Raw genomic sequence first — 56,921 nt, forward strand, 5'->3', positions numbered from 1 at the left:
TGCCGCCAGTAGTGGTTAATTGTTAGCAAAAAAAAGACGCGCTGTCAGGATGACAACAGCGCGCCAAAGTGGAGCCGGGGAGGCAATACAAACAACTACACACTGCGACTTAGCTAACACGACGCTACTGGCTGAGCTGTTAGTTGAACGCCGTAGTGTTGTAACTTACGTCAAATAAATCATAGGCTTGCATTTGTGGCAGCGCCTGTTGGATCTGGTTTTCCAGCAGGTCCAGTTGCTGCAGGTTGGCGCACATGCTGTCACCACGTTGTTCCAGTGCCTGCGCCTGTATGTCCATACGGGCTTCTAAATCTTCACCAAAGCGCTCCATACGCTGGCCAAAGGCCTCCATCCGCTGCTCAAAGGTGCCCTCGCCGCTGGCCATCGCCTTGCCGATGATCGTAAAAATACTGCCCATCGAACTGGTCACCGCCTGTTCAATCGCTTGTTCAAACTCCGGGCCAAACGCCTGATCGATAGTGTCAAAGCGGCTGCCATAGACATTAATGGTATCGCCACTGCGCTCCACCACGCCGGCGCTGGTGCTGCGGATCTTATCCAGCGCCTGCTGCAGGGCCGGGTGATTATCCAGCGTTTCACCGGTTAATTCGCTCAGCACAGCGTTCACTGCATCGGCCGCCAGCACCAGTGCATCTTCTACCAGCGCAACCGTTTCCAGAGTTTGCGTGCGGATACCGGCCTGATAATCACGCAGTAAAGCTTGGGTGTCGGCATCAGTGTCTACCGCCTTGCCCTGCAGCCACAGCTGGCCGTTATCGTTAATGCGCCACAATTCCGTACCTTGGTGCTGCAGCGCCACCTGCTGGCTGCTGATGGTTAAATCTTTATCAAAATTAATGTTGCAGCTTTGGCTGTCATGCGCCATCACCGCAGTGCTCAGGCTGGTTAACACAAAACCGCTGGCGATCATTAAGCTTTTCATCGTGGTTGTCCTTTTGGCATGAGTCTGTTGATTACCGCATTAGCATTACAAGCTTAATGCCAAAATTTAAGTCGATGTTATTTATGGAAAAGTTTACACAGGCATAAAAAATAAATTTTTCAGGTTAGTCAATTTAACTACTTTTTAGCCATTTTAGTGCTAGAGGCTAACGACAGCGGTAGCGGTTAACCGGGCTTTTTAATTACTTATTGGAATAAAGAAGAGATTTCCATTCTTTTACCGGCATACATATAGATGGCTAAAATGCCCACAATTATAGTGTGGCAGGATCTATTATGCTTTTATCTTCGTTGGTGGCGCAGGCCAGTCCGTTATCCGAGCAGCAGGTGCAACAGCTGCAGGGCTTAGTTAGCCAGTTAAACCCTATTCAGCAAGCCTGGGTCAGTGGTTATCTGGCCGCCAGTGCCCAGCTTGCAGGCCAGGTCGCCGGCCAGGTGGCCCCCGCTGCGGCGCAGGCTAATGCCGGCCTGACCATTTTATTTGGCTCGCAAACCGGTAATGCCCGTCATGTTGCCGAGGTGCTGGCCAAGCAGGCGCAAGGTAAAGGCATCGTCGCCAAAGTAGTGGATATGGCCGAGTACAAAACCAGCCAGCTGAAAAACGAGCAATATCTGGTTATTGTTACCTCAACCTACGGCGAAGGTGAACCGCCGGAAAATGCTATAGGCCTATATAACTTTTTATTCAGTAAAAAAGCGCCCAAGCTTAACGGCTTAAAATATGCGGTGCTGGGGCTGGGTGATACCAGCTATGAGTTTTTCTGTAAAACCGCACAAGACTTTGATCAGCGTTTAGCCGAACTGGGCGCCACCCCGGTACAAGCCCGGGCCGATTTAGATGTTGATTATCAGGCGCAGGCCGATAGCTGGAGCGGCGAAGTTATTGCCAAGCTAGAACCTGAGCTAAAAGCTGCTACGGCGCCGTCAGCCCAGGTCATAGCCTGGCCAGGTAGTGACGCCACAGCAGGTGCAGCCAGCCAGTACACTAAGCAAAACCCCTTTGCCGCAGAGCTGTACACTAACCAGAAAATCACCGGCCGCGATTCAACCAAAGATGTGCGCCATATCGAAATTTCACTGGCCGGCTCTGGCTTAAGCTATCAGCCGGGCGATGCGCTGGGCGTATATTTCTCTAATGATGTAGCTTTGGTACGTGAACTGTTGTTGCTTACGGCGATTGCCCGCGATACGCCGGTACAACTGGCAGGTGAAACCCTGACCATTGAACAGGCACTCACTGATACGTTGGAACTGACGCAGTCGTACCCCGCCTTTGTCGAAAAATACGCCGCCGCTACCGGCAATACTGCTTTGGCTGAATTGGCGGCAGACAAAGCGGCACTACGGGCCTATCTAAGCGAACGGCAAATTATTGATATCGTGCGGGAGCACCCGGGCCTGTTAAGCGCCCAGCAACTGGCTGACGCGCTGCGTAAACAGCAGCCACGGCTGTATTCTATCGCCTCATCACAAGCCGAAGTGGAAGACGAAGTACATTTAACTGTCGGCGTGGTGCGTTACGACGCTTACGGCCAGCCACATTTGGGCGGCGCGTCGGGCTTTTTGGCCGAGCGGTTAGCCGAAGGCGATAAGGTAAAAGTATTTGTTGAGCAGAATAATAACTTCCGCCTGCCACAGAATGATGACACACCGGTGATTATGATTGGACCCGGTACCGGTATAGCGCCGTTTCGCGCCTTTTTGCAGGAACGAGACGCCCGTGGCGCCAGCGGTAAAAACTGGCTGTTTTTTGGCAACCCGCACTTTACCCAGGATTTCCTCTACCAGCTGGAGCTACAAAATTACTTAAAGCGCGGTGTATTAACTAAGCTTAATGTGGCCTTTAGCCGCGATCAGGCGCAAAAAGTCTATGTGCAGGACAAACTGCGCGCGCACGGTAGCGAGCTATGGCAATGGCTTGAGGACGGTGCCCATCTGTATATTTGTGGTGACGCTAACCGTATGGCCAAAGACGTGCAACAGGCGCTTATCGATATCGTGCAGCAATACGGCGGCAAAACTGCCGAGCAAGCGCAAACCTATTTAGATGAATTACGTGTCGCCAAACGTTATCAGAAGGATGTGTATTAATGAGCCAGTATACAATTAAACCAGAGCTAGTCGCACCGGGCGCACTGTCTGATAACGAGCGCTTAAAAGCAGACGGCGACCATTTACGTGGCACTATCGCTTCTGACCTGAAAGATGACATCACCGGCGGCTTTAACGGTGATAATTTTATGCTGATCCGCTTTCACGGTATGTATCAGCAGGATGACCGCGATATCCGCGCCGAGCGTACCGCGCAAAAGCTGGAGCCGCTGCATAATGTGATGCTGCGCGCCCGCATGCCGGGCGGCATTATTACACCGCAGCAGTGGCTGGCGATTGATAAGTTTGCTGCCGACAGCACACTGTATGGCAGTATCCGCTTAACCACGCGGCAGACGTTTCAGTTTCATGGCGTGCTAAAGCCGAACATTAAACCGATGCACCAGTTTTTACACAGTATCGGTATCGACTCTATCGCCACCGCCGGTGATGTTAACCGCAACGTGCTATGCACCTCAAACCCGGTCGAGTCTGAGCTGCACCAGCAGGCATACCAATGGGCAGCGAAAATCAGTGAGCATTTACTGCCAAAAACCCGCGCCTATGCCGAAATCTGGCTGGATGAAGAAAAAATTGAAACCACGGAAGTGGAGCCCATTTTAGGTGATACCTATCTGCCGCGTAAGTTTAAAACGGCTGTAGTGATCCCACCGCATAACGATATTGATGTGCATGCCAATGATTTAAGCTTTGTCGCAGTTGCCGAAAACGGCCAGCTGGTGGGCTTTAACGTACTAGTGGGTGCTGGCCTGGCCATGACCTGGGGCGATACCGCTACCTACCCGCGGATGGCGGATGACTTAGGCTTTATCCCGCTCGAGCATACATTAACAGTGGCCGAGCACGTGGTAACGGTGCAGCGCGATTACGGCAACCGCTCCAACCGTAAAAATGCCAAAACCAAGTACACCATTGACCGCATTGGCCTGGATGCGTTTCGCGCTGAAGTGGAAGCACGCACCGGCGTGGCGTTTGCACCGGTACGGCCTTACCAGTTTACCAGCCGTGGCGATCGGATTGGCTGGGTCGAAGGTATCGACGGTAAACAGCATTTAACGCTGTTTATTGAAAACGGCCGTATTCTGGATTTCCCCGGCAAGCCGTTAAAAACCGGCCTGGCCAAAATTGCTGCTATTCATCAGGGCGATTTACGCATGACGGCGAACCAGAACCTGATCATTGCCGGTGTGCCCGCCGCGCAAAAAGCCGACATTGAAGCCCTGGCCCGTGCCCATGGTTTAATTGATGACAGCCACAGCGAGCAGCGCAAAAATTCGATGGCCTGCGTGTCTTTCCCGACCTGCCCGCTGGCGATGGCAGAAGCCGAGCGTTATCTGCCGGAACTGGTAACTAAAACTGAAGCCTTGCTAAGCAAGCACGCCATAGCTGACGAACACATAGTACTGCGCGTGACCGGCTGCCCGAATGGCTGTGGCCGCGCCATGTTGGCGGAAGTTGGCCTGGTCGGCCGTGGGCCGGGTAAATATAACCTGTATTTAGGCGGTAACCGTGAGGGTACCCGTATTCCACGCCTGCTGCTGGATAACGTCGGTGAAGCCGACATTTTAGCCACCCTGGATGGCTTAATTGGCCGCTGGGCCACAGAGCGTAATGCCGATGAAGGTTTTGGTGATTTTGTTATAAGGGCCGGTGTGGTTAAACCGGTAGTGGTGCCAAAAGATGACTTCCACAGCTAAAATCGCCCACACCGATTATCGCAACATTCTGCAGCAGGATGCCGCTACCCAGCAGCGCTGGCTGGCGGAGATTAATCACCTGCTGACACCGCTAAGCGCGGCTGAGCGGGTGCGCTGGGCGCTTACCAACCTGCCACAAACCCCGATGCTAAGCTCAAGCTTTGGCATTCAGGCGGCGGTGATGCTGCATCTGGTGACACGCCAGCAGCCGGATATCCCGGTAGTGTTAACCGATACCGGTTATTTGTTCCCGGAAACCTATCAGTTTATTGATCAGTTAACCGGGCAGTTAAAGCTGAACCTGAAGGTGTACCGCGCAGAGTTGAGCCCAGCCTGGCAGGAAGCCCGTTTTGGTAAATTATGGCAAAGCGCCGAGGGCATTAAGCAGTACAACCAGCTAAATAAAGTAGAGCCGATGCAGCGCGCGCTGCAGGAACTTAAGGTTGGCAGCTGGTTTACCGGCTTGCGCCGCAGCCAGAGCAGCACCCGCGCCGATAAAGATATTGTCGAAATTAGCCGTGGCGTGGTGAAAATTCAGCCGATTATCGACTGGAGCAATAAGGCCGTGTTTTATTACTTAAAAGAGCACGGCTTAAGTTACCACCCGCTGTGGGAGCAGGGTTATGTCTCAGTGGGTGACACCCACTCTACCCGCAAATTAGAGTTAGGCATGAGCGAAGAAGACACCCGCTTTAACGGCTTTGGCCGCGAGTGTGGCCTGCATATTGACGGTGATGGCATTTAGCCATCACCAAATCCTTTAAATAAAGCAATTTTTAGAACTCTCTCCGCTCCTATTTAAAATCATGATTACTGGAATGTTTCCAATAATGCGATGGCTTTACTCTGATATTTTATACACTCCTGCAAACTTATAACGTCTGGACGAGTGTTATCAGGAAAAGGTTGGGCATCTTCTACATAGAGATCCTCTAGAAACTGCATCATTCCAGCATTTAATTGTGACTCGGCGTTATTAGATCTCTTGCTCGCAACAAACAATTTTTCCGCAAGAACAATCGATACAGCTTTTTGCTCATCAGTTAATGTTTTTGTCGTTGTTGAGCACATTGTCAAGCCGCCACTTATCAGCCCCGCGTCGAACCACGGATCTGCTTTTGCTCGAGGAATACATAACAATACCAATAGCCACAAACAAGACTTAACGTACACTTCGCCAAACTCCCACAATTAACAGAACAGCGTGAACTAAAAAAAGTAACAACAGTGTAAGATCGACCGGCCATGGCAAATCAATTTGCAAAACATGTAGTAGGGAAACGGTTGCCCACCAAAACAACAGCGCCGCCGATACGGCGTAGGGAGCGAGCGTCAAAGGGTTAAAAACTTTGTCACGGCATAACAGAATTATTGCTGCCGCAAAAAACCAAGATGCGGCAACTAAAGATACCAAACCCCAAATCGCATAACTGAGCATCACATGGCTTCCATGTCCAATAAGCCACGAAGTATAAGCTCTTTCTTCGCATTTTTTGCATTAGTGGTAGTTGTAGCGAGTAATACCGACGCGAACACGGTTACCACAGCCGCAGAAAAAGCAGCATTTTTTATACTTGATTGAGCAGCGTTAGATGTCGAGGCAATTTCTTTTGTAAGCGAATAATTTGTAGCTGACGCAGCTACCGATTTTACGCCATCCAATGCGCCATTTTTATACAAACTAAGTACAAACCCAGCTAAACCTGAAGCGGTAAGTAGCCCTTTCAGGTCATACCCAATGTAACTTAATGCAGAACTCGCTTCGTCATTGAGGCTGAAATGATTCCTTAGCTCTTCGTCGGTCAAGCTCCAGCAAAACCAGTACGGGTTGACTGAAAGAAATCCAATAATGCCGTATAAATGAGAGAAAAGCGGTCCATCGATATCTTTTAACTGCAACACACTAGCATTGATCCTTTGTTTGTCATGATGATGCAGGCAGCGATAAGTAACGATTCCAGTAAGGATATACATTGCATTGTCCAGCTTTTCCAACTGGTTACTGAATTTGTTCAGTTCCATCAGTTTAATCAAAAACTTGAGTGGGTTTTGCTTGTATTGGTGATGTACGTAACTAGATTGCATCTTCAATCTCCCTATGTTTAGTTGCGATAAATCTCTCGTTACTAGTAGGGGAAAATACCATAAAGCAAACAATATTTAAATTATCATTAACAATTTTGCTTAAATGTTAAGTGTAGAACGGCCAAGGGCATCAGAAAGAGAAGTTGATGTATCAGGGCTACATTCACGACCGATTATGTTACAGCGGGAGTCCTCTCCGCTGATGGACAGTGATGGTATTCAGCCCACTTTAATCGGATAAAACCATTGAGCATGCCGTCAATCTTCAGGGGTTGTCGGTCAAAGCCGACGCCGATGACGCCTATCAGCAGCTGGCTGAGCGCTACCTGAGTCGCGCGAAAACCGATTAAGGCTGAGCGACGAAACGGTACTCAGTGTCATCTTTGCGCAATACCAACACCTTATCTTCCACGCTCAGCGCCGGTTTGTTTTGCAAAAACTGCATAAAGGCCTGCTCGCGCGCCATGGCTTGCTCACTGCACGCCATCATGGTGCCGGCCAGTTGAGAAACCACTAACACGCCCTTATCTACACTGAAGCCGCCCATGGCGCGGTTGCAGCCGGTAAAGCCACTTAGCCTGTCCTGCTCAAATTGCAGGCTAAGCGCTTTGTCGCCCTCGGCCGGGTTAAGCTGTAAGTACTGGCCACTGGGCAGTGCTGCCGGCTGACAGGCAACAAGGGTAAGGGCTGCGCCCAACAGCGTCGCACGGCGGATTAAGGTGATCATAGAAACTCCTGCTAGGTAAAAGGACGGATGATGATGCCTGAGTATAGCTAAGTGCCGGCTGAACAACTGTGATAAAGTTTTAATCATAAAAATTGATTAAAGTAATTTGTTTTATTCGTTTTGACAAAGCATGCTGAAGCGTTACACTGCTCAGCGTTGAAACATGAACTGTTAACTCACACAAAGGAGCAAGACTATGTCTTCTATTATCAATACTAAAGTTAAGCCATTTAAAGCGACTGCGTTCCATCAGGGTAAGTTTGTTCCTGTTTCAGATCAGGATTTACTGGGCAAATGGTCTGTTGTGGTGTTTTATCCAGCAGACTTCACGTTCGTATGCCCTACTGAGCTGGGCGACCTGGCTGATTTCTACGCTAAATTCCAGGAAATCGGTGTAGAAGTATACTCAGTGTCAACTGACACCCACTTTACGCACAAAGCCTGGCACGATGCGTCTGACACCATCAAGAAAATCAACTATCCAATGATCGGCGACCCAACTGGCACTATCACCCGTAACTTCGGTGTGATGATTGAAGAAGAAGGTCTGGCCCTGCGTGGTACTTTCGTGATTAACCCAGAGGGTGAAATCAAAGTCGCTGAAATTCATGACCTGGGTATCGGCCGCAGCGCAGCTGAACTGTTCCGTAAAGTACAGGCAGCGCAATATGTAGCTAGCCACGACGGCGAAGTATGCCCAGCCAAGTGGACGCCAGGCGAGAAGACCTTAGCGCCTTCACTGGACCTGGTAGGTAAGATCTAACCTTGCTGCAAACTGCAGGCAACTGCAGTGCCGGAAGCGGCAAACAGCTCCTGTCTTAAGAAGCTGTTTCCAGCTTCCCCACTGCGACTTATTGTGTTTGCACGGGCTGGCGTAACGCCAGCCCGCTCCCCTGCGCCTGATATTTTTGCACTATCTGAAAAACGTATTACGGAGTGATTATGTTAGATACTAACCTGAAGCAACAATTACACACTTATCTGCAGAACCTGAAAACGCAGGTTGAGCTGGTGGTATCTTTAGACGATAGCGCCAAGGCAGCAGAAGTAGACGCACTGGCTAATGATATTGCCAGCCTGTCGGATTTAGTTAGCGTACGCCGTGACGACAGTGCAGCCAAGCGCACCCCTGCGATGCTGGTACGCTCAGTGGCGAAAGACACCAAAATTACCTTTGCCGGTGTGCCGCTGGGGCACGAATTTACCTCGCTGGTACTGGCATTGTTACACTCTGGCGGCCATCCGATAAAAGTGGATGCCGATATTATCGAGCAGATCCGCCAGTTACCCGGCAGCTTCGCCTTTGAGACCTATGTGTCATTAAGCTGCCAAACCTGCCCGGAAGTGGTGCAGGCGCTGAATATTATGTCAGCAATTAACCCGAACATTACTAACGTGATGATTGACGGTGCCATGTTCCAGGATGAAGTGGCGGCGAAAAACATCATGGCAGTACCATCGGTGTACTTAAACGGCGAGTTGTTCTCACAAGGCGCTATTACGCTGGAAAAAATCATCCAGAAAATCGACGTTAACGCGGAAAAACGTCAGGCTGAAGCACTGAAAAACAAAGCCGACTTCGATGTGTTAGTGGTCGGTGGTGGCCCAGCCGGCGCAGCTGCCTCTATTTACGCCGCCCGTAAAGGCTTAAACACCGGCATTGTCGCCGAGCGCTTTGGTGGCCAGGTGGCCGATACCGTAGGTATTGAGAACTTTATTTCAGTGCAGTACACCGAAGGCCCGAAACTGGTCAACAGCTTAGAAGCGCACGTACGTGAATACGGCGTCGACATTATGAACAACCAGCGCGCGGTAGCGCTGCGTAAAGACGGCAAAGTACAGCTGGAGCTGCAAAACGGCGCCGTGCTAAACAGCAAAACCGTCATTTTAACGCCGGGTGCGCGCTGGCGGGAAATGAACGTACCGGGCGAACAGCAATATCGTGGTAAAGGCGTAGCCTACTGCCCGCACTGTGACGGCCCGCTGTTTAAAGGCAAAAAAGTGGCGGTTATTGGTGGCGGTAACTCGGGTATTGAAGCCGCCATTGACTTAGCCGGTATTGTCGAGCATGTCACTGTGCTGGAATTTGCCGCCGAGCTGCGCGCCGATGCGGTGCTGGTGAAAAAAGCCAACTCTATGGGCAATATCACCATCATTACCGAAGCCCAGACCACCGAAGTGATTGGCGATGGCAACAAAGTCACCGGCCTTAACTACACCGAGCGTAAAACCGGTGCAGCCAAACAGGTCGAACTGGCCGGTATCTTTGTGCAGATTGGTTTGGTTCCGAACACCGAGTGGTTGCGCGGTGCGGTAGAGTTGTCACCACGCGGCGAGATCATCGTTGACGAGCGCGGCCAAACCTCAGTACCTGGCGTATTTGCTGCCGGCGATGCCACCACAGCACCGTACAAGCAAATTATTATCGCCATGGGCTCAGGTGCTAACGCCGCCTTAGGTGCCTTTGACTATATGATCCGTAACTAATCCTTTAGTTAAAACAAGCTCGCGCAGTGATCGTTAACAGCGCGAGCTACGTTAACCCTTTTAGCTTCACTCTCTCTGTAGCTTTAACGGCAACTTCGGTTGCCGTTTTTTTATCTCTGATCTGTAGTCTCTTATTCCAAACTCGCCATTAATTCCTTTTAGTTATATCTGAGCGTAATTAACTATTTTATTAAAGCCATGCAGACGGCTATTCTGCCCAACATAAGCTAGAGTTAAGTCCCAGTATCTGTGGTGCCGGAGCCGTTGTGCAGTATTTACCCTTATTTGTAAAGTTAACCGATAAACCGGTGCTGATTGTTGGCGGCGGCTCAGTGGCGCTGCGTAAAGCGGGTACGCTGTTAAGTGCCGGCGCCAGGCTAACCGTGGTAGCACCGGATTTTGCCGAAGAGTTTATTCAATGGCAGCACGAAGGCAAAGCGCAGCTGATTAACGGCTATTTTGCGCCAGAGCTGCTGGATGGCAAATTGTTAGTGATTGCCGCTACCGATAACGATGCAGTTAACGCTGCCGTGTATGACGCCGCCAGCGCGCGTAACATGCTGGTGAACACGGTGGACGACCAACCCAAGTGTGGCTTTATTTTTCCGTCGATCATCGACCGTAGCCCTATTTTAATTGCCATTTCCAGCTTTGGCACTGCACCGGTATTAGCCCGCAGGTTGCGTGAAAAGCTGGAAGCTCTACTGCCACAGCATTTAGGCCCGTTGGCGCAGTTAGTCGGCCGCTTTCGTGACCAGGTTAAAGCCCAAATACACGGCTTTGCCGCCCGGCGGCAATTTTGGGAGCAGGTGTTCGACTCTGACGTAGTGCGTGATGTGCAGGCCAATCAGCTGCAAAGCGCCGAGCAGCGTCTGCACACTATGCTAGAGCAGCCACAAAGCCAGGCCGGAGAAGTGTATGTGGTCGGCGCCGGCCCCGGCGATCCGGAGCTGTTAACGTTAAAAGCGCTGCAACTGATGCAACAGGCCGATGTGGTGGTGTACGACTATTTAGTGTCGCCGCAGATCATGGAATTGGTGCGCCGTGATGCCGAGCGTATTTGTGTCGGTAAAAAAGCCGGTGACCACTCGGTGCCGCAGCAGGATACCAACCAGTTACTGATTGATTTAGCCCTGGCCGGTAAAAAAGTCTGCCGCTTAAAAGGCGGCGACCCCTTTATTTTTGGCCGTGGCGGTGAAGAAATTCAGGCGCTGTTGCCGCATAACATTGCCTTTCAGGTGGTGCCGGGTGTTACCGCAGCGGCCGGCTGTGCCGCCTATGCCGGCATACCGCTGACGCACCGCGACTATGCGCAGAGCGTGCAGTTTGTTACCGGCCATTGCCGGCCGGATGGCAGCGAACCCGATTGGCACAGCATGAGTAAGAGCAACCAAACGCTGGTGATTTATATGGGCCTGATCAAAGCAGCGCATATTCAGCAACAATTGATCAGCGCCGGGCGCAGCGCCAGCACGCCGATAGCCATTATTGAAAACGGCAGCCGGCCCGAGCAGCGCATTGTTACCGGTACCCTGGCACAACTGGCCAGCTTAATAAATCAGCACCAGCTGGGCTCACCCGCTTTGCTCGTTATAGGCGAAGTGGTAAGCTTGCAGCAGGACTTACATTGGTTTGGCCAAAGACCGCAAACAGCGGTATTTAGCCAGTCCATTACTCAGATGGAATGAGGATCACACTATGTCTGCATTAACAGGCACCTTGTCACACCTGCAGCAATTAGAGGCGGAAAGCATCCACATTTTCCGCGAAGTGGCGGCCGAATTTAAAAAGCCGGTGATGCTGTATTCAATCGGTAAAGACTCATCGGTACTGCTGCATTTGGCGCGCAAAGCCTTTGCACCGGGCAAAATTCCGTTCCCGTTGCTGCATGTCGATACCAACTGGAAGTTTCGCGAGATGATTGAATTTCGCGATCGGCTAGCCAAAGAGTACAACTTTGAACTGCTGGTGCATAAAAACCCGGAAGGGTTGGCGATGAACATTAACCCCTTTGTGCATGGCAGCGCCAAACATACCGACATTATGAAAACGCAAAGCTTAAAACAGGCGCTGAACAAGTACGGCTTTGATGCTGCTTTTGGCGGCGCGCGCCGCGACGAAGAAAAGTCGCGCGCGAAAGAGCGGGTGTATTCGTTTCGTGATAAACACCACCGCTGGGACCCGAAAAACCAGCGGCCGGAACTGTGGAATTTATACAACGGAGCCATTAACGAAGGCGAAAGTATCCGCGTGTTTCCGCTGTCGAATTGGACAGAGCTCGACATCTGGCTTTATATCCTGCAGGAAAACATCGACATAGTACCGCTGTATTTAGCCAAGCCACGGCCGGTGGTAGAGCGTAGCGGCACCCTGATCATGGTAGATGACGAGCGCATGCCGTTGGAGCCGGGCGAAGTGCCACAAATGAAGTCGGTACGCTTTAGAACCCTGGGCTGCTACCCCTTAACCGGCGCTATTGAATCTACCGCCGATACGTTGGAAGGCATAGTAGAAGAGATGCTGCGCGCCCGCACATCGGAGCGCCAGGGCCGGGTGATCGATCAGGATCAATCAGGAATGGAACTGAAAAAACGCGAGGGCTATTTCTAATGTCAGCAACTGTTACCTCGTTAAACGAGCAGCTAAACACCTTAGGTATTTGTGGTTATCTGCAACAGCATCAGGATAAAGGCCTGCTGCGGGTGCTGACCTGTGGCAGCGTCGATGACGGCAAAAGTACCTTAATTGGCCGCCTGCTGCACGACAGCCAGCAGTTATATGATGATCAGCTCGATGCGCTTAAGCGCGACCATAAAGGCCGCAACAGCGACGGCGAGCTGGAACTGGCCATGCTGGTAGACGGCCTGCAGGCCGAGCGCGAGCAAGGTATTACCATAGATGTGGCTTACCGGTATTTTTCTACTACCGAGCGTAAATTTATTCTGGCCGACACGCCGGGCCACGAACAGTACACCCGCAATATGGCCACCGGCGCCTCTACTTCAGATGTCGCGATATTGCTGATTGACGCCCGCTACGGCGTACAAACGCAAACCCGCCGCCACAGCTTTATTTGTTCCTTGCTGGGCATTAAGCATTTAATCGTGGCGGTCAATAAAATGGATATCGTTGGCTACAGCGAAGATACCTACAACGCCATTAAGCAGGATGTGCAGGCGTTAATGGCGCAGCTGCAGGTACCTACTGTAGATGTGGTGCCGATCAGCGCCCTCAAAGGCGAGAACATTCTGACCTTATCGGCCAATATGCCCTGGTACAGTGGCACTGCCCTGCTACCGCTGCTGGAAACTTTGCCGATACCACAACGTGGCGGCGCAGCAACACGCTTTCCGGTACAGTATGTTAACCGGCCAGATCTGAACTTCCGTGGTTTTGCCGGTAACTTAGTCAGCGGCCGCTTAGCCGTAGGCCAGACCGTCACTGCTTATCCGTCCGGTAAAAGAAGTACCATTAAGCAGATTGTGACCTTTGAAGGCGAGCAGCCCTCGGCCATTGCCGGCCAGGCCATCACCATTACGCTGAATGATGAAATTGACGTCAGCCGCGGCGACTGGCTGGTGCCATCAGATGAAACGGTTAACCTGACCAACCGCGCACTGGCCTATCTGGTGTGGTTTAACGACCAGCCGCTGCAGACCGGCCGGTTGTACGACTTAAAACTGGCAACGCGCAAAAGCAGTGTCAGCATTAACCGGCTAAACCATAAGGTAAATGTGAATACGCTGGTGCAAGAAGCCGCTGAGCAAGTGGCGATGAATGACATTGCGCTGGTTGAGCTGGAGCTAACTGAAACCCAGCCGCTGGACACCTTTAAAAACCAGCCGGGTACCGGCAATTTTATTCTGATTGACCGCCTGACCAATGCCACAGTAGCGGCGGGGATTATTCAGAACGTGCTGGCAGAAGAAAAACCGGTCGCCGCCGACATCAGCGCCTTTGAGCTGGAGTTAAATGCACTGATCCGCAAACACTTCCCGCATTGGGGAGCGCAGGATGTGCGCGAGCTGTTTAAGGGTAAAGCCTGATGACGTATCAGCAGTATGGTGTGATCCTGCTGCTGCTGGCGCTGGTAGCGGCACTGATCTTCAGTAAACGCTCACCGGCGCTGTGGTTTGGTGGTGCCCTGTTGCTTAGCTATCTGGTCGGCTGGTTACCGCTGGACAAAGCGCTGGAAAATTTCGCCAATCCGTCACTTATTACACTGCTACTGCTGCTATTAGTGTCGATTGGCATTGAAAAATCGCAATTAGTCAGCTGGTTAAGCCGCGGTTTTGCCGGCAAGCGCCTCGGCAGTGTGATTGCCCGGCTTAGCTTATCCAGTGCTTTTATGTCGGCCTTTATTAACAACACGGCGGTGGTGTCTACCTTAATGTCGTCGCTGCGGCATCATAACCATTTTGCGGCGTCTAAATTGCTGCTGCCGTTATCCTACAGCGCCATTTTAGGCGGCATGTTAACGCTGATCGGCACCTCGACTAACTTAATCGTTAACGGCTTTGTCGAACAAAGCGGCCACCCGGGTCTGGGCTTTTTCGACTTTACCCTGCTCGGGGCTCTGGTGCTTACCGCCGGTATTATTGTGCTGGTGATTGGCAGCCGCTGGCTGCCGGACAACAGTAAAAGCATTGAGCAGACCACGCCCTACTATTTAACCGCGCATGTCCGGGCCGACAGCCAGTTAATTGGTAAAACCGTAGAGCAAAACCAGCTGCGTGAGCTGCAGGCACTGTTTTTGGCTGAAATTCAGCGTGGCCCTGAGCGGCTGTGTCCGGTAACACCAGACACCATTATCGCCGCTGGCGATGAGCTGCGCTTTGTCGGCGATTTAGCCGCCGTATCACGCTTACAGCAGTTCCCCGGCCTGGAGTTGCTGCGCCGCGATGAGCATCAGGGCGAACTGCTGGAAGCCGTGCTCAGTTACAGCTCGCGCCTGGTGGGTAAAAGTTTAAAGCAAATCCGTTTTCGTCATGAGTATGATGCGGTGGTAATAGCAGTGCGCCGCGGCCATGAGCGCTTGCAGGGTGGGCTGGGTGACTTGGTGCTGCACGCCGGCGATGTGCTGATTTTATCAGTCGGTAAACATTTTCCCGGCCAGCATCAGCTAAACCAGGAATTTATCTACGTTAATGGCCTGTCTATTGCCACGCCATTGCCGAAACAGCGCAGCCATTGGGTGCTGGCCAGTTTTGCGCTGGCGCTGACGCTGTCTGTCGTTGAGGTTATCCCACTGATTAAGAGCTTGCCGGTGTTGCTGTTGCTGTATGTCGCAGGCGGTGCGGTCAGCGTTAACGAGATTAAAAGCCGCTTTCCGCTGGAGCTATGGGTGATTGTTGGCTCGGCTATAGGCCTGGCCCAGCTGATGATCGCAACCGGTGTGGCGGGCAGTGTTGCCAACGGCTTAATTAGCCTGGTCGAGGGCTATGGCGCCTATGGTGCCCTGGTGGCGGTGTTTGTCGCCACCTGGCTGTTTACCGAGCTGGTGACCAATAACGCCGCGGCGGCACTGACCTTCCCGATTGCTTATGCCATCGCACAGAATTTAGGCGTCGATCCGGTGCCGTTTTTTATGGCGGTGGCCTTTGGCGCCTCAGCCAGCTTTATCTCGCCCTTTGGTTATCAGACTAACCTGATGGTGTACTCGGCCGGTAACTATCAGCTAAAAGACTACATTCGTCTGGGCGTGCCAATGGCTCTGGCGTACTCGTTAGTGGTGCTGATCTTTCTGCCGCTGATTTATCCGTTTTAAGTGAAGTAACTGCATGAACGCAAACAATATTAAATGGCAACAACACGACATTAATTCCCAAAGCCGCGAGGCGTTATTTGGCCATAAAAGCGCGGTGATCTGGTTTACCGGCTTATCCGGCTCGGGCAAATCGACTATCGCTAATGCGCTGGAGCAAGCGTTAGCCGCACAAGGCAAGCACACCTATTTGCTCGATGGCGACAATGTGCGCCACGGCCTGTGTGCCGACCTGGGTTTTAGTGCACAGGACAGAACCGAGAATCTGCGCCGTGTCGGTGCCGTCGCCGGCTTAATGGTCGATGCCGGTTTGCTGGTATTAAGTGCTTTTATCTCGCCCTACCGTAATCAGCGTGAACTGGTAAAAAGCTTTATTCCACAAGGTAAGTTTATTGAAGTGCATATCGCCACGCCGCTGGAAGTCTGTGAGCAGCGCGACGTCAAAGGCCTGTATAAAAAAGCCCGTGCCGGTGAAATCAGCCACTTTACCGGTATTTCCGACCCATACGAAGCGCCCGAAGCAGCCGATTTGGTGCTGGACACGTCAGTGACCTCGCTACAAGATAGCGTGCAGCAATTGCTGGCATTGCTGAAAGAAAAGCAGATTATCAGCTGATGCCAAGGCGCAGCGACAAGGTGTACTTTCGTAGCAGCGGCAGGGATGCCGCGCAGGCTGAGACAGCACAGGGACGTGCTGTTGAAGGCGGCGAAGAAAGTATTTCCTTGTCGCTACGCTTAAAACTGAGCTGAAAGCTCCGACTTTCAGGTGTAATGCCCAAAACAAAAGGTTACTTAGATGAACTATTTACCCGCCATTATCGATATCGCTGAACAAGCCGGTCAGGCGATCCTGGCGGTCTATCAGCAAGATAACGCCGCCTTTAATATCACTGGCAAGGCCGACGACTCACCGCTTACCGCGGCCGATTTAGCCGCACACCAACTGATTGTTAAAGCGTTAACGGCTCTTACACCCGAACTGCCGATATTGTCAGAAGAAGCGGCCGATATCAGCTGGGATATCCGAAAGACCTGGCAGCGCTACTGGTTAGTCGACCCCTTAGATGGCACTAAAGAGTTTATTAAACGCAACGGTGAGTTCACGGTAAATATTGCACTGATTGAACAGGGCGAGCCGGTGCTGGGCGTTATTCATGCGCCGGTATTGAACAAAACCTACTATGCCGCTAAAGGCCAGGGTGCCTTTTTAAAACAAGGCGCCACTAGCAAGGCCATTGCAGTAGCCACGCCGGGTGATGTTGTACGTGTAGTCGGCAGCCGCAGCCACCCCAGCCCCGATCTAGCCGGTTATCTGCAGCAGTTTGCCAGGCATGATATGGTGCCGGTCGGCAGTTCGTTAAAGTTTTGCCTGGTTGCTGAAGGCGCTGCCGATGTGTATCCGCGCTTTGGCCCTACTATGCAATGGGACACCGGTGCCGGCCATATAATTGCACTGGAAGCCGGCGCCAGCGTGCAGTTTGACGGTATTGCCAGCCAGGTGTATCAGCGGGAAAACCTGCGCAACCCCAACTTTATTGTCTCGGCGCTAGCCGACTAAATAGCGACTACTCGCCTTAAAATGGTTACACTAAGCGCAACATAAGTAGGTGATGTATGCGTTTAGATAAATTTATATGTGACTGTACCGGTGTAACCCGCAGCCAGGCCGGTAAATTAATTCGCCAGGGGCTGGTAACGCTAAACGGCGAAACGGTAAAACAGGCTGCCTTGCAGGTAAAAGATACCGATGTGGTCTGTTTGGACGACGAACAACTACAACTGATTGGCCTGCGCTATTTTATTATGCATAAGCCGCAAGGCTATGTCTGCTCGACCGACGACCCCGATCACCTTACCGTATTCACACTGATGGATGAACCTTTGGTTGAGCGTCTGCATACCGTCGGCAGATTAGATTTAGATACCACAGGCCTGGTGCTGCTCACCGATGACGGCCAGTGGTCACATCGTATCAGCAGCCCCAAGCATCATGTGGCGAAAACCTATCGCGTCTGGACGGCAGACCCTATCCCGCCAGAGGCGGTGCAGCAATTTGCTGCAGGCGTGATGCTGCGCAATGAGAAAACCGCCACCCTGCCAGCCGAGCTGGAACTTACCGGCGACAGCGAAGCCCTGCTCACTATCCACGAAGGCCGCTACCATCAGGTAAAGCGCATGTTTGCTGCTATCGGTAATAAAGTGGTGCGGCTACACCGCGAAAAGATAGGTGGCCTGCAACTGCCGGATGATTTGGCAGAGGGTGAGTATCGGCAACTGACAGCGGCTGAATTGACGCTGCTTAAGGTATAGCCAGATGCGGGCAATGTTGTGTGGCTTACTACTGTTTAGTATCGTGACGTCGGCGCAACCGGCGGACTGGCAGTTATATAAAGCTGATGACGTTACCACTGTAGAGTATCGCCGCAGCGATGCTCAGTTGCTGCAAATCCGCGCGGTTACCGAAGCCGATTCTAAGATCAGTGCTTTTTTGCACCTGTTAGAAGACACTGCCAGTATCAGCAACTGGGTCGCCAATAGTGAAAAAGCTGAGTTGCTGGCTAAGCCAGATGGCAACACCCATCTAGTGCATACTTATTTCAGCGCGCCCTGGCCGGTATCAAAGCGCGACATGGTAACGCAATCAGTCTGGCAACAGGACGCCGCTTCTGGCGTATTGACACTATTAATATCCGATATGGGTGAGCATTTTCCGCCAGTTAACGGATATGTGCGGATGCAACAGGTACAGGGGCAATGGACACTAACCCCGCTAGGGAATGGCCGCATTAAAATTGCGTATCAGGGCCAGGCAGACCCTGCCGGAAAATTACCCCGCTTTATCGCCGATAAAGTGGCGTTAAAGGCGACATTGTCTACATTCAAGCAGTTGTCACAGTTACTGGCGCAGTACCAGAAGCCCTATTCAGGGATTTCGGAATAGCCAACTTACCAAGCAAAATTAAACTTTATATTCTTACCACAACTTGAAACTAGTTACTTCTTAAAGTACATTCTTATCGCGTTGATAGCGCCCGGATATTGAGTTGCAAAGCAAGGATTGCTGAAATAGACCTTCTTTTCAATCTTACCTGTGTCAGGTTAAAAATATCCGCCTCAATATAAAAAACAAGGATAATAAAAATTGAAAATGATTCGTCTGATAGTGCTTTTTATTGGTGTGACTCTTATTGCAGGTTGTACTATTAAACATCCTATTGCTAAGGATTATTCCCAATATCTTGCAAATAATAAAGGTGAAGTAACTTTACCAAAATCCACATTAGAAGCTGATTATGAAATTGATTCAGCCACAGAAACGCATCGGTATGAGTTCCGCGCCGCTACTGTCGGCTATGCCCATTTGTGGATCGTGGAATTTGGTCAGATGTTGGAGGCTACGCTGCAATCTGATGATGTACAAGCTTCATTTGGAAAATTGAGTAAAATCAATGGAACACCACAGAATTCAGGACTATTGCGCTTTAATCTTGAAAACTATGAGTTTAAAGATCATATGGCTCATGTAACTTTGAATATCAGCTTGGAGCAGGACGGTAAAACAGTACTGAACAAAACCTATCATGCCAAAGGAAAGTCGCAAGGCGGTAAAATGTTTTTTGGCGGTCCTTTTGCCATGAAAAATGCAACACAGCAGTCTACCAAATTTGCTATTGACGAAATTCTGCGGGATTTTATCAACGATACTAAAGCGGCAACTGTCGCAGCGCGCTAATAGCATATAGCGAAGGCGCCAAAAATCGGCGCCTTATCGTTAGAATTTTACGAGATCACCTTTTAAAGCGACACCGGCCATAATGGCACCGGCACCACACTGAAATTCCGTCGCGCTGCTGAATTCTTTGTTCTGATAATTAGAACGGATATTCACCACAGCATCATACCCGCGTTGCTGCGCGGCTTCCTGCAACACTTTTAATGCTGATAGCAACACCCACTGACAGGCTTCTTCATCTGATTTGCCAAAAGCATTGGTTTTGCGGCTGGTAGACGTTTCGCCCCAATTTTTGCTGATTGCCGGGTGTTCCTGGCCGGCAAAATATACCGGCACATTGTGTAGCGCCTGCTTGGCTTTTTCGGTGCCGATAATGCTGTCCAGCGGTAAAGTCAGCACGTCGTTACGGGCCTGAGCGGCGCCACTGACTACCGCGGCAGATAACGCCAGTAGGGTGATAATTTTATTCATCGAAATATCCTTGTTGGTTAAAAATCCATGCCAGTACCACACCAAAGCTGGCGTTATGCTGGCGTTGAAATAAAGGGCTATCGGCAAAACTGACGCCCTGCAGGTTATCGTAGCGGACAAAAGCCCCCAGCCACCGGCGTTTATGCTGCCAGGGCGTTAGCATAAAACAGAACCGCATAATGCCAAAGCGGCGCATCTAACCGCGCCACCGTTTAAAGATCAGTGACGTATTAATGCCACCAAAGGCAAAGTTATTACTCATCACATAGTCGGTATCGAGCTCACGGCCACTGCCGCGGATATAGTCGAGCTCGGCGCAGGCCGGATCGACTTGCTGCAGATTCAGTGTCGGGGCAAACCAGTTGTCGCGCTGCATCATAATGCTGGCCCAGCTTTCAATGGCGCCACAAGCCCCCAGCGTATGGCCCAGATAACTTTTTAACGAGCTGATCGGCTGTTTGGCACCAAACACTCTGGCGGTAGCCAGGCTTTCGGCGATATCACCGCGGTCGGTCGAGGTACCATGAGCATTGACATAACCAATAGCGGATGCCGGTAAGCCAGCATCCTGCAATGCCAGCCGCATTGCTGTTTCCATGGTGCTGTCGGTCGGCTGGGTGACGTGTACACCGTCAGAGTTGGTGCCATAGCCGACGACTTCAGCGTAAATAGTAGCGCCGCGTGCCAGTGCGTGATCCAGTTGTTCCAGAATCAAGGTGCCGGCACCTTCGCCGATTACCAGACCATCGCGACCGGCATCAAAAGGCCTGGGCGTCAGCTTTGGCGTGCTGTTTTTTGTGCTGGTGGCGTACAGGGTGTCAAACACTGCCGCTTCGGTCGGGCACAGCTCTTCGGCGCCGCCGGCGACCATCAGCAGCTGCTTGCCATACTTTATCGCTTCGTAGGCATAACCAATACCTTGTGAGCCGGAAGTGCAGGCTGAGCTGGTGGTATGTACCCGGCCTTTAATGCCAAAAAATACCCCGACATTTACTGCCGTAGTGTGGCCCATCATCTGGATATAGCTGGTGGCCGTAACGCCGGTCATATCGCCGGTGGCCATCATGCGGCCAAAGGCCAGTACCGGCTCAGTGCTGCCGGTGGACGAGCCATAAGCAATACCACAGCGGCCGTCTGTCAACGCCGGATGGTCTAGCAAGCCGGCATCCTGCAGCGCCAGTTCAGTGGCGCGGGTGGCCATTAAAGACACCCGGCCCATTGAACGGATTAACTTACGCGGATAGTGCGCTGGCTTCACAAAATCGGTAACCGGTGCAGCCAGTCGGGTGCTCATATTGCTGTACAGATCCCACTCTGGCATTACCCTAACAGCGTTCTGGCCCTGTTGCAGCGCCTGTTTAAACTGCGGCCAGTTATCGCCCAGTGCCGTCACAACTGACATGCCGGTTACTACTACCCGCTGCATCAGACTAAGCCGCCATTAACCGAAATAACCTGCCGCGTAATATAAGCAGCCGGTTCAGAGCATAAAAATGCCACGGTAGCGGCGACTTCTGCCGCACTGCCCGCGCGGCGTAGCGGGATCATTTTCATTAGTTCTTCCTGCGCCACGTCTTGCAGCATATCAGTATCTATTAAGCCCGGTGCTACGCAATTTACGGTGATTTTGCGTTTTGCCAGTTCCAGTGCCAGCGCTTTGGTGGCGCCAATTAAGCCGGCTTTTGACGCACTGTAATTGACCTGCCCCCGGTTGCCGGCAATGCCCGACACTGAGGCGATAGTTACGATGCGGCCACCACTGCGCAGTTGTATCATTGGCATGACCAGCGGCTGCAGTACATTGTAAAACCCGTCCAGATTAGTGTGGATCACGCTGTCCCAATCGTCTTCCGTCAGCGCCGGAAAAGCACCGTCGCGGGTGATACCAGCGTTACACACTGCGCCATAATAAGCGCCGTAGCTGGCGATATCCTGCTCCAGAGCTGCCCGGGCCGCCGCGCGGTCAGCCACATCAAACTGTAACAGGCTGGCATGGCGGCCTAAAGCCCGGATCTCGGCCACCACAGCCTCAGCACTGGCGCGATCACTGCGACAATGCACCGCAATGGCAAAACCATCTTTGGCCAGTTGCAGGGCGATAGCTTTACCAATGCCACGGCCAGAGCCGGTGACTAATACTCGTTTCATCGTTACTCCGTTAACCAAACCCGGTAATCTTCCGGTTCAAATACATTAAGTTTGGCGTTTACCAGCACCTCGCCGTGCTGCGAAATCTGGCAGTCAAATACGCTAAGGCCCGACTCGTCCATCACCACTTTAGTGACACTAACATTAAGTTCTGCGCCTTCAGCAAAGGCCGGCACTGCAGGTTGATATTTACGACAGCCGAGCAAAAAACCTAAGCGTACACTGTCACCTGCCGCCAGCTTATGTGCTCCGGCATAGGCGGCAATAGTCTGCGCCATATACTCGATACCGACATAGGCCGGCACTGAGCGGCTGGCAGCGTCAAAAAATGCACTGCCGGCACTGATATTCACTTTACATACCGCATGCTCGGTGCCGGCTTCGATAAAATGGTCCAGCAGGATCATCGGCTGCGCATGGGGCAATATCTGCTCTATCGGATAACCCGTTATCATGCTGTAGTTCCTAAAATTACTGCAACATTATTGCCACCAAAGGCAAAAGAACTGGATAAACAATAACGTAGCTGTTGTTGCTGGCCCTGTTGTACCAGCTTAAGCTGTGGTAACTGCGGGTCAGCTGCGTTATCCCAACAATGCGGGATCAAATAATGCTGTGGATTATAGTCGGACAACATCAGCCAGCAAAGCGCGGCTTCAAGTGCACCGGCGGCGCCCAGTGTGTGGCCGGTCATCCCTTTGCTGGAACTGGCAGCCACCTGCTGCAGGCCCAGTGTTGCCAAAGCGGTACTTTCCATACTGTCGTTAAGCGCTGTCGCCGTGCCGTGCAAGTTAATATAATCCAGTTGCTGCGCGCTAATGCCGGCGCTTTGGCAGGCCTGGTTAATTGCCGCTATTGCGCCCAGCCCGTCTGGCTGCGGAGCCGACATATGGTGAGCATCGCTGCTGGCACCACCGCCGAGCAAGGCAATGCCGCTGTTACCGCGCTGCATAACAAATAACACGGCCGCTTCGCCAATATTGATACCATCGCGATTGGCACTAAAGGGCTGACACAGGCCGGCCGATACGGCTTCCAGCGCGGAAAAACCGCGCAACGTCAGCTGACATAATGAATCGACACCACCTACGATCACCGCATCTGCCAGGCCGGCTTGCAGCAGGCTTTGCGCGCTGAGTAGCGCCCGGGCGCTGGATGAGCAGGCTGTAGATATGGCATAAGCCGGCCCACGGACATCAGCCAGCCAGCTGATAAATTCGGCCGGTGCCGCCATTTCCTGCATCTGATAATCAAAATCCGGCGCAAACTGCTGCTGTTGCATCTGTAGCGCTAAGGCCTGCTCGCCTTCAGCAATACCTGAAGTGCTAGTGCCAATAATAACGCCAATGCGTTCAGCACCAAACTGGCTGCGCAAAGCACTAACCTCGCTGGCAATCTGGCTAAAGGCGAATGCCGCCAGCTGGTTATTGCGGCTACGATAACGCGCTGGCCAGGCGCTGTAGTCAGGCAATGCCGCCCTGACTTCACCAACTATGACACTCTGGCCTGCGGTCAGTAAATCGGTGCGCGCTCGCATACCGGCGCGGCTGGCGGCAACGGTATTGTGCCAGACTTCGCTTTTGCTGTTGCCTAATGCGCAGCACAGGCCAAGTGCGCTTAAGCGGCTAAACGTTGTCATAACAGCTCCTGCAGTAACGTAGTGATCTGCAACTGGTAGCCCGCGCTACTAAGCTCAATCTGGCTGCCGGGCAGCAGTTGTCCGGCCTGTTTGATGCTGAGCAACACTGAGCCATCGCGGCGTACCAGCTGACGCAAACTGTCTTGCTGACGCAAACTAAGCTGTTGCAAGCGGCCGGCTATCAGTGACGGCTCCAACAGCGCCAGCTGCATTTCCGCCAACAGGCGGCGGGCAAATTCTGGCTGATCAAACGGCGGTATCCCCGATACGCGAAGCTGATGGCCATGGCTATATTGCAAACGCCATAATTCATGCCCCAGCGGCGATAAGGCCACCAACAAATAGCCATCGGGCTGTAACAGCGCCGTCAGTAAAAATTGGTGCTGGCGCTGGCCGTCTTGCCAGTGTAGCTGTTGCACCAATTGCTGCGGTGCGCCAGGCCAGTTGTCCAGTAACTGAAAATGGCCGCCATCCAGCGCCACCCAGCCCGCCTCAGGCGGCAGCCGCCATTGCTGGCAAGCGCTTAGTAGCAACAGGCAAATGGCGAGTATTACTCGGCGTCCAGACATAATTCCCTTAACACATTTAACCGCCGCTCCGGCTCTGCCACATAAGGGTTAGCCTGATCCCAGGCATAACCGGCCAGTATTGAGCTGATCATCGCCGTGACTTTTGCCTGGCGCTGACGGCTGAAAATCACATCCTGAAAGCGGCCGTCATACCAGGCCGTAACAAAAGCACGGAAGGTATCGATACCTTTGCGCAGTGGCTTACTGTACTCGGTGTCCCAGTTGGGCTGCTCACCGTTAAGCTGACGCAGCACCAGCGGCACTGCCATCGCCGCTGAGCGCAGTGCTATGGTGACACCAGAAGAAAACACCGGGTCGAGAAACTCGCCGGCATTGCCCAATAACGCAAAGCGGTTACCGTGCAGGCTACGCACATTGGCAGCATAGCCGGTTAAACTTTGCGCTTCATTAACCGGTTCGGCCTGCGCCAGCAACTGTGCCAACTCGGGTGTTTGCTGCACATGCTGCCATAAGTTGTCAGCGGCACTGCGGCTGGCGTCGAAGCGCTGTTGCTTACCCACTACGCCCAGGCTGGCGCTGCCATCGCTAAACGGGATCAACCAGAACCAGACATCCGGCAAACTGGAGTGCACGGTGATCAGAATTTTATTGCGGTCAAAGCGCGGATCACTGATGTTATCGCGGATATGACAAAAGCTGGCCTGACGCACCGGAAAATCGGATGGCTGCTCCAGATCCAACAATTTTGGCAACACGCGACCAAAGCCGCTGCCATCCAGCACAAAACCGGCACTAAGCTGATACTGCCGGCCATTATCATCGCTGACTTGCAGTAATGCCTGCGCCGCGCCGGTTATATCCACCTGCTCTACTGTGACACCGTAACGAATTTGCAAGCCCTGCTCTGCAGCGGCGTCGGCCAGTATTTTATCAAAGGCGGCCCGCTTTACCTGAAAGGTAGTACCGGGGCCAGGGCTGAATTTGTCCGTAAAATCAAAAGCCGTACGAAAATCATTTTTTAAAAATGCCGCGCCGTTTTTAAACTGAAAGCCATGCGCGGCAGCCTGTTGTTGCAGTGCTGGTTCCAGCCCGGCTTCGGCCAGAAATTGCATACAGTGTGGCAGCAGGCTTTCGCCAATACTAAAACGCGGAAAATGCTGTTTTTCGACACACAACACCTTTTTACCGGCCTTACGCAGCAAGGCACCGGCACAGGCACCGGACGGGCCGGCACCAATTATCACGACATCAAAGTGTTCCACCAGAGACAGGCTCCTTCTGACTTAACAGGGTTAATAGTGGCGCCAGCAGGGCAGACAACGCAACGCCGGAAAAGACCGTAAAACCAAAGCTGGCAACGGCCGGTGTCTGGCTGAAACTTAACATACCGAACGCCAGGCAACTGGTGGCAGCCGATAACAGCACCGCTTGCATTACTTCCGTCTTACGCAGGCTGGAAGTGAAAAACACCGCATAATCCAGTGCCAGCGCCAGCACCAACAACGCTGCCACCAGATTAAATACATTAAGTTGCTGTTGCCGCCACAAACTAAAATACAGCGCCGCCCCTATCGCCAGCGTCAGCAGCAGGGCACTGGCCAGTGCAGCCTTAATACCGCGACGCCAGCTTAGCACCGCAATACTTAGCAGCAGCGCCAAAGCCAGCCAGATTAACAGCTGAACACGCAAATGCTGCAGGCTGCTATTGGCGTCGGCAATCGGATCCAACAGGTAGACCGCCGGCAGCTGCGCCAGCGCCTGCTTTAACCGCGCTGTATCGCTGACACCACGCAATAGCACTACTGCGGCGGTTTGGCCTTCAACACTAAAATGCTGCTGTAGCAGCGGTGAAGTAAAGTTGTCTGGTGTTAAATAGTCGCTGCGCGCTGCCGGCGCAGCTAACTGTAACTGTGTCAGGTAAGCCTGCACCGGTGCGCTTTGATAAGCCCGTTGCAATAATTGCTGGTGCAGTGCTTGTTGTTGTTGCGATGCCAGTTGCTGGCTTAGCCCTTGCCACTGCGTAAACCAACCCTGCTGTTGCCACTGCGCCAACTGTGCCTGCAGTGCCTGCTCTTGTTGCAGCGCCTGCTGCGGCGTGTCGGCCAGCAGCACCAGAAAACGGCTATCCCACTGCTGGGCCCCCAGAGCGCGCACTTCAGCTTCCTGCTGCAGTAAACTGGCCGGACTTTGGCTGAACAAGCGGACATCGTCACTAAAGCGGCTCTGCAACAGTAATACTGTCAGCAATACCGCGCTAACGCCGATACCTGTCAGCCAGACCGGTTTGGCCGGTAAACCCTGATAGCCGTGGTTAATATAGCGGCAGCCCTGTTGCAACCAGTGGCTGTTGTGCAATTGTTGCGGTGCCAGCAGCAGGGGTAACAGCAGCCAGACGCTGATAAAGGCCACCAGCAGACCAGCGAGCATAAACAGCGCCACCTGTTGCAGCAAACCAAACGGCAGCCACAGCAACGCCAGATAGCCGAGCAAGGTGGTAAGCAGGCCCAGCGCCAGGCTGGGCAACATGGCGCTAAAGGCCGCTTTACCCTGATTGGCAGCTAAGATACCGTGAAAGGAATAATCTATCGCGATGCCAATTAGCGTGGTGGCAAATACCAGTGCCAGTACATGCGGTTGTTCAAACGCCAGTAACAGTGCCGCCAGGCCGGCAATCACCGCCGGCAGCAGTACCAGGCTGGCCAGCAGCAGTGGCCGGGCGCTGCGAAAACATAGCACTAACAGTAGCAAAATCGCTAACAGTGAGATGGCGCCATAAAACTGCATCTCAAAGCTGGCATTATCGGCCGCATGCACAGCATGAAACAACACGCCGCTGCGTGCCAGCTGCAATTGGAGCCATTGGCTTTGCAGTGCGGACAGTTGTTGCTGCAGTGCCTGGTGCAGCGCGCTGGCTGGTGCGCGGTCAAACGGGTCTGCTGCGGTTTCGCCGTACAATACGATGGCATCGCCCTGCCGTGTTTCAAACCAATGCTGTTGTAGTGTCAGGGTGCCTGCGCTTTGCTGCTCCATAAACTGTTGCGTCAGTAACAAGGGGTCCTGGCTTAAGGCGTTGCTTAGTAAAGGTGCCGGGCTGTATAACCGCTGCCAGGCAGCGTCGACTAAGGCCTGATACTGGCCCTGTTGCAGCAAGTCGCTGGCTTGCGCTGATAGCAGTAAAGACTGGTGCTGCTGATACTGTTGCTGCAGCTGTGTCAGCATAGCGCCCGGCTGGTACCAGCTTAGGCCACTGATGTTATGCTGCAGTAGCGCGCTGGCAGCGTCGCGCAGTTGTGGCAGCGGCAGGCCGGATAACTTAAGGGTCAGCTGCCGGCTGCTATTCACCTGTGATAGTAATTGTTGCTGCCAGGGTTCGGCGGCGGCAGGTAACAAGGCCGTGATGCTGCTGCTCCACTGCCGCTGTGGCAACTGCAGTAGCAGATAGGCCAGCAGGCACAGCACTAGCGCCAGCCAGCCGGATGCTGCCAGGCGGGGCAGCTTAGTCAAGGCTGGCCTCATGCTGCAAATCTATCGTCGTGCTATTGCCGTTGGTTTCCAGCAGCACAATTTGCTGCAGAGTACTGCCGCCACACAGGCGGATCTGCACAAACAACTTACTCAGCGGCGCCTGTAACGGTTGCAGCAATTGACAGCCGCTGTCATCGTTGCTGAGAACAAAATGGCTGCTGATAAACTGATGCTGCTGTTGCAGCACCGCCAGCATCAGTTGGCCGACAAATTCACTACCGGCAACGGCAACATACTGTTGTTGCTGCCACTGGCTGACACCGGCCGGGCTAACCTGCAATTTGCTGTCCACTGGCGTGGTGGTGTGCCACAGCAGTTGCTCGGCTTCAAGCTGAATATAACCGCTACTTTTCAGTGCAACCGGCAGGCCCTGCAATTGTTTGGTTTGGTTGAACTGCAGCTGGCCCTGCAACGGCTGAAAGCGCAGTTGCGGGCTGTCGTCCGCCTGAACGGGCAGCAGCAAACCAAGGAGTAACATTGCGTAAATTCGCATCATGGTCGTGACAGCCCAAGTTTGTCAAACAGCACCGCCGGGCTTTCATAGCACATTTCCTTGCTGTTCATGTCGATAGCAACCTGGATGGTACTGGCTTTGGTCAGCTTTTTGCCGCTGGCGACATCGGTGATTAGATAGTCTATTTTCAGCCGGTTTTGCCATTCTTTCAGCGTAGCGATAACTTTGATTTTATGCGCGAACAAGGCCGAACCGACATACTTGATCTGCATATCAACAATAGGCCACATATAGCCCGACGCCGACATCTCGGTGTAGTCGTAATTAAAGCTGCGCAATAGCTCGCAGCGGGCCACTTCCAGATACTTCACGTAGTGGCCATGCCATACAACCTGCATCGCATCGACATCAAAAAACGGCACATCAATAATGATTTCAGCGCTGCGCATCAGTGTTCTCCTGATATAGCGGCCAGTGTTGCTGCTGTAACTGCGTCACCAGCAGACGCAATTCGGCTTCCAGCGGCCGGTCTTCGCTGATCTGCGCATGTTGCTGCTGCAAACTGTGCAGCATCTGCTGCAGTTCAGCGGTTAAACTGCTAAAACACAGCTCGCCCCGGGCGATACGCAGCTGCACACCTTGTTGCACCGCCAGCAGCGAGGCCGCCACCACCTGCTCGGTTAACTGCAGCACCCGCAGACAATCGCGCGCTGCTATGGTGCCCATGCTGACCTTGTCCTGGTTATGGCATTCAGTAGAGCGCGAAAACACGCTGGCTGGCATCGTCAGCTTCAGCGCTTCGGCAGTCCAGGCACTGCAGCCAATCTGTACGGCCTTAAAACCGTGATTAATATAGCGCCGCTCCGGCGTTGCGGCAGATAAGTTTGATGGCAAACCATTGTTAAACTTAGTGTCCATCAACAATGCCATCTGACGGTCATGTAAATCGGCCAGGTTGGCCACCGCCGTTTTCATGGTATCCATCACCATCGCAATATGGCCGCCATAAAAATGGCCACCATGCAGCACATGCTCACCGATACCGTCGATAATAGGATTGTCGTTGGCACTGTTCAGTTCGTTCTCAATCGTCTGCTTAAACCAGGGCAGCGCATCGCGCAGCACACCAATAATATGCGGCGCACAACGAATAGAGTAGCGGTCTTGCAAGCGGCTGGAATTGCGCGGGTGCTCATAGTGGTTTAAGTCGTGGCGGATCCAGCCGGCCACTTCATTTTGCCCCTGATGTGGCTTAACACTGAATAAAATATCATCAAAATGATGGCTGTTGCCTTGCAGCGCCAGGCTGGCCAGTGCGGTGATGCGGCTGGACATCCGGGTTAGGTATTCTGCGCGCTGGTAAGCCTGGCATGCCAGCGCCGTCATCACGGCCGTGCCATTCATAATGGCCAGACCTTCTTTGGGTCGCAAAGTGACCGGGTTCAGCCCGTAAGCCGCCATCACTTCTGCTGCCGGGCGTATTTGCCCCTGATGAAAAACATCCCGCTCGCCAATTAACGCCGCAGCAACATATGACAACGGCGTTAAATCGCCACTGGCACCGACGCTGCCTTCCTGTGGAATACAGGGCACGATATCGTGATTTAAAAATGCCACCAGCAAATTAAGCAGTTCAAAACTGACGCCGGAATAACCCTGGCTGAGCGAACATAAGCGGGTAGCCAGAATGGCACGGCCCTGTTCAGGCGTAAAGTGTTCGCCAAGGCCACAGCCATGAAAGCGGGTAAGATGAATGGGCAACTCATACACCTGAGATAACGGCACCTTTACCGTTACACTGTCGCCGTAGCCGGTGGTAACGCCATAGATTACGCCATCTTCCTGCAGCAGCTTATCCAGAAAGGCCACGCCGGCATTAATTTTCTCTGCAAAGTGGGCGTCGTCACTCAGGCCTACCGGTGCCGCCTGGCCGGCAATCGCATTGATCTGCTCGATGCTGATGCGGCCTTTGCCAAAGCTAATGACCGGCTTAGCTGTCTGGGCTGGCTGCGATAAACCGGTTTCAAGTACTGCTGTCACCTGGCGCTTCCTTCTGTTGACTAAGTTTGTGCTGACTGGCCGCTGGCAATTGCCAGAAGTCATAAAAATTAAACCATTGCAACGGGTAGCGACAGGCAACCTGTTCCAGTTGCTGAGCATATTGCTGCACGGCATTTTGCAGTGCCTGTTGCCGGTCTTTACGCGGTAGCTTAAGCTGCCCGGCAAAGGGTTCAAACATCAGGTTGTAGCCGTTATCCTGCCGCATGCAAAACATCAGATAAACCGGACATTGCAGTATGCTGGCCAGCACCCAGGGGCCGATGGCAAAAGGGGCCGGTTTACCAAGAAAATCCGCCCAGATGGCACGTTCCGGCGCCTGCACTGAAATACGATCGCCAACAATCACCACCAGCTCACCGCGTGCAATACAATCACTGAGCATCACACCGACGGCCGGGGTCAGCTCTGTCACTTCAATCAGTTGCAGATCCACGGCACTATTGCTGTCCTTTAAGATACGGTTGAACGCAGCAGCGTGACGGGTATGGGCCAGTACGTTAATTTTTACCGGATATTTGCTGCGCACCAGGGCGCGACACACTTCGAGGTTACCTAAATGGCTGCCAATTAACACTGCGCCTGTGTCGTGCTGCATAATAGTGTCAAAACCAACACTACCGCCGTAATACACCTGTTTGCCGTCCAGCCGGCCCAGCCAGGCATCTATTTTCGCCAGCGCCGCCATGGCAAATTGCCAGAAGTGGCGATAACTTTGCCAGTAACCCGGCGGGCGCTGAAACGGGCTTAGTGGCCCTTTAAAAGTATGTACCTGTTGCAAAAACTGCCTTGACGCGGTGCGGGCGCTGCGATCTTTGATAAAAAAATAGCCAAGCACCGGCACCATAACCAATAAAATCAGATATTTACCACCAAATCTGTACAAACCCAGCAGTAAACGGATGGCCAGATAACTGCCATTTTCACGTTTTTGCGCCCAATGACTGCGTTGCGCCGTTGTCATGCCTGGCTCCATTTACGCCACAACAGCACCGGCGCGCGCCATAACATGCCAAAAAACAGCCGGGTATGCATTTTGCTGATCAGCCAGTTGTCACGCAGCAGATTAAAGTGCGAGCGGCCACCTTGTGGGTACACAACCTTAGTCGGAATAAACTGTACCGGCACGCCTTGCCAGTACAACCGCACCATAATTTCAATATCAAAATCCATGCGTTGGCCCAATTTTACCCGGTCCAGTAGCGCGACAGTAGTGGCCAGCGGATACACCCGCAGCCCCAGCATAGAATCTTTAATATCTCTGGACAGGGTTTCAATATGTACCCAAAAGTGCGTAATATGCCGGCCTATGCGCCGGCTGCGCGGCATAGAGTCGTCATACAAGGGCGCGCCGCTGATCAACGCCAGCGGCTGTTGTGCGGACAACTGCCAAAACGCCGGTATATCCTGAATGTCATGCTGGCCATCGGCATCAATTTGCAACGCATGGCTCAGGCCGGCAGCCAGAGCATGGCGCAGGCCGGCGCTTACTGCCGCGCCTTTGCCGCCATTTTCGGCCAGCGTAAGCAGTTGGATCAGGCTGTGCTGTTGTGCCAGTTGTGCCAGTACCTGTTTGGTCGCCATATCAGAGCCGTCGTCGACAATAATCAGCGGTAACTGATACGGCAGTAAGGCCGCAACCGTTGCGGCTATGGTTTCATGATGGTTGTAGATCGGGATCACAAAGCAATTACGCATCGCTGGTCAGGCTCCATTTTAACCGGCCAGACGCAACCTTTTCACCGTTACGGCTGTAACTGAACAAGCTTGTCTGTTCGGCACTGCGCTCCAGTACTAACAGCAGTTGCTGCCCCGGTCTTATCATCTGCTGAAACTTCAGCACTTCTACCGACACAACCTCGGCGAATGCCGAAAAATACCGCTTGCTGTAGTGCACTGCCCAGTCCAGCTGGGTTACGCCAGGCAGTACCGGCGCATCGGGAAAATGACCGGCAAACCAGTGAATATCAGCACTGATCTCCAGTAGCAAGCTAACCTGTTGCTCAGTCTGGCTTACTAGCGTCAGCGCGGGGAATAACTTAGTCATGCTAAAACAACGCCTCCAGTAGCGCGCGCGGTAATTTACCCTGCGCATTGTACGGCAACGCCGTTAAATAACGAAACCGCTTAGGTAGCAAGACCCGTTCAAAGCGTTGTAGCAGGTGCTGCCTGAGCAACTGATTCAGTGCCAGCTTACCCTGAGTCTGCAATACCGCCTGCCCGGCCGCTGATAACACAACGACCAGCGCCAGCTGTACTTTTGGCTGTTGCAGGATCAAGGCGGCAGCAGCACTAACCAGTTCACTGTGTTGGCAAAACTGTTCCAGCTCAGGCAGTGACAAACGTTTCTCTTCCAGTTTAACAATACGGTCCAACCGGCCTTGCAGCATAAAACTGTTGTCTGACAGCAACTGTACTTTGTCCTGCGTCTGGTAGCAGCCATTATCCGGCAGATGCGGTGATTGCAGCACTAAGGCGCCTCGCTCGTCGCTGGCCAGTTGTACACCGTTAAACGCCTGCCACGGGCTGTTGCTATGCTGGCGCTGGCGAAAAGCAATGCCACCGGTTTCAGTACTGCCGAACACTTCTGTCGGCAGCAGCCCTAACGCCTGCTGATAGCGCGGCGGCACAACATCGGCTAAAGGGCCACCAGAGCTGAAAATAGCGCTGATCCTGTCAGCCAGCGGTGCCAGTTTAGTAATATCGTCAAAGCGCGCCAGATGCGCCGGGCTGGCAACAAAAACAACCTTGTGTTGTTGCAATAAGGCTTGCCATTGTTCCAGATAGCTAAGCTGCTCAGGGTAAAACGGCCGGTTGTTGCACAGTGGCCACAGCAAGCGAAACAGCAAACCGTAGATGTGCTGCAGCGACACTGTGCCGGCCACCAGTGTCACCTGTTGTAGCACAGCACCAAATTGCTGTTGCAGCGTCTGCACTTCGCACAGCAACTGTGACAGGCTTTTGCTGATCAGCTTAGGTGCGCCACTGGAGCCGGAGGTAAAAAAACTCAGCCGGCATTGCTTGCTTAACTGCAGTTGCAGCTCTGCTTGCGCTGTAGCCGGGTTTGCAGCGCCACTAAAGGTTTGCCCGGCCTGCCAGTCACAATGCTGTGCCGCCAGTGCCAGTGTGGCCGGTTGGCCATCGGCAGACAGCACTATATGCTTGCCGGCTATCGCCAGTGCCACCAGCCAGATACTAAACTGCAGGCCGTCCGGCTGATATAGCAACACGCTATCGCCATCCTGCTGCAGGATATGTTGGTAACACTGCTGTACACTGTGATACCAGCGCTCATAGTTATAATGTTGGCCATGGCTGTCCAGTGCGATAATTTGCTGTGCCGACGCCCAGCTTAGCTGCCAGGTATTATTCTGTTGCTCTAACACGACGTCTTACCAGCCATTCTGCTGCCATTAACAAACCCATCAGCAGATAGGCAATAAAACCGTTATATAACACCCACAGATCCCAATCACCCCACCAAGCCGTCAGGGCCGCTATGCTGCCATTTAGTAGAAAAAAACCACACCAGACCTGAGTCACTTTACGGGTATAGGCCACGCCTTTGGCATCCAGTTCACCTTCAACCAAACTCGCCAGCCGTTCAACCACCGTCGGCGGATAACATAGCGACCAGCCAAACAGCAATAACATACCGCTGTTAACCCATACCGGGTAATACAGCATGGCTTGCTCGGCTTTACCCAGCACACTGGCAGCCAGCAGGATAATGGCGCTGAGTAAAAAGAAGCCGCGTTGTGACAGCGTACTTTGGCCAAATATCGCCTTCACCAATGCTATTAGCACCAGTGGCGTTAAGGCGGCTGTCGGATGCCAGTGACTGACCGCCCACCAGATGTAGAAGGGGTAAGCCAGCAGAGTCAGTTGCAACAGCACTTTGATCAAAGGATGTTGCAACATCAGGCGTCGATCAGGGCGTATACTTCATCAACTACGTTAGCTACAGTGCGTACAGCTTTAAAGGCATCCGGTTCAATTTTCTTGCCGGTCAGCTCGCGCAGCTTTACTACCAGGTCAACGGCATCAATGCTGTCCAGATCCAGATCTTCGTACAAGTGAGCGCCCAGGTGTACCTGCTCTGCATCCAGTTCAAATTCCTTTACCATTAGTTGTTGTAATACGGCAAAGATGTCCTGTTTTGTTTTCATTGTTGTTGCTCCGGTTACTGCTGCTGTTGCTGCACATAAAGCGCCAGATTACTGATGCTGGCAAAGTGCTGTTTATTTTGTTCGGCGTTGGCGTCGGGTTTAATCTGGTATTTTTTCTTTAACGCCTGGCCCAGTTCTAAAGCGTCGATTGAATCCAGCCCAAGGCCGTCACCAAATAAGGGCGCGTCATCATCTATATCTGCGGCAGTAATATCTTCCAGCTCCAGCGTTTCGATGATCAGTTGTTTTAGTTCGTGTTTTAAAGCGTCCATAGTTAACTCAATACCTGCTGATAAAAACCTTGTAAATCCCTTGTCAGCTGTCTGGCAGCAAGCGAAGGGGACGACAGATTACGGTAGCTTTGTACCGCTATCGGTTTAATAAAGTGAATAGCCAATGTCGGCTTGCGCTTGGGTACGTTATACCAGTGTTCTTCTTTGGTCAGGGTGCTGGGCTGGCAACTGATGCGCAGTGCCAGATAATCACAGCCTGAGCGCAGCGCTATATTGGCCGCGCCGCGTTGAAACTGCAGTGCCTGGCCAGGCTTGCTGCGTGTGCCCTCCGGAAAAATAATCAGGTTGTTACCCTGTGCCAACGAGGCCGCGCAGTCATCCAGCAACTGATCCGGATCAGCATTACTGATATAGCCGGTACTGCTGATCACACCGCGCATAAAGGGGTTGCGAAACAGCTGCGCCTTTACCACGCAGTCAGCATTAGGCGTCATGGCGATTAAGGCAACCACATCAATCAGGCTGGGGTGGTTGGCAATAATAATCCGGCCACGCGCCTGGCGCAGCGTTTGCTCGGCGCTAAAATCAAAATTAAAGATCTGTAGCCACTGCATCAACTTGATAAAGCTGCGAAAAGTAAGATGCACTGTATGGCGGGCGCGGCGTTTACGTTGTTCGGCATCACGGATGATACAACGCTGTAATGGCAACACAGTAACTGACAATAAAACGCTACCGACACCAAAGGCAATAAAGCAAAAGCCGGTGGCCAAAATGCGATACCAGTGATTCAGTGCTTGCATCTATCAGCCCCTTTGCCACTGCCACAGACATTGACGACCGGCTATGCTGACTGACTGACATTGGTGCTGCAGCCAGGGTAATAATTGCTGCGTTTGTTGCTCAGATGCCAGCTGCGTCGGTGCACTGTGGCGGCTGAAGCAGACTTTCTCGCCGTCACTGCGGCTAAGTAACAACGCCAGTGCCACCGGTTGTGCCGGGTCCTGACAATACTGTTGATACACTTGCGGCACAGGCTCATCGGCATACAGCACCAACACCTGACTGAGGCCAGGCTCAGTTTGTAGCCTTGCGGCCGCTTCCAACACCGCATAGTGCAGGCTATCAGCCCCAGCGGCTATGGCATTACTATCGGCGCGGTTTTGGCTGAATAAACTTAACTGGCCAATAATGGCATTGTGCACTGACAAAGCGAATTGCGTCGGAGACAGCGCTTCTTGCTGTGCCACCTGCTGCAACAATCCCAGCGTTTTATGTAGATCGCCATGACGGGAGGCAAAAATCGTACTGATCTGTTGTTGCACTACTGACGTATCAGTGTTTGCTTGCAATTGTAAGGCAACCTCAAACGTCAGCTTGGTCAGTTTGCTTAAACGGCGGCGGGTCATGGCTGGCACCTTTGTCAAGTCAGGCACAGAACAAGCACCCAAGCCGGCATCACCCTGGGTTAAATCCGGCGTCCATACCGCCCAGTCGGTTAAGAAAAATTCCATCACAAGTTACTACTCAGTACGCTAAGATTTAAGCCGCCAAAAACCGCATATCATATATAAAACGGAGGCTAAAAGTAAATAAAGATGCTGTTTAAATCTACTTTGCTATCAGGATACAATCGGATTTATTACTACCGGACCAGCCATAATCATTCACTTATGTTAGCTCGCCGGCCATTATAAAATTTAACGACATCGCAAGCGCCGGGTTATTAATTATGATTAGCTTCGCCTACCGTCTTACGCTACAGACGCCAGAACAATGCAAACCCTGGCTCACCGCAGCTGAATGGCAGTACAGTCAAGGGTTAAGCGCAAAACGACAGGCGGAATTCAGTAACGGCAGAACTTTGGCGCGCAAAATGTTGATGCAGAACAATCTGCTGACAATAGCCGACATCGCTATCGACCTGCCATCGGAAAGTGCGCCCCGGCTGTTAGTACAGCGCAAAAAGATGCAGCTAAGTATAAGCCACAGCGGCACAGCTATTGCGGTTGCCCTTAGTGACCAACCCATAGGACTGGATATAGAGCAGATAAAGTGTCGTGACATTAAGGCGCTGACCGAACAACTGCCGGCAATGGCTGGCGTAACAACATTACAACAGTTTTATCAGCGTTGGACTGGCTGTGAAGCCTACAGCAAATATAGCGCTGACTCTATCTGGCAGACTCTGCAACGGCCTTTGCCAAAACAGATCTCGTTGTATTACTTGCCTTTATCAGACTATATGCTTTGCTTATGTTATCGCAAAAGTGATGTAGCAATACAAAACATCGGGGAACTACGATGAACTTTATTATGTTTTTAATTATCGGCGCTATCGCCGGCTGGCTAGCCGGTACCATTATGAAAGGCCGTGGCTTTGGCTTACTGGGCAATATGGTGGTGGGTATTGTTGGCGCCTTTATTGGCGGCTTTTTATTCAGCGCGGTGGGGCTGGCCTCTTATGGCTTAGTGGGCTCGCTGATCACGGCTACCGTTGGCGCTGTAGTACTGCTGTTCTTAATCGGCTTAATTAAAAAAACCTAGCTTGGGTTAAAACAAATCCAGTGACTCGCCACTTGGCCGAGCGTCCTGCTCTTTTTTCGCTTTAGCATTAAGCCGCGCCCGGCGCTGTGCCAGTAGTTTCAGAATGTGGGCGCGCTCTTCCACCGGCTTTTGGTGCCAGTTAAAACGTTCCTCACGCGAGCGCAGACAGCCAATGCAATAGCCACGGCTGTTGCTTTGGCACACGCCGATACAAGGATTGGGCAGGTCAAACAGCTCTAACTGATCCACGCTACTACCGCACTGGTTAATGAGTAGTTTAAGTGTACGTTGTGACTAACGTTGCGTGCAAATGGCTATGCATTCGGCCTAACAGCGTAAACCGGATTGCTCTAAGACAACCGTTGACGGCATGGATGCCGGAATCGAGCCTACAGGGACGTATTCACGGCGTGTTGTCGTGGGCAATCCGGTTTTAAGCCTTCACTAATGGTTGTTCAACTGACTATTTTTTAGCTAATCACAAAAATCTGTTGACTTCAGACTGATAGACGGCTATTTCTAATAGCAATTCGATCTGCCTGACAGATCAATATAACTAAAACGATTTTTAACCAAGTAAATAAGTAAGAATCATAAAATGCGTTTAGCTGCTGTTCTGAACATTATTGTCCTCGTGGTCGTGGTGATTATTAATCTCCGCGGGGGCGGTGTTTTGGAAAAAAAGTAGCCTAAAAAGCGAATTCCAACAAAACCCCCGCTCCGCAAGGACCGGGGGTTTTGTCGTTTCCGGGCCTTGAAAAAAGCGGTTTAGCATAACAAGGATACAGAAAATGAAAGGCGCAGAATTGGTACTTAAGGTGCTGCAACAACACGGGGTCGATAGCATTTTCGGCTACCCCGGCGGTGCCATTATGCCGATTTACGATGCACTGTATCAAAGCAGCGTTAAACACTATCTGTGCCGCCATGAACAGGGCGGTGCCTTTTCCGCCATCGGCTATGCCCGTGCTTCCGGCAAGGTAGGCGTCTGTATGGCGACCTCAGGCCCGGGCGCCACCAACTTAATCACCTCACTGGCCGATGCAATGTTGGACTCGGTACCAGTGGTGGCCATTACCGGCCAGGTGTCACAAGCGGTAATGGGCACTGACGCCTTTCAGGAAATTGATGTTTTGGGCTTAAGCCTGGCCGTCACCAAACACAGCTTTATGGTGCGCAGTGTCGACGAGCTGGCCGCCACGCTAAACGACGCCTTTGCCATCGCCCTAAGCGGTCGCCCCGGCCCGGTGCTGGTGGATATCCCCAAAGATGTACAGCTGGCAGAGCTTGATTATCAGCCTGAAGCTACCACCAGCGTTAGGCCTGTGCCTGTTGCTACTTCACTGGCCAATGCGGCTAAAGCCCGGGCCTTAATTGCTGGTGCGAAAAAACCTGTCGCCTATATTGGCGGTGGTGTGCATATGGCCGGCGCCATGCCACAGCTGCAGCAGTTTTTAGCGGCTAACCCTATGCCGTCGGTTACTACGTTAAAAGCTATGGGTTCGGTGGCGAAAGACAACGCGCATTACCTGGGCATGCTGGGCATGCACGGCACTCAGGCGGCGAATTTAGCGGTGCAGCAGTGCGATTTACTGATCTGTTTAGGTGCCCGTTTTGATGACCGGGTCACCGGCAACCTGCAAAAGTTCGCCCCGCTGGCCAAAGTCATTCATGTTGATATCGACCCGGCTGAAATTAACAAGGTACGCTTTGCCGATGCCGCCCTGCTGGGCGATATGCAGCAAATATTACCGGCTATATCTGCCGGCACTGACTGCGCAGACTGGCTAAACCATTGTGCCCAGTTAAAGCAGCAATACGGCTGGCGCTATGACCACCCGGGCGAGCGCATTTATGCGCCCTTGATGTTAAAGCAATTAAGTGAGCGGATGCCGGATAACAGCGTAGTGGCCTGCGATGTGGGCCAGCACCAGATGTGGGTAGCGCAGCATATGCGCTTTAGCCACCCGCGTAACCATTTATCCAGCGGCGGTTTAGGCACTATGGGCTTTGGCCTGCCGGCCGCTATCGGTGCCAAGTTAGCCCGGCCGCAAGATACGGTAATCACGGTAACCGGCGATGGCTCTTTTATGATGAATGTGCAGGAGCTGGCGACCATCAAGCGGTTTCGGCTGCCGGTAAAAATAGTCGTTATTGATAACCAACGCCTGGGCATGGTGAAACAGTGGCAACAGCTGTTCTTTAATGCGCGCTACAGCGAAACCGATTTATCTGACAACCCGGATTTTGTTGCGCTGGCTGCCGCCTTTGCCATACCGGGCCACTGTATAACGCGCAAAGATGAAGTAGAAAGCGCACTGGAAGCCATGTTTACCTGGCCCGGCCCTTATCTGCTGCATGTGTGTATTGATGATAAAGACAACGTTTGGCCGTTAGTACCGCCGGGCGCCGCTAATGAAGACATGATCACGGAGGCAAAAGCATGAACCATATCCTGCATATCACCGCCAGTAATACCCCGGCCGTTGTTGAACGCCTGTTACAGGTGACCCGCTATCGCGGTTATCAGCTGACCGGCCTGCAAATGACACCGCGCGCAGACAGCCGCAGTGTGGCGATAAGATTAAGCGTTAGCGGCGACAAGCCGATTCATTTATTAACCAGTCAGTTGCATAAGCTGTATGACGTGCAGCAACTGGAACTGGCTGGCAGTGAGCTGGCGGTATTAAGCGCCTGAGCCCAATATTAACTCCAGCTAACCCTATACTTTTTATTTACCGAACACACGGAGTACCACAATGCCAAAGTTAAGATCTGCCACCGTTACTGAAGGGCGCAATATGGCGGGCGCCCGCGCACTGTGGCGTGCCACCGGCGTAAAAGATACCGATTTTGGCAAGCCGATAGTGGCGGTAGTGAACTCTTTTGTTGAGTTTGTGCCCGGCCATGTGCACTTACGTGATTTAGGCAAACTGGTGGCGAGCAGCATTAATGAAGCCGGCGGTATCGCCAAAGAATTCAATACCATAGCGGTAGATGATGGCATTGCCATGGGCCACGGTGGCATGCTGTACAGCCTGCCGTCACGCGAGCTGATTGCCGATTCGGTCGAATATATGATCAACGCCCACTGTGCCGATGCCATGGTGTGCATTTCTAACTGCGATAAGATCACCCCCGGCATGTTAATGGCCGCCCTGCGCTTGAATATACCGGTGATCTTTGTCTCCGGCGGGCCGATGGAAGCCGGTAAAACCAAATTATCGGATCAGATTATCAAGCTGGATTTAGTCGATGCCATGGTGTCGGCCGCTGATCCTAAAGTCACCGATGCACAAAGTGAGCAAATTGAGCGCAGCGCCTGCCCGACGTGTGGCAGTTGCTCGGGCATGTTTACTGCAAATTCGATGAACTGCCTGGTTGAAGCTTTAGGCTTAGGCCAACCGGGTAATGGCTCGCTATTGGCCACCCATGCCGATCGTAAAGAGCTGTTTGTGCAGGCCGGCTTCAGAATAATGGAGCTGTGTAACCGCTGGTACAAACAGGATGACGCCTCGGCACTGCCGCGTAGCATTGCCAATAAAGCCGCCTTTGAAAACGCTATGATGCTGGATATCGCTATGGGCGGCTCCACCAATACCGTGCTGCATTTACTGGCGGCCGCGATTGAAGCGCAAGTTGATTTTGGCATGAATGATATCGACCGTTTATCGCGCATCGTGCCGCACCTGTGTAAGGTGGCGCCGTCGACGCAAAAATACCATATGGAAGACGTGCACCGCGCCGGCGGGGTAATCGGTATTCTGGCCGAGCTTAACCGCGCCGGTTTATTAAACCCTAACGTGCCGCATGTCGCCGGCCCCAGCTTAGCCGCCGTGCTGGAGCAGTGGGACATTAAAACCACCGGCAATGAAGACGCCAAACAAATGTACCTGGCCGGCCCGGCCGGTATCCGCACTACGCAGGCATTTTCACAAAACTGCCGCTACCCGACCTTGGATGATGACCGCGTTGATGGCTGTATCCGCAGTAAAGAACATGCCTATTCGCAAGATGGTGGCTTAGCCGTGCTGTTTGGCAACCTGGCACCGAATGGCTGTATTGTTAAAACTGCCGGTGTTGATGAGGAATGCTTAGTCTTTACCGGCCGGGCGCGCATTTTTGAAAGCCAGGACGACGCCGTAGAGGCCATCTTAAAAGGCAAAGTGGTCGCCGGTGATGCGGTAATTATCCGCTACGAAGGCCCTAAAGGCGGCCCTGGGATGCAGGAAATGCTGTACCCGACCAGCTATTTAAAATCGATGGGCTTAGGCAAAAGCTGCGCGCTGATCACCGACGGCCGCTTCTCTGGCGGTACTTCGGGTTTGTCCATCGGCCATGTCTCGCCGGAGGCCGCCAGCGGCGGTGCTATCGCGCTGGTGCAGGAAGGCGACAAAATTGAGATTGATATCCCGCAGCGCAAAATTGGCATTGCTATCAGCGATGACGAGCTGGCGGCACGCCGCGCCGCGATGGACGCCAAAGGCAAGCAAGGCTGGAAGCCAGAAAACCGCCAGCGCGTGGTGAGTGCGGCATTAAAAGCCTACGCCCTGCTGGCCAGCAGTGCAGATAAAGGGGCGGTGCGTGATTTAACTAAGCTGGAGGATTAATGAGCAACCTGGCAACAGTACAAAGAGCACAGACAGATACCGAGTTAATGCAGCAGTATCTGCGTGAAATTCTGCTGTCGCCGGTATATCAGGCTGCGGTAGAAACCCCGCTCGATGCCATGGCAAAGCTAAGCCAGCGGCTGGGGCACAATGTGCTGTTAAAGCGCGAAGACAAACAGCCGGTGTACTCGTTTAAACTGCGCGGTGCCTTTCATAAACTGCATAAAGTACAGCAGCAAAACCCCGACGCCCGCGTGGTGTGCGCCTCGGCCGGTAACCATGCGCAGGGCGTAGCGTTATCGGCCAGCAAGCTGGGCCTGAATGCCACTATTGTGATGCCGATCACTACGCCTGAGATAAAAGTCGCTGCGGTAAAAGCGCTGGGCGGCAATGTGGTGCTGCACGGCACCGCCTTTGATGAAGCCAACAGCTACGCCATTAATCTGGCCAACACCGAAGGCGCGGTCTATATCCCGCCGTTTGATGATAACGACGTGATTGCCGGCCAGGGTACCGTAGCCAAAGAGCTGCTAAGCCAGCATAACCAGTTAAACGCCGTGTTTATTCCGGTTGGCGGCGGCGGCCTAATGGCCGGCATGGCAGTGTATATCAAGGCGATACAACCCAATGTCAAAGTGATCGGCGTCGAGCCGGAAGATGCCGCCTGCTTAAAAGCCGCGCTGGATGCCGGAGCGCCGGTTACGCTGTCGCGGGTTGGTTTATTTGCCGATGGTGTGGCGGTAAAACGCATCGGTACAGAAAATTTTAATCTGGCCAAACGCTTTTGCGATGAGGTAGTTACCGTTAGCAGCGATGAAATTTGCGCGGCGATAAAAGATATTTTTGATGATTTACGCGCGGTAGCCGAACCGGCCGGCGCCCTGGCGCTGGCGGGCCTGAAGAAATACAGTCAGCAACTGAAAAACAGTACCTTAGCCAAGCCGCAGCAACTGGCGGCCGTGTTAAGCGGCGCCAATTTAAACTTTGATACGCTGCGTTATGTGTCAGAGCGCTGCGAGCTGGGCGAGAAAAAAGAAGCGGTATTTGCGGTGACCATACCGGAAGAAAAAGGCAGCTTCCGCCGTTTTTGCCAAACCTTAGGCGGCCGGGCAATAACTGAATTTAACTACCGCTATGCCAGCGATAACAAAGCGCATATCTTTGTTGGCATTAAGCTGCGCCACGGCCAGCAGGAGCTGAACACAGTAAAGGAATTACTCAGCAGCGCTGGTTATGCATTTCAGGATCTATCGGATGACGAGCTGGCCAAACTGCATGTCCGGCATATGGTCGGCGGTATGCCACCAAGACAGCTGCAGGAGCAGGTGTATCAGTTTAACTTTCCGGAATACCCCGGCGCACTGATGAATTTCTTAAACACCCTGGGCGAGCACTGCAATATTACCCTGTTTCACTACCGTAACCACGGCGCCGCCACCGGTGATGTGCTGGCCGGCTTTGAAGTGGCCAGCCACAGCGATATTGCCAGCTACCTGGATAAGCTGGGTTATCAGTACCAGCAAGTTAGCCACAACCGCAGCTACCAAACCTTCCTCACGGCCGGCTAGCCGCGCCAGATGACAGTCATAGCAGTGCGATAAGTGAAAATAATTCACTTGTCGCATTTTTTTTTATCGTTTGTCAGTTCTGGAGCTTTTGCTCAAACTTACTCCTGCAGACCGACAGCGGCTGCCTGGATGGGAAATTGGGAGCGACACACTATGAAAGCGAGATCAGTTAAATTAGGCAGTACTTTGGCGTTGATGCTAATGGCCTCAGGTTCATTTCTCGCATCAGCCAACACCAACGGCTATAAAATGGTCCTTATTGAAGATACCCCTGGCGTGGCAGCCCTGCAGGCTGGCCAGTTTGACCAGGGTATAACGGAAACACTAAACAGCAGCGTTGAAGTGGATAACTTCTCACGCCAGATGAGCCTGTGCGTAGGCTTTACTAAAAGCGCCCAGCTGGATAAAGCCGCCACGGCCTGCGACAGCGCGGTATCTGCCGCCCAGCAGCTGCACTTAGTCAGCAGCAGCGAAAAGCGTGAAATGCGCGCTTATGCCCTAACCAACCGCGGCGTACTGCGCCTGTTACAAAACAACAACCTGGCAGCCCTGGCTGATTTTAGCCGCGCCGCGGAATTAAACCGCAGCGACGTTAATCTGCATAACCTGCAGCGGCTGGAGTTAGCATTAAACAAAGCCAACAACGGCTTAGACCTTGCCATGGTATCGGCTGACTAGCCCACCCTATTCTGCTACCTGCAGATAGTGGCCCGGAGTAAGCGCCCGTGCCACGCTTCAGCTAACAGAGTAAGCGCCTGTTAACTGATGTTTTAACTACACTCCCCCGTGTGTATGCAGCGTTATCTCCCCGGATAACGCTGTTTTTTTATGCTCGGACAAATTGGGCTTTGTACGCCTCTGTTACATCCTGCAACTGGCCATTATGCAGCTGCATAATGCGCTGTGCGTTAATAATGGTTTCTGGCCGGTGGGCAATAATAATACGCGTCATATTTAACTGTTTTATCGCCTGGTTGACATAGTGCTCCAGCTGTACATCTAAATGGCTGGTGGCTTCGTCCATAAACAGAATTTTCGGCTTACGATACAGCGCTCGCGCTAATAATAAACGCTGCTTCTGGCCGCCAGACAGTGAACTGCCCATATCGCCGACCAGGGCGTTATAGCCCATTTGCATAGCGGCAATATCCTGGTGAATACCGGCCAGTTGCGCGCAGGCTATTACCTGCTGCATATCCATTTGGCTGTCAAAAAAGCTGATATTTTCCGCCAGCGTGCCGGACATTAACTGGTCGTCCTGCATTACCGCAGCAATTTGGCTGCGGTAATGGCGCAGCCCTAAATGGCGGATATCCACACCGTCTACTTCTACCTTGCCGCTCTCCGCTGGCAATAAGCCCAGCATAATTTTCATCAGGCTGGTTTTACCGGTGCCGGAAGGGCCAATAATCGCCACATTCTCACCGGCTTGTACTTCCAGATTTAAGCCGTTAAACAACAACGGGTCATTGTTGGCATAACGAAAGCTAATATTGCTCAGGCTAAGCTGGCCGCTTAGCTCGCGGCCATCGCTGGCACTGCCTTCATCTTCTTTGTCGGTTAGGGCAATATCGGCCAGGCGATCTAAATGCAGTTTGGTCATTTTAACCTGCACCACCAGGCCAATCAGCGCCGACATCCGACCGGTGAACTGGCTTTTATATGCCATAAAGGCGAACAGCATGCCTACTGTCATACTGCCATCCATCACAGCATGCGCGGCTAAATACACTATCAAAATACCCTCAATGCCAAACAAAAGTTGGTTGGCCGTACTGGCACTAATTCCCCACTTAGCCAACCGATACCCACTGTTTATCGCTTCAGCATGGCGGTTTTGCCAGATATTCAGGCGTTGGGTTTGCTGACCAAACAATTTGATACTTTGCATGCCACGGATAGTTTCCATAAACACCGAGTCTTCCTTGGCGCCGGCGACAATGCTCTCTTCGGTTAACTGGCGCATCGGCCAATAAAATGCCCAGCGGATTAAGCCATACAACATAACCACTATCACTACCACCAGACTGAGCTGCGGGCTATACAGATACATCATGGCGAAGACAATGACCACCATAATGCCATCTAAAATACCTTCAACCAAACTGTTAGTCAGCAGGGTTTGTACCGCTGACAGCGAGCCAAAACGCGAAGTGATATCGCCCATATGGCGCTTCTCAAAAAACGACATCGGCAAATGCAATAAATGACGAAACAGGTTGGTCACCATCTGCATGCTCATCATGATGCCAAGGTGCAGCGAAATCCAACTGCGCAGCACGCTGACAACAACCTGAATTAGCATTACTAAGCTAAAGCCCAGTGCCAGCGCGGTAAGTAAAGGTTGGTCCTGACTGACAATAACCTCATCCACCACTAACTGGGTGTAATAGGGTGAGGCTAACGCGAAAATTTGTAGCAATAACGACAGCGCAAATAACTTAATTAGCGCCGGCACCACGCCTTGCATTTTCGACCAAAAGGCAGTTAACCCAAGCTGAGCACGTTCATCTATTTTTTTAAATTCAATGCCAGGGGTAAGCTCCAGCGCTACGCCGGTAAAGGCTTTGTCTACCTCGGCAACGCTTAAGCGCCGTTCACCCATCGCCGGGTCAAGAATGGTAATGCCATTACGGTGTACTTTTTTCAGTACCACAAAGTGGTTCATTTCCCAGTGCAATATGCAGGGTGTGCGCAGTTTTTTTAAGTCGTCTAAATCCAGCTTTAACGCCCGCGCTGTCATATTCAGCTGGTTGGCAAGCAGCATAAGCTGCTGCATATTGGCGCCTTTTAATGACACGCTATAGCGGTTGCGTAGAGTAGTTAAGTCCAGCTTATGGCCATGATGATTGGCTACCATAGCGATACAGGCCAGGCCGCACTCCGCAGTTTCGGATTGGTAGATCACGTCAACAGAGAACCTTAGTTTACTAAGAATACGCTAAATAAATTAAATATGTAATAAGACAGGCAAGCGAACCGAATATTACAGGGGCTAATGAAACAAATACATTTTGCCACTCACTTTGATATTTTGGCCATGCAGAAAACAATTTAACACCAAAAAGTCTCTTACCGAGCCAAGCGATTGTAAAATTTAAAATTATCAGTATGCTGAACCAAGCAATTGTTTCCATAGTATGCCTTAATTTAGTTATATAGAACGGCCCATTCTCTATGGGCCGCTCAAAAATAGACCTAAAATCAGTTTTGATTAATTATATATCCAGAGACACCTGCACCAACGTAACCAGCTGCAGTTCTCGCCGCTGACATTACTCCTGTCGCAGGGTTTAATGCACCTTGAATACCACCCGCGGCGGCACCAGCTAATATTACTGTAAGAGGGGTACCCTCATTGCTACCTCCTGAATGAGCCATGATTGCTGCTGCCGCACCACCCAACGCACCAGCAACGCCTCCAACAATATTGCCAACTATAAAGCCATTTCCGCCACCGCCATCCATGTGACGTATAATTTCCCAAGGCGCAGCAAGACCTGTAAATCCACCACTCACTTCTTCAACTTGCTCAAATGTTAACTCTTGCATACTATCTCTCCTTGAGACGCTTTTAAGTTTAAAGGTTTGCTCGTTACGAGCGTTATAACCGCCCTTTCAGGCTTAAAACCGGCTCGAACAACCAGGCTAACAGGCTGCGTTGTTCCAGCACGATATCTGCGCTTAACAGCATGCCCGATTGCAGCGGGACACTGTTGCCATAAGCGCGGATGTGTTGTGAAGCCAGGGCTACCTCTACCCGGTACACTGGCTCCTGTACGGCGACAGGCATATCGACTTCTCCCGGAAGTACGATAGCCTGCGCCGTTTTTATTACTTCCCCTTCGTATAAGCCAAAACGCTGGTACGGAAAGGCGTCAAAACGTAAACGGGTATGCTGGCCCGGTTGCACAAAACCATAGGCGCGGGTAGGCACTAACAGTACGGCCTGCAATTCGGCGTTATCCGGCATGATGGTCAGCAGCGGTAAGCCCTGCTGTACGTTATTACCCACCTCTGCCACTAAGTTAGTTACCCGGCCGCTAATAGGTGCGGTGATCAGCAGTTCGCCCCGGGCGGCCAATTCGGTTTGCTGTTGTTGTAACCTGGCAATATCGCTGTCGAGCAGCGCCAGCTGTTGTTGCTGCTCGTTAGGAAGGCGCTGCAATTGGCCGCTCAGTTGTTCTATTTGCGCTTTTTGGTTTTGCTCACTGGCATTAAGCTCAGCCAGTTGCTGCTGAATATTCAGTACCAGTTCGTGTTGCTGCTGCAACTCGTTGGCAGAAATAGCGCCCTGCTGGCTTAGGCCGTTAAAGTTGTGATAGCGCTGCTGGTTTAGCTGCAGGCGCTGCTGCAACAGTTGCTGCTGGGCGTGAATATCATCTAACAGGTTGCGGCTTAACGTTAGCCGGGCGTTGTACTCGGCTTGCTGTTGGTTAAACTGGCTGTGTAATTGCTGTTTACGCAGGTTTACCAGCTCAGTTTGCTGCAGTAAGCCCTGCAATAAGGTGCCGGTTAAGCTGTCACCGGCCGATAAATGCTCGGGTATGGCTACCAGCGCCAGCCTGTCGCCGGCCTGCACTTGCTGGCCGTCATCGACATAGAGCTGCTGAATAACACCGGCACGGGACGACACTACTTTGGCCAGGCCAATATCAGGCTTTAAATAGCCGCTGACGGTTTCTTTGCGGTTGAATGATGTCAGGCTAAGAAAAGCAACAATAACAATCACCACCAACAATAATGTCACCGTCAGTACAGTACTGCTCAGCGGCTGGGCAATAATCACCTCACCGTCTAACCGTGCACTTTGTTGTTTAACCGCATTAGCGCGAAACAATCCTTGTCCTGCCACAACAACCTCAAACTTCTATTGTGTTAACAATACAACCAAATTTGTTAGGCGCGCACCTTAACTGAACAGCAAATTAACACTCAATAAATTGTTATATTCTTTTTTGTTATATAACTATCGCGTTAATAAATTAAATACTGAGCAGGGAAGATAATTCAATCACTTAACGAAGAGATAAAAGCGGGACAAGATGAACGACGCCCAACCAATTGCCGATTATTTAACCAACTGGTTGGGCCAGCATGTCGTTTTGTGCTTTAACCAAACTGCTGCAATGCACCGGCGGCGATATCAGCCTGGTTATACACGCCGGTGTCCAACACCCAGCCGGTGACCAGTGCTGCCGGGGTTACATCAAAGGCCGGGTTAAATACCGGTGCATCTTGTGGTGCCCAAATAGCCTGGCCAAAGCCGCCGCTGACACCGCGCACTTCATCGCCGTGGCGCTGCTCTATCGGTATCGCGCTGCCATCGGCGCAGGCTAAATCGACCGTAGTGTGTGGCGCCACCACATAAAACGGCACTTTGTGATAATGCGCCAGTACGGCTAAGGAGTAAGTGCCGACTTTATTGGCAAAATCGCCGTTGACGGCAATGCGATCTGAACCAACAAAGATACGGTCTACCTGGCCACGCGCCATCAGCATGGCGGCCATATTGTCGCAGATCAGCTGATACGGAATGCCCAGTTGCTGGCATTCCCAGGCCGTTAAACGGCCGCCTTGCAACAATGGCCGGGTTTCATCTACCCACAGGCGGATGTTTTTGCCTTGCTGATGCGCCAGGTTAATTACCCCCAGCGCTGTACCGACGCCGGCGGTGGCCAAACCGCCGGTATTGCAATGGGTAAGTAACTGCTCGCCCTGTTGCACCAGCGCCGCGCCGTGCTCGGCCATGCGCTGGCACAGCGCGACATCTTCGGCAAACAGCTGCTCAGCACAGGCAATGGCAGCGGCTTTAAAATCCGGCTGTTGCAGTGCGGCAATCATGCTATCGAGGTTATTCATCAGGTTTACGGCAGTGGGCCGGGCGGCGCGCAGCACTTCGGCATCCAGCAGTAGCTGCTGGCGGCTGTCGCCGACACTGGCCCGATACGCCAGCAATAAACAGGCGCCAATACCAATGGCTGGCGCACCGCGCAGCTGCAGCGCTTTGATCATGGCCACCATCTCGGCCACCGTGCGACACGCCAGCCAGCGCTGCTGCTGTGGCAGTAAGGTTTGGTCCAGCACATACAGCAGGCCCTGCGCGGTTTTCAGGCTAAGGGCGGTAAGGTTTTTCATAGCTTATTCCTGTTTGGCGTTGCAGACGTCTATCAGGTTTGCGATTATGCAGGCCGGCGTTTATCAACACAAGTAAGAGACTGCAATGGCTGAGTACCATACTTTTAGCACTGAAGATGCTATGCGTTTTGCCGATGAACACAGTGGTTTGTTTGGCGATCACAGCAAATTAAGCTGTGAGGAATTTGGCGACGGCAACCTGAACCTGGTGTTTCGGGTAAGTAATGACAAAGGCACCAGCCTGATTGTGAAACAAGCGCTGCCTTATGCCCGTTGTGTCGGCGAAAGCTGGCCATTGACAATTGACCGTGCCCGCATTGAAGCGCAAGTGCTGCTAAAACACCGCAAACTCTGCCCTGAGCACACAGTAGAAGTTCTGCACTATGATGCCGAGCAGGCCGCCATTTTAATGGAAGACTTAAAGCACTACCGCATTTTGCGCACTGAGCTAATTAGCGGTAAACAATTTGCCCACTTAGCGCCACAAATGGCGAGCTACCTGGCCAATACGTTGTTTTACACCAGCGACTTTGCCCTAACCGGGCCGAATAAAAAGCAACAGGTGGGTAAGTTTTTAAACCCGGAGCTGTGCCTGATCACCGAAGACTTATTTTTTACCGACCCCTATTGCAACCACGAGCGCAATAATATCCATGCCGAAATTCGCCAGCAGGCGCAGCAGCTTTGGCATGACGAAGCGCTGCAGGCCGAAGTGGCACAGTTAAAAGCAGATTTTTTATCCAAACCGCAGGCACTGCTACACGGCGATGTGCACAGCGGCAGTATTTTTATTAACGAAGAGAACTGCAAAGTTATCGACGCCGAGTTTGGCTTTTATGGCCCTATTGGTTTTGATGTTGGCAGTTTAATCGGCAACTTGCTACTAAACTATCTGGGCCACTTCGGCCTGACGCAAGACACTGACGCCCGGCAACAGCATCAGGACTACCTCGTGTCGCAAGTACAAAGCTTGTGGCAGGAATTTTCAGCACAGTTCACGCAGCTGATGCGCAGTGAATGCCATGAGCCGGCACTGCAAAATAGCCTGTATCAGCAGCGTTTTATGCAGCAGCTGTGGGCTGACACCTTAGGCTACGCCGGCTGTGAGCTGATTCGCCGCACGGTAGGCTTAGCCCATGTGGCCGATCTGGATAAGATCAGCAACAGCACAGTGCGCGGCCAGTGTGAAGCGAAAGCGCTACAGCTTGGCCGCGACTTAATTATGCAGCGCCACAGCCTGGCTAATATGGCGCAGCTTATGCAGTTGCTACACTCATTGTCTGAGCGCTAACCGCTGCAGCATGCGACAGTGCACATGCCGGGCTAGCGTTTGCCGGTATTAATCCGTGGAGCTACGCCATGACAACATTGCAACTGCAGAGCGTTAACTGTATCTGGCAACAGGCGGCACATAACGCCTTTACCGATCTGGTCGAGTTTAACGGCGCGCTCTGGTGCGTGTTTCGTGAAGGTAGCGACCATGTATCCCCCGATGGCGCCTTTCGACTGTTGCGCAGCAGCGATGGCTTAAACTGGCACAGTGCTGCACTGATTAGCGATAACAGCGCCGATTTACGTGATGCCAAGCTTAGCGTAAGCCCAGAGGGCAAGCTGTTGCTGCTGGGCGCTGGCGCCCTGCATGATCGCAGCGCGTTAAGCCATCAGTCTTATCTGTGGCAATCGGCTGATGGTTATCACTGGCCAGCGCCGCTGGCAGTTGGCGAGGCCAATATCTGGCTGTGGCGTATGGCGTGGCAGCAAAAAATGCTGTATGCCCTGGGTTATAAAGTAGGCCAGCCGCGCCTGGTACGCTTGTATCACAGTAACAATATGCATGACTTTACTGCGATAACAGACGTATACAGCGGCAGTTATGCCAATGAAAGCGGCTTGCTGTTTACCACTGACGGCACGGCGCTGTGTTTGTTACGACGAGACCCTGAACATGGCTTATTTGGTCAAAGCGCCCCGCCCTACAGCAACTGGCAGTGGCAGGATCTTGGTTGTCGTATTGGCGGGCCACAGTGGTTGCAACTCCCGGACGGCCAACTGCTGGCCTGCGTGCGGCTGTATGATGACAAAGTACGCACCAGCCTGTGCTGGATAGACCGGCAAAGCGGTAAGCTAACCGAAGCGTTAACGCTGCCCTCGGGCGGCGATTGCAGCTACGCCGGCATGGTGCGGCGCGGCAACAAGCTTTATATCAGTTACTACTCATCACATGAACACACCACCGCCATCTATCTGGCGGTGGTTATTCTACAGCAGCTAGCCAGTTAGTATTTGATGCTGCAACCGTACGGCTTAGTCACTGCCGGATCAGGCGCCTGACCATCTAACACCGCTTTGGCTGCATTGGCAAAATAGGGTGTGGCTTTGGCAATATCGTCAACCTTGGCCGACGGGATGCTGTCGATACCGCCCATATACTGCAGTACACCGGCCTTGTCGATCACATACATATGCGGTGTGGTTTTCGCATCATAGGCTTTACCCACTACGCCGCTTTCATCAAACACTACCGCCGTTGGCAGTGCACTGCGGCTGGCCGTCAGCTCATCGGCCTTGGCACCGCTGACATGGCCCTGTTTGCCCGGCGCAGAGGAAATGACGCTAAGCCATACCACGTCCTGCGCTTTCATTTCGGCCTGTAGCGCCTGCATATTACCGTTGTAATGTTTCTTCACGAAGGGGCAGTCATGGTTGGTCCACTCCAGCACCACATTTTTGCCGGCAAAATCTTTTAAACTGTGGCTGATGCCTTTGGAATCGACCACGGTAAAGTCCGGTGCCGGTGCGCCGACCTGAGGTGCGGCGGCCAGCCCGAGTGACAACACAGCAGCAGACGCTGCCAGAACCAGTTGACGTACTTTCATCTGCATTACTCCTGTTTTGTTGCGTTGGGTAGATTAAAGTTGCCGACTCAGTCGCTCCAAGGTGGTAGCGAGGGTGTCGGGGGTTAAAATTTGCGGCAGCACTTCAGGTGGCTGCCCGGGCCAGTACAGCACGTACAGCGGCACACCATCGCGCTGGTACAAACGTAAATACTCGGTAATGGCGCTGTCGCGCAGCGTCCAGTCACCTTTTAAGTAGGTCACATCGTATAGCGCCAGCGCCGCCTTACTGCTTTGTGTATTCAGCGCCACCCGCTCGTTAACTAAGCAGGTGATGCACCAGTCGGCGGTCATATTCACCAGCACCGGCTTACCCTCTGCCTTTAGCTGTTGCAGCTTTGCTGCCGACCAGCTTTGCCAGTGCTGACTGCTTTGCTGCTGCACCGGCGCATTGCTGACAGCAGGTGTCAGCGCCGGCAATAACAGCGCCAGCAGCAACAGCAGCAGCGCCAACACCATGTTCACCTTACCTGCCTGGGCCAGCTGTTTACGGCCCCATAACCAGCAGGCCGCGGCAACACATACCACGCCAATTAACAGCAGCGCCTGCGCATCAATACCGGTTTGCCGGCCATACACCCACAACAGCCACACCGCGCTTAAATACAGCGGATACGCCAGCCACTGCTTAAAACTTTCCATCCAGGCGCCGGGTTTGGGTAACAGGCGGGCAAAGCCCGGCACAAAGGCCAGCAGTAAAAATGGCAGCGCCATGCCCAGGCCTAAGGCAACAAACACCGTAAGCGCTACTACAGCACTTTGGCCGACCGCGTAGCCCAGCGCCGTGCCCATAAAGGGTGCGGTACAAGGGCTGGCCACTACTACGGCCAGCACGCCGGTAAAAAAGGCCCCCTTGCCACCTTTGGCACTGGCTAAACTGCTGCCGCTGTTCATCAGGCCTAAGCCAAACTGCACTACGCCGGACAAACTTAAGCCCAGCGCAAATAGCAAATACACCAGCAATGCCACTAAATAGGGGTTCTGCAGCTGAAAACCCCAGCCCACGGCCTGCCCGGCAGCACGCAGCGCGATCAATAGCAATGCCAGTAGCGCAAAACTGAGCACCACACCCGCGCTGTAAAGCAGCGCATCCCGTTGCTGCGCCGACCGCTGTTGACCGTTACTGGCCAGGCTTAACGCTTTTAATGACAACACCGGAAACACACAGGGCATTAAATTCAGCAGCAAACCGCCACTGGCCGCCAGCAGCAAAATAAGCCACAGCGGCGTAGCCGTCTGTTGGCCCTGGGTGATCAGAATATCGGTGCTGCTATCACCGGCTTGAGTAAGCAGCACACTGTAAGCGCCGCTGTCGGTTACCAGCACCACTTCAAGCTGATTGGGCGCAGCGGAAAAATAGGTATTTAGCCCCTGCTGCAGCATCAGCTGGTTATTATTCAGCGTAATTTGCTGGTCGGCCGCGTGATCAACCAGTTCAGTGGCGGCGACAAAAAACCGGCTGACATTAAGCCCCTGTGGTAAGTCAATCAGCGCAGAAAAAGCGGCACCCGAGGTATCAAAGCGGCCGCTGGCGTTAAGCGGTGTAGGTAAGCGCGTTTTAGCCTCGGTAAACAGCGGCTGATACTGCTGAGCTAACACTGCATTCGCGCCAACCGGCAGGCTTAAACTGAAACTGGCGCTGGCCGGAATACAGACTTCTTCGCACACCAGCCAGTCTGCCGTCAGGCCAATATCCAATGTATCGGCGCTATAACCAGCCGGCAGGCGAAGCTCTGACAGCAGTATGGTCTGGCCTTCAAAGCCGTAGTTCATCAAAGGTGGTAAGGCAATGGCGCTGGGTGTTGGCCAGGCGATATCACCCACCGTTACGCCGTCAGGCAACTGCCAGCTTAAGCTGGTGGCCAGGCCAGAATCGCCCGGGTTTTGCCAGTAGGTATGCCAGTGCTCATCCGGCACAAAATGCAGCGCCAGCAACGCAGACTGGCCCGGCACCAGCTGTTGGTACTCGCTGACCAGTTCGGCTTTTAAATGGCTGGCACTTTGCCAGCCACTGCTGGTGGCAACTGCCTTAACCGGCACTAAGGCGATACACAGCAGTAACAGCGCTACAATCAAATTTGGCATAAAGCTCTCGCGGGTGGTGATGCTAACCTATACGAGCCTACAACGATTTTGATCAGAGTGCTTAGAATGTACCCGCCAAACGTCGTCAAATTGAGCATTTTGTGCGACAAACTGCTATATTAGCCTACGTTTAGCCTTAGCGGCCGCTGTGGTCACTCCAGCAATTTGGCTGCTACTAAACACACACAACTTCACAAAACTTATCAATAAAAGGTTCACCTTAATGAAACCATTTACCAAGTCAGCGTTGTCAGTAGCTTTACAGGCTGCCCTGTTTGGCGCAGCCGTTAGCCTTTCTCCTGTGCTGGTGGCACAGGAAAGTGACAAAGGCACCGAAGCGAAAGAACAGGAACTGGAAACCATTACCGTTACCGCCCAGAAGCGGGCGCAGAGCATTCAGGAAGTGCCAATTTCTATCGCCACTTTATCCGGCGAGAAATTCGATGCCATTTTCTCTTCAGGAGACGACATCACTGCCCTGGCCATTAAAGTACCGGGCCTGTATGCCGAAACGTCAAATGGCCGCGCCGCACCGCGCTTTTATATTCGTGGTTTGGGCAACACTGACTTTGACTTAGCCGCCTCGCAACCGGTATCCATTATTATGGATGAGGTGGTGATGGAGAACGTGATTTTAAAAAGTTTCCCGCTGTTTGACGTACAGCAGGTTGAGGTGATCCGTGGCCCGCAAGGCACGCTGTTTGGCCGCAACACCACCGCCGGTATTATTAAATTTGACAGCGTAAAACCACGGCAGGAATTTGATGCCTATGTAAAAACCACCGCCGGCACTTTGGGCCAGTTTAATCTGGAAGGTGCAGTGGGTGGTGGCTTAACCGACGAGTTATCTGCCCGGGTATCGTTGTTATCGCAGCACCGCAGCGACTGGGTGAATAACAGTTTCACCGGCGAAAACGATGCCATGGGTGGCTACAATGAACGTGCCGGCCGGGTACAGTTTTTATACGAAGCAGCCGATTTTGATGCGTTGTTAAATGTGCATTCGCGTAATTACGATGGTACCTCGTCGCTGTTCCGCGCGAATATTCTTTCACCTGGCAGCGACAAGCTGAACGATAACTACGACCGCGATACCGTGGCGTACGACAACCCTACCGCCAATAGCCAAAGCTATGATGCCTGGGGTGCATCGTTAAAGTTTGATTTCCGCTTTGATGGCATGACGCTGACCAGCATTTCTGCGCTGGAGCGCGCTGACGGTGGCGGTATTGGTGACATTGACGGCGGCACACCAGATGGCCCTGGCGTTATCCCATTTCAGGCGGTGACGGAAGATCAGTTAAAAGATTTAAAGCAATACACGCAGGAAATCCGTTTAGCCAGCGACACCAGCGACGCCTTAAGCTGGCAGGTGGGTGGTTTCTACTTCGACTCCACCTTTGGTGTTAACAGTATCGATGGTTTCTTTGGCGCCACCGAAGTGTTCCACGGTAACACCAGCTGGGCGCTGTTTGGCCAAACCTCGTATAAAATCAACGACAAACTGGATGTCACCGGCGGTATCCGCTATACCGACGACGTGAAAACCTTCTCTGTCGGCAACCAGAACGTTGACGGTTTCGCGCTGGTGATTGGTGCAGCACAAATTCAGCAGTACGATCCGATTAAAGTGTCTGATGATCAAATTAGCTGGGAGCTAAACGCGAACTACCGCTTAACCGACAAGACCAGTTTATTTGCCCGTGTCGCTGATGGCTTCCGCGCTCAGTCTATTCAGGGCCGTGATGTGGCCTTTGAAGCACCACCGTCTGTTGCCGAGTCAGAAACCATTTTGTCTTGGGAAGTGGGTGCAAAATCAGATCTGCTGAATAACACCCTGCGCTTAAACGCCGCCCTGTTCTACTACACCATTGATGATATTCAGTTATCCGCCATTGGTGGCCAAACCCAGGGTAACCAGCTGATTAACGCCGACAAAGGTGTCGGTTATGGTTTTGAGTTCGACTTTGACTATCGTGTACTGCCAAACCTGAGTGTGGGCGGTGGTTTTAGCTACAACAACACCGAACTGCAGGACGATACGCTGACCGTAGCGCCTTGTGGCTCAGGCATGTGTACCGTGCTGGATCCGTTAAATGCGCAAAATCTGGCACTGATTGACGGCAACCCGTTCCCGCAGGCACCGGAAACCATCCTTACATTGAATGGCCGTTATGATTTCCCGATTGAAAGTGGTGAAATTTATATTTACGGTGATTATCAAATTCAGGGTAAAACTAACCTGTTCCTGTATGAATCTGCCGAGTTTAAGTCAAACAACAAC

Annotated in this window: 57 protein-coding genes (1 of these 57 running past the window's edge); 25 read left to right on the forward strand and 32 right to left on the reverse strand. The window is 52.5% G+C overall.

Annotation, left to right across the window (positions count from 1 at the left end; genetic code table 11):
* Window positions 1–139: 139 nt before the first annotated feature.
* Window positions 140–943: a DUF2884 family protein gene (locus tag RNAN_RS13775; RefSeq protein WP_008222809.1), complete on the reverse strand. Its 804-nt coding sequence runs from the start codon at window positions 941–943 to the stop codon at window positions 140–142.
* 296 nt (window positions 944–1,239) lie between these two features.
* Between RNAN_RS13775 and RNAN_RS13780 the strand changes: the two genes are divergently transcribed.
* The 3 genes from RNAN_RS13780 to RNAN_RS13790 are packed head-to-tail and all read left to right on the forward strand — an operon-like array spanning window position 1,240 to window position 5,517.
* Complete coding sequence (locus tag RNAN_RS13780; RefSeq protein ID WP_008222811.1) at window positions 1,240–3,054, forward strand: assimilatory sulfite reductase (NADPH) flavoprotein subunit; 1,815 nt, start codon at window positions 1,240–1,242, stop codon at window positions 3,052–3,054.
* Entirely contained in the window at window positions 3,054–4,772 is a 1,719-nt protein-coding gene (gene cysI, locus RNAN_RS13785) for an assimilatory sulfite reductase (NADPH) hemoprotein subunit (protein WP_008222813.1), read from the forward strand. Before RNAN_RS13780 ends, cysI begins: the two co-directional genes overlap by 1 nt.
* Window positions 4,756–5,517, forward strand: a complete 762-nt coding sequence (locus RNAN_RS13790) for a phosphoadenylyl-sulfate reductase (RefSeq protein ID WP_008222815.1) — start codon at window positions 4,756–4,758, stop codon at window positions 5,515–5,517. Before cysI ends, RNAN_RS13790 begins: the two co-directional genes overlap by 17 nt.
* Window positions 5,518–5,582: 65 nt before the next feature.
* Here RNAN_RS13790 and RNAN_RS13795 read toward each other — a convergent pair whose 3' ends face one another.
* The 3 genes from RNAN_RS13795 to RNAN_RS13805 form a co-directional block, all read right to left on the reverse strand.
* Entirely contained in the window at window positions 5,583–5,945 is a 363-nt protein-coding gene (locus RNAN_RS13795; RefSeq protein WP_148275748.1) for a hypothetical protein, read from the reverse strand.
* 264 nt (window positions 5,946–6,209) lie between these two features.
* Window positions 6,210–6,857 carry a hypothetical protein gene (locus tag RNAN_RS13800; protein WP_008222817.1) on the reverse strand — a complete coding sequence of 216 codons (648 nt, stop codon included), beginning with the start codon at window positions 6,855–6,857 and terminating at the stop codon, window positions 6,210–6,212.
* Window positions 6,858–7,203: 346 nt separating this feature from the next.
* On the reverse strand, window positions 7,204–7,584 hold the full coding sequence (locus tag RNAN_RS13805) for an META domain-containing protein (RefSeq protein WP_008222819.1): 381 nt from the start codon (window positions 7,582–7,584) through the stop codon (window positions 7,204–7,206).
* 196 nt (window positions 7,585–7,780) lie between these two features.
* On the opposite strand from RNAN_RS13805, the gene ahpC reads away from it, so the two are divergent.
* The 12 genes from ahpC to RNAN_RS13860 all read left to right on the forward strand — a co-directional run bounded on the left by ahpC (window position 7,781) and on the right by RNAN_RS13860 (window position 19,568).
* The gene (gene ahpC / locus RNAN_RS13810; protein ID WP_008222821.1) at window positions 7,781–8,347 is read left to right on the forward strand and encodes an alkyl hydroperoxide reductase subunit C; all 567 of its coding nucleotides are present in this window, start codon (window positions 7,781–7,783) and stop codon (window positions 8,345–8,347) included.
* Window positions 8,348–8,526: 179 nt separating this feature from the next.
* Entirely contained in the window at window positions 8,527–10,071 is a 1,545-nt protein-coding gene (gene ahpF / locus RNAN_RS13815; protein WP_008222822.1) for an alkyl hydroperoxide reductase subunit F, read from the forward strand.
* 266 nt (window positions 10,072–10,337) lie between these two features.
* Window positions 10,338–11,759: a siroheme synthase CysG gene (gene cysG, locus RNAN_RS13820; RefSeq protein WP_008222823.1), complete on the forward strand. Its 1,422-nt coding sequence runs from the start codon at window positions 10,338–10,340 to the stop codon at window positions 11,757–11,759.
* 10 nt (window positions 11,760–11,769) lie between these two features.
* Window positions 11,770–12,681 (forward strand): sulfate adenylyltransferase subunit CysD, encoded by a 912-nt coding sequence (gene cysD / locus RNAN_RS13825; protein WP_008222824.1) that lies wholly within the window; start codon window positions 11,770–11,772, stop codon window positions 12,679–12,681.
* Window positions 12,681–14,117, forward strand: a complete 1,437-nt coding sequence (gene cysN / locus RNAN_RS13830) for a sulfate adenylyltransferase subunit CysN (RefSeq protein WP_008222825.1) — start codon at window positions 12,681–12,683, stop codon at window positions 14,115–14,117. The genes cysD and cysN overlap by 1 nt, the downstream gene beginning before the upstream one ends.
* Window positions 14,117–15,838 carry an SLC13 family permease gene (locus RNAN_RS13835; protein WP_008222826.1) on the forward strand — a complete coding sequence of 574 codons (1,722 nt, stop codon included), beginning with the start codon at window positions 14,117–14,119 and terminating at the stop codon, window positions 15,836–15,838. Before cysN ends, RNAN_RS13835 begins: the two co-directional genes overlap by 1 nt.
* Window positions 15,839–15,851: 13 nt before the next feature.
* Window positions 15,852–16,451, forward strand: a complete 600-nt coding sequence (cysC, locus tag RNAN_RS13840; RefSeq protein ID WP_008222827.1) for an adenylyl-sulfate kinase — start codon at window positions 15,852–15,854, stop codon at window positions 16,449–16,451.
* Window positions 16,451–16,585 (forward strand): hypothetical protein, encoded by a 135-nt coding sequence (locus RNAN_RS19535; RefSeq protein ID WP_008222828.1) that lies wholly within the window; start codon window positions 16,451–16,453, stop codon window positions 16,583–16,585. The genes cysC and RNAN_RS19535 overlap by 1 nt, the downstream gene beginning before the upstream one ends.
* Before the next feature lie 46 nt (window positions 16,586–16,631).
* Window positions 16,632–17,393 carry a 3'(2'),5'-bisphosphate nucleotidase CysQ gene (cysQ, locus tag RNAN_RS13845; RefSeq protein WP_008222829.1) on the forward strand — a complete coding sequence of 254 codons (762 nt, stop codon included), beginning with the start codon at window positions 16,632–16,634 and terminating at the stop codon, window positions 17,391–17,393.
* Window positions 17,394–17,449: 56 nt separating this feature from the next.
* Window positions 17,450–18,145, forward strand: coding sequence for a 16S rRNA pseudouridine(516) synthase RsuA (gene rsuA / locus RNAN_RS13850; protein ID WP_008222832.1), 696 nt, complete (start codon window positions 17,450–17,452; stop codon window positions 18,143–18,145).
* Window positions 18,146–18,149: 4 nt separating this feature from the next.
* Window positions 18,150–18,776, forward strand: a complete 627-nt coding sequence (locus RNAN_RS13855; protein WP_008222834.1) for an START domain-containing protein — start codon at window positions 18,150–18,152, stop codon at window positions 18,774–18,776.
* Window positions 18,777–18,983: 207 nt separating this feature from the next.
* Window positions 18,984–19,568 carry a hypothetical protein gene (locus RNAN_RS13860; RefSeq protein ID WP_008222836.1) on the forward strand — a complete coding sequence of 195 codons (585 nt, stop codon included), beginning with the start codon at window positions 18,984–18,986 and terminating at the stop codon, window positions 19,566–19,568.
* 39 nt (window positions 19,569–19,607) lie between these two features.
* Here the strand turns inward: RNAN_RS13860 and RNAN_RS13865 are convergent, their stop codons facing one another.
* From RNAN_RS13865 to RNAN_RS13965, 21 genes are read right to left on the reverse strand one after another with little or no spacing between them, the layout of a single operon-like run.
* Window positions 19,608–20,039 carry a hypothetical protein gene (locus RNAN_RS13865; protein ID WP_008222838.1) on the reverse strand — a complete coding sequence of 144 codons (432 nt, stop codon included), beginning with the start codon at window positions 20,037–20,039 and terminating at the stop codon, window positions 19,608–19,610.
* Window positions 20,032–20,235, reverse strand: coding sequence for a MipA/OmpV family protein (locus RNAN_RS13870; protein WP_008222840.1), 204 nt, complete (start codon window positions 20,233–20,235; stop codon window positions 20,032–20,034). Before RNAN_RS13870 ends, RNAN_RS13865 begins: the two co-directional genes overlap by 8 nt.
* Complete coding sequence (locus tag RNAN_RS13875) at window positions 20,236–21,465, reverse strand: beta-ketoacyl-ACP synthase (protein WP_008222843.1); 1,230 nt, start codon at window positions 21,463–21,465, stop codon at window positions 20,236–20,238.
* Window positions 21,465–22,187, reverse strand: a complete 723-nt coding sequence (locus RNAN_RS13880; RefSeq protein WP_008222845.1) for a 3-ketoacyl-ACP reductase FabG2 — start codon at window positions 22,185–22,187, stop codon at window positions 21,465–21,467. Before RNAN_RS13880 ends, RNAN_RS13875 begins: the two co-directional genes overlap by 1 nt.
* Window positions 22,188–22,189: 2 nt before the next feature.
* Window positions 22,190–22,642 (reverse strand): hotdog family protein, encoded by a 453-nt coding sequence (locus RNAN_RS13885; protein WP_008222847.1) that lies wholly within the window; start codon window positions 22,640–22,642, stop codon window positions 22,190–22,192.
* On the reverse strand, window positions 22,639–23,826 hold the full coding sequence (locus RNAN_RS13890; RefSeq protein ID WP_008222849.1) for a beta-ketoacyl-ACP synthase: 1,188 nt from the start codon (window positions 23,824–23,826) through the stop codon (window positions 22,639–22,641). Before RNAN_RS13890 ends, RNAN_RS13885 begins: the two co-directional genes overlap by 4 nt.
* Window positions 23,823–24,395, reverse strand: coding sequence for a DUF3261 domain-containing protein (locus RNAN_RS13895; protein ID WP_081502304.1), 573 nt, complete (start codon window positions 24,393–24,395; stop codon window positions 23,823–23,825). Before RNAN_RS13895 ends, RNAN_RS13890 begins: the two co-directional genes overlap by 4 nt.
* Entirely contained in the window at window positions 24,377–25,618 is a 1,242-nt protein-coding gene (locus RNAN_RS13900; protein ID WP_008222853.1) for an NAD(P)/FAD-dependent oxidoreductase, read from the reverse strand. Before RNAN_RS13900 ends, RNAN_RS13895 begins: the two co-directional genes overlap by 19 nt.
* Entirely contained in the window at window positions 25,605–27,860 is a 2,256-nt protein-coding gene (locus RNAN_RS13905) for an MMPL family transporter (protein ID WP_008222854.1), read from the reverse strand. The genes RNAN_RS13900 and RNAN_RS13905 overlap by 14 nt, the downstream gene beginning before the upstream one ends.
* Window positions 27,853–28,377, reverse strand: a complete 525-nt coding sequence (locus RNAN_RS13910; RefSeq protein ID WP_040552202.1) for a LolA-like protein — start codon at window positions 28,375–28,377, stop codon at window positions 27,853–27,855. The genes RNAN_RS13905 and RNAN_RS13910 overlap by 8 nt, the downstream gene beginning before the upstream one ends.
* A complete protein-coding gene (locus tag RNAN_RS13915; RefSeq protein WP_008222858.1) occupies window positions 28,374–28,784 on the reverse strand; it encodes an acyl-CoA thioesterase in 411 nt (136 codons plus the stop codon). The genes RNAN_RS13910 and RNAN_RS13915 overlap by 4 nt, the downstream gene beginning before the upstream one ends.
* On the reverse strand, window positions 28,771–30,375 hold the full coding sequence (locus RNAN_RS13920) for an HAL/PAL/TAL family ammonia-lyase (RefSeq protein ID WP_008222860.1): 1,605 nt from the start codon (window positions 30,373–30,375) through the stop codon (window positions 28,771–28,773). The genes RNAN_RS13915 and RNAN_RS13920 overlap by 14 nt, the downstream gene beginning before the upstream one ends.
* A complete protein-coding gene (locus RNAN_RS13925) occupies window positions 30,359–31,357 on the reverse strand; it encodes a lysophospholipid acyltransferase family protein (RefSeq protein WP_008222862.1) in 999 nt (332 codons plus the stop codon). Before RNAN_RS13925 ends, RNAN_RS13920 begins: the two co-directional genes overlap by 17 nt.
* The gene (locus RNAN_RS13930; RefSeq protein WP_008222864.1) at window positions 31,354–32,091 is read right to left on the reverse strand and encodes a glycosyltransferase family 2 protein; all 738 of its coding nucleotides are present in this window, start codon (window positions 32,089–32,091) and stop codon (window positions 31,354–31,356) included. Before RNAN_RS13930 ends, RNAN_RS13925 begins: the two co-directional genes overlap by 4 nt.
* On the reverse strand, window positions 32,084–32,440 hold the full coding sequence (locus RNAN_RS13935) for an ApeI family dehydratase (protein WP_008222880.1): 357 nt from the start codon (window positions 32,438–32,440) through the stop codon (window positions 32,084–32,086). Before RNAN_RS13935 ends, RNAN_RS13930 begins: the two co-directional genes overlap by 8 nt.
* 1 nt (window position 32,441) lies before the next feature.
* Window positions 32,442–33,779 (reverse strand): AMP-binding protein, encoded by a 1,338-nt coding sequence (locus RNAN_RS13940; RefSeq protein WP_008222884.1) that lies wholly within the window; start codon window positions 33,777–33,779, stop codon window positions 32,442–32,444.
* On the reverse strand, window positions 33,760–34,314 hold the full coding sequence (locus RNAN_RS13945) for a COG4648 family protein (protein WP_008222885.1): 555 nt from the start codon (window positions 34,312–34,314) through the stop codon (window positions 33,760–33,762). The genes RNAN_RS13940 and RNAN_RS13945 overlap by 20 nt, the downstream gene beginning before the upstream one ends.
* Window positions 34,314–34,562, reverse strand: a complete 249-nt coding sequence (locus RNAN_RS13950; RefSeq protein WP_008222886.1) for an acyl carrier protein — start codon at window positions 34,560–34,562, stop codon at window positions 34,314–34,316. Before RNAN_RS13950 ends, RNAN_RS13945 begins: the two co-directional genes overlap by 1 nt.
* Window positions 34,563–34,576: 14 nt before the next feature.
* On the reverse strand, window positions 34,577–34,834 hold the full coding sequence (locus RNAN_RS13955; protein ID WP_008222887.1) for a phosphopantetheine-binding protein: 258 nt from the start codon (window positions 34,832–34,834) through the stop codon (window positions 34,577–34,579).
* Between the two features lie 2 nt (window positions 34,835–34,836).
* Entirely contained in the window at window positions 34,837–35,598 is a 762-nt protein-coding gene (locus tag RNAN_RS13960) for a lysophospholipid acyltransferase family protein (protein ID WP_008222889.1), read from the reverse strand.
* Window positions 35,599–35,601: 3 nt separating this feature from the next.
* The gene (locus RNAN_RS13965) at window positions 35,602–36,309 is read right to left on the reverse strand and encodes a beta-ketoacyl synthase chain length factor (RefSeq protein WP_008222890.1); all 708 of its coding nucleotides are present in this window, start codon (window positions 36,307–36,309) and stop codon (window positions 35,602–35,604) included.
* A gap of 218 nt (window positions 36,310–36,527) precedes the next feature.
* Here RNAN_RS13965 and RNAN_RS13970 point away from each other — a divergent pair, with 218 nt between their 5' ends.
* Window positions 36,528–37,103: a 4'-phosphopantetheinyl transferase family protein gene (locus tag RNAN_RS13970; RefSeq protein ID WP_148275749.1), complete on the forward strand. Its 576-nt coding sequence runs from the start codon at window positions 36,528–36,530 to the stop codon at window positions 37,101–37,103.
* Window positions 37,100–37,342 (forward strand): GlsB/YeaQ/YmgE family stress response membrane protein, encoded by a 243-nt coding sequence (locus RNAN_RS13975; RefSeq protein WP_008222892.1) that lies wholly within the window; start codon window positions 37,100–37,102, stop codon window positions 37,340–37,342. The genes RNAN_RS13970 and RNAN_RS13975 overlap by 4 nt, the downstream gene beginning before the upstream one ends.
* A gap of 6 nt (window positions 37,343–37,348) precedes the next feature.
* Here the strand turns inward: RNAN_RS13975 and RNAN_RS13980 are convergent, their stop codons facing one another.
* Window positions 37,349–37,591: a DUF1289 domain-containing protein gene (locus RNAN_RS13980; protein ID WP_008222895.1), complete on the reverse strand. Its 243-nt coding sequence runs from the start codon at window positions 37,589–37,591 to the stop codon at window positions 37,349–37,351.
* Window positions 37,592–38,133: 542 nt separating this feature from the next.
* Between RNAN_RS13980 and ilvG the strand changes: the two genes are divergently transcribed.
* From ilvG to RNAN_RS14005, 5 genes are all read left to right on the forward strand, one after another.
* The gene (ilvG, locus tag RNAN_RS13985) at window positions 38,134–39,789 is read left to right on the forward strand and encodes an acetolactate synthase 2 catalytic subunit (protein WP_008222896.1); all 1,656 of its coding nucleotides are present in this window, start codon (window positions 38,134–38,136) and stop codon (window positions 39,787–39,789) included.
* Window positions 39,786–40,040 (forward strand): acetolactate synthase 2 small subunit, encoded by a 255-nt coding sequence (ilvM, locus tag RNAN_RS13990; protein WP_008222897.1) that lies wholly within the window; start codon window positions 39,786–39,788, stop codon window positions 40,038–40,040. The genes ilvG and ilvM overlap by 4 nt, the downstream gene beginning before the upstream one ends.
* A 61-nt stretch (window positions 40,041–40,101) precedes the next feature.
* Window positions 40,102–41,952: a dihydroxy-acid dehydratase gene (gene ilvD, locus RNAN_RS13995; RefSeq protein WP_008222898.1), complete on the forward strand. Its 1,851-nt coding sequence runs from the start codon at window positions 40,102–40,104 to the stop codon at window positions 41,950–41,952.
* Entirely contained in the window at window positions 41,952–43,520 is a 1,569-nt protein-coding gene (ilvA, locus tag RNAN_RS14000) for a threonine ammonia-lyase, biosynthetic (RefSeq protein ID WP_008222899.1), read from the forward strand. Before ilvD ends, ilvA begins: the two co-directional genes overlap by 1 nt.
* Before the next feature lie 153 nt (window positions 43,521–43,673).
* Complete coding sequence (locus tag RNAN_RS14005) at window positions 43,674–44,198, forward strand: tetratricopeptide repeat protein (RefSeq protein WP_008222902.1); 525 nt, start codon at window positions 43,674–43,676, stop codon at window positions 44,196–44,198.
* A gap of 148 nt (window positions 44,199–44,346) precedes the next feature.
* On the opposite strand, the gene RNAN_RS14010 is transcribed toward RNAN_RS14005, so the two are convergent.
* From RNAN_RS14010 to mtnA, 4 genes are all read right to left on the reverse strand, one after another.
* A complete protein-coding gene (locus RNAN_RS14010; protein WP_008222903.1) occupies window positions 44,347–46,428 on the reverse strand; it encodes a peptidase domain-containing ABC transporter in 2,082 nt (693 codons plus the stop codon).
* 296 nt (window positions 46,429–46,724) lie between these two features.
* On the reverse strand, window positions 46,725–47,072 hold the full coding sequence (locus tag RNAN_RS14015) for a hypothetical protein (RefSeq protein WP_040552204.1): 348 nt from the start codon (window positions 47,070–47,072) through the stop codon (window positions 46,725–46,727).
* Between the two features lie 52 nt (window positions 47,073–47,124).
* The gene (locus RNAN_RS14020) at window positions 47,125–48,375 is read right to left on the reverse strand and encodes an HlyD family secretion protein (protein WP_040552205.1); all 1,251 of its coding nucleotides are present in this window, start codon (window positions 48,373–48,375) and stop codon (window positions 47,125–47,127) included.
* Window positions 48,376–48,632: 257 nt separating this feature from the next.
* Window positions 48,633–49,658: an S-methyl-5-thioribose-1-phosphate isomerase gene (mtnA, locus tag RNAN_RS14025; protein WP_008222907.1), complete on the reverse strand. Its 1,026-nt coding sequence runs from the start codon at window positions 49,656–49,658 to the stop codon at window positions 48,633–48,635.
* 85 nt (window positions 49,659–49,743) lie between these two features.
* Between mtnA and mtnK the strand changes: the two genes are divergently transcribed.
* Window positions 49,744–50,949, forward strand: coding sequence for an S-methyl-5-thioribose kinase (gene mtnK, locus RNAN_RS14030; protein WP_008222909.1), 1,206 nt, complete (start codon window positions 49,744–49,746; stop codon window positions 50,947–50,949).
* Window positions 50,950–51,017: 68 nt separating this feature from the next.
* Complete coding sequence (locus tag RNAN_RS14035) at window positions 51,018–51,938, forward strand: lactonase family protein (RefSeq protein ID WP_008222911.1); 921 nt, start codon at window positions 51,018–51,020, stop codon at window positions 51,936–51,938.
* Here RNAN_RS14035 and RNAN_RS14040 read toward each other — a convergent pair.
* A complete protein-coding gene (locus RNAN_RS14040) occupies window positions 51,935–52,534 on the reverse strand; it encodes a redoxin domain-containing protein (protein ID WP_008222925.1) in 600 nt (199 codons plus the stop codon). The genes RNAN_RS14035 and RNAN_RS14040 overlap by 4 nt on opposite strands.
* A 33-nt stretch (window positions 52,535–52,567) precedes the next feature.
* Window positions 52,568–54,637 carry a protein-disulfide reductase DsbD family protein gene (locus tag RNAN_RS14045; protein WP_008222936.1) on the reverse strand — a complete coding sequence of 690 codons (2,070 nt, stop codon included), beginning with the start codon at window positions 54,635–54,637 and terminating at the stop codon, window positions 52,568–52,570.
* Between the two features lie 223 nt (window positions 54,638–54,860).
* Between RNAN_RS14045 and RNAN_RS14050 the strand changes: the two genes are divergently transcribed.
* On the forward strand, window positions 54,861–56,921 hold the 5' portion of the coding sequence (locus tag RNAN_RS14050) for a TonB-dependent receptor (protein ID WP_008222938.1). Its footprint extends 180 nt past the window's final position; 2,061 of the gene's 2,241 nt are visible here — the first part of the coding sequence; the start codon lies at window positions 54,861–54,863; its stop codon lies beyond the right edge, outside the window.

The sequence above is a fragment of the Rheinheimera nanhaiensis E407-8 genome (assembly GCF_000296695.1).
GTDB lineage: Bacteria > Pseudomonadota > Gammaproteobacteria > Enterobacterales > Alteromonadaceae > Alishewanella > Alishewanella nanhaiensis.

Bases quoted from the DNA above. Each gene is read 5' to 3' on its own strand.
- RNAN_RS13775 (WP_008222809.1), bottom strand. From the start codon at position 943: ATGAAAAGCTTAATGATCGCCAGCGGTTTTGTGTTAACCAGCCTGAGC.
- RNAN_RS13780 (WP_008222811.1), top strand. From the start codon at position 1,240: ATGCTTTTATCTTCGTTGGTGGCGCAGGCCAGTCCGTTATCCGAGCAG.
- cysI (WP_008222813.1), top strand. From the start codon at position 3,054: ATGAGCCAGTATACAATTAAACCAGAGCTAGTCGCACCGGGCGCACTG.
- RNAN_RS13790 (WP_008222815.1), top strand. From the start codon at position 4,756: ATGACTTCCACAGCTAAAATCGCCCACACCGATTATCGCAACATTCTG.
- RNAN_RS13800 (WP_008222817.1), bottom strand. From the start codon at position 6,857: ATGCAATCTAGTTACGTACATCACCAATACAAGCAAAACCCACTCAAG.
- RNAN_RS13805 (WP_008222819.1), bottom strand. From the start codon at position 7,584: ATGATCACCTTAATCCGCCGTGCGACGCTGTTGGGCGCAGCCCTTACC.
- ahpC (WP_008222821.1), top strand. From the start codon at position 7,781: ATGTCTTCTATTATCAATACTAAAGTTAAGCCATTTAAAGCGACTGCG.
- ahpF (WP_008222822.1), top strand. From the start codon at position 8,527: ATGTTAGATACTAACCTGAAGCAACAATTACACACTTATCTGCAGAAC.
- cysD (WP_008222824.1), top strand. From the start codon at position 11,770: ATGTCTGCATTAACAGGCACCTTGTCACACCTGCAGCAATTAGAGGCG.
- cysN (WP_008222825.1), top strand. From the start codon at position 12,681: ATGTCAGCAACTGTTACCTCGTTAAACGAGCAGCTAAACACCTTAGGT.
- RNAN_RS13835 (WP_008222826.1), top strand. From the start codon at position 14,117: ATGACGTATCAGCAGTATGGTGTGATCCTGCTGCTGCTGGCGCTGGTA.
- cysC (WP_008222827.1), top strand. From the start codon at position 15,852: ATGAACGCAAACAATATTAAATGGCAACAACACGACATTAATTCCCAA.
- RNAN_RS19535 (WP_008222828.1), top strand. From the start codon at position 16,451: ATGCCAAGGCGCAGCGACAAGGTGTACTTTCGTAGCAGCGGCAGGGAT.
- cysQ (WP_008222829.1), top strand. From the start codon at position 16,632: ATGAACTATTTACCCGCCATTATCGATATCGCTGAACAAGCCGGTCAG.
- rsuA (WP_008222832.1), top strand. From the start codon at position 17,450: ATGCGTTTAGATAAATTTATATGTGACTGTACCGGTGTAACCCGCAGC.
- RNAN_RS13855 (WP_008222834.1), top strand. From the start codon at position 18,150: ATGCGGGCAATGTTGTGTGGCTTACTACTGTTTAGTATCGTGACGTCG.
- RNAN_RS13860 (WP_008222836.1), top strand. From the start codon at position 18,984: ATGATTCGTCTGATAGTGCTTTTTATTGGTGTGACTCTTATTGCAGGT.
- RNAN_RS13865 (WP_008222838.1), bottom strand. From the start codon at position 20,039: ATGAATAAAATTATCACCCTACTGGCGTTATCTGCCGCGGTAGTCAGT.
- RNAN_RS13870 (WP_008222840.1), bottom strand. From the start codon at position 20,235: ATGCGCCGCTTTGGCATTATGCGGTTCTGTTTTATGCTAACGCCCTGG.
- RNAN_RS13875 (WP_008222843.1), bottom strand. From the start codon at position 21,465: ATGCAGCGGGTAGTAGTAACCGGCATGTCAGTTGTGACGGCACTGGGC.
- RNAN_RS13880 (WP_008222845.1), bottom strand. From the start codon at position 22,187: ATGAAACGAGTATTAGTCACCGGCTCTGGCCGTGGCATTGGTAAAGCT.
- RNAN_RS13885 (WP_008222847.1), bottom strand. From the start codon at position 22,642: ATGATAACGGGTTATCCGATAGAGCAGATATTGCCCCATGCGCAGCCG.
- RNAN_RS13890 (WP_008222849.1), bottom strand. From the start codon at position 23,826: ATGACAACGTTTAGCCGCTTAAGCGCACTTGGCCTGTGCTGCGCATTA.
- RNAN_RS13895 (WP_081502304.1), bottom strand. From the start codon at position 24,395: ATGTCTGGACGCCGAGTAATACTCGCCATTTGCCTGTTGCTACTAAGC.
- RNAN_RS13910 (WP_040552202.1), bottom strand. From the start codon at position 28,377: ATGATGCGAATTTACGCAATGTTACTCCTTGGTTTGCTGCTGCCCGTT.
- RNAN_RS13915 (WP_008222858.1), bottom strand. From the start codon at position 28,784: ATGCGCAGCGCTGAAATCATTATTGATGTGCCGTTTTTTGATGTCGAT.
- RNAN_RS13925 (WP_008222862.1), bottom strand. From the start codon at position 31,357: ATGACAACGGCGCAACGCAGTCATTGGGCGCAAAAACGTGAAAATGGC.
- RNAN_RS13930 (WP_008222864.1), bottom strand. From the start codon at position 32,091: ATGCGTAATTGCTTTGTGATCCCGATCTACAACCATCATGAAACCATA.
- RNAN_RS13935 (WP_008222880.1), bottom strand. From the start codon at position 32,440: ATGACTAAGTTATTCCCCGCGCTGACGCTAGTAAGCCAGACTGAGCAA.
- RNAN_RS13945 (WP_008222885.1), bottom strand. From the start codon at position 34,314: ATGTTGCAACATCCTTTGATCAAAGTGCTGTTGCAACTGACTCTGCTG.
- RNAN_RS13950 (WP_008222886.1), bottom strand. From the start codon at position 34,562: ATGAAAACAAAACAGGACATCTTTGCCGTATTACAACAACTAATGGTA.
- RNAN_RS13955 (WP_008222887.1), bottom strand. From the start codon at position 34,834: ATGGACGCTTTAAAACACGAACTAAAACAACTGATCATCGAAACGCTG.
- RNAN_RS13960 (WP_008222889.1), bottom strand. From the start codon at position 35,598: ATGCAAGCACTGAATCACTGGTATCGCATTTTGGCCACCGGCTTTTGC.
- RNAN_RS13965 (WP_008222890.1), bottom strand. From the start codon at position 36,309: ATGGAATTTTTCTTAACCGACTGGGCGGTATGGACGCCGGATTTAACC.
- RNAN_RS13970 (WP_148275749.1), top strand. From the start codon at position 36,528: ATGATTAGCTTCGCCTACCGTCTTACGCTACAGACGCCAGAACAATGC.
- RNAN_RS13975 (WP_008222892.1), top strand. From the start codon at position 37,100: ATGAACTTTATTATGTTTTTAATTATCGGCGCTATCGCCGGCTGGCTA.
- ilvG (WP_008222896.1), top strand. From the start codon at position 38,134: ATGAAAGGCGCAGAATTGGTACTTAAGGTGCTGCAACAACACGGGGTC.
- ilvM (WP_008222897.1), top strand. From the start codon at position 39,786: ATGAACCATATCCTGCATATCACCGCCAGTAATACCCCGGCCGTTGTT.
- ilvD (WP_008222898.1), top strand. From the start codon at position 40,102: ATGCCAAAGTTAAGATCTGCCACCGTTACTGAAGGGCGCAATATGGCG.
- ilvA (WP_008222899.1), top strand. From the start codon at position 41,952: ATGAGCAACCTGGCAACAGTACAAAGAGCACAGACAGATACCGAGTTA.
- RNAN_RS14005 (WP_008222902.1), top strand. From the start codon at position 43,674: ATGAAAGCGAGATCAGTTAAATTAGGCAGTACTTTGGCGTTGATGCTA.
- RNAN_RS14015 (WP_040552204.1), bottom strand. From the start codon at position 47,072: ATGCAAGAGTTAACATTTGAGCAAGTTGAAGAAGTGAGTGGTGGATTT.
- mtnA (WP_008222907.1), bottom strand. From the start codon at position 49,658: ATGAAAAACCTTACCGCCCTTAGCCTGAAAACCGCGCAGGGCCTGCTG.
- mtnK (WP_008222909.1), top strand. From the start codon at position 49,744: ATGGCTGAGTACCATACTTTTAGCACTGAAGATGCTATGCGTTTTGCC.
- RNAN_RS14035 (WP_008222911.1), top strand. From the start codon at position 51,018: ATGACAACATTGCAACTGCAGAGCGTTAACTGTATCTGGCAACAGGCG.
- RNAN_RS14040 (WP_008222925.1), bottom strand. From the start codon at position 52,534: ATGAAAGTACGTCAACTGGTTCTGGCAGCGTCTGCTGCTGTGTTGTCA.
- RNAN_RS14045 (WP_008222936.1), bottom strand. From the start codon at position 54,637: ATGCCAAATTTGATTGTAGCGCTGTTACTGCTGTGTATCGCCTTAGTG.